The organism is Bradyrhizobium sp. C9 (genome assembly GCF_002532045.1).
Classification (GTDB): domain Bacteria; phylum Pseudomonadota; class Alphaproteobacteria; order Rhizobiales; family Xanthobacteraceae; genus Bradyrhizobium.
Window position 1 is genome coordinate 57,672 of sequence record NZ_NWTG01000022.1, and the last position, 55,553, is coordinate 113,224.

The 55,553-nt window shown below is 65.0% G+C and carries 59 protein-coding genes (1 of these 59 only partly in view); 24 read left to right on the forward strand and 35 right to left on the reverse strand.

What is annotated here, in order from left to right; genetic code table 11:
* From gmk to CO675_RS31215, 9 genes are all read right to left on the reverse strand, one after another.
* Window positions 1–201 carry the 5' portion of a guanylate kinase gene (gmk, locus tag CO675_RS31175; protein WP_097675605.1) on the reverse strand. It extends 453 nt beyond the left edge of the window, so only the first 201 of its 654 coding nucleotides appear in the window; the start codon lies at window positions 199–201; its stop codon lies beyond the left edge, outside the window.
* Window positions 202–204: 3 nt separating this feature from the next.
* The gene (locus CO675_RS31180) at window positions 205–1,092 is read right to left on the reverse strand and encodes a YicC/YloC family endoribonuclease (protein WP_097675606.1); all 888 of its coding nucleotides are present in this window, start codon (window positions 1,090–1,092) and stop codon (window positions 205–207) included.
* Window positions 1,093–1,306: 214 nt separating this feature from the next.
* Window positions 1,307–2,566, reverse strand: a complete 1,260-nt coding sequence (gene mltG / locus CO675_RS31185; RefSeq protein ID WP_097675607.1) for an endolytic transglycosylase MltG — start codon at window positions 2,564–2,566, stop codon at window positions 1,307–1,309.
* 126 nt (window positions 2,567–2,692) lie between these two features.
* Window positions 2,693–3,958: a beta-ketoacyl-ACP synthase II gene (gene fabF / locus CO675_RS31190; RefSeq protein ID WP_097675608.1), complete on the reverse strand. Its 1,266-nt coding sequence runs from the start codon at window positions 3,956–3,958 to the stop codon at window positions 2,693–2,695.
* 96 nt (window positions 3,959–4,054) lie between these two features.
* A complete protein-coding gene (locus CO675_RS31195) occupies window positions 4,055–4,294 on the reverse strand; it encodes an acyl carrier protein (protein ID WP_056294916.1) in 240 nt (79 codons plus the stop codon).
* 289 nt (window positions 4,295–4,583) lie between these two features.
* Window positions 4,584–5,321 carry a 3-oxoacyl-[acyl-carrier-protein] reductase gene (gene fabG / locus CO675_RS31200; RefSeq protein ID WP_097675609.1) on the reverse strand — a complete coding sequence of 246 codons (738 nt, stop codon included), beginning with the start codon at window positions 5,319–5,321 and terminating at the stop codon, window positions 4,584–4,586.
* 21 nt (window positions 5,322–5,342) lie between these two features.
* Complete coding sequence (gene fabD, locus CO675_RS31205) at window positions 5,343–6,296, reverse strand: ACP S-malonyltransferase (protein WP_097675610.1); 954 nt, start codon at window positions 6,294–6,296, stop codon at window positions 5,343–5,345.
* 220 nt (window positions 6,297–6,516) lie between these two features.
* The gene (locus CO675_RS31210; RefSeq protein ID WP_097675611.1) at window positions 6,517–7,542 is read right to left on the reverse strand and encodes a fatty acid desaturase family protein; all 1,026 of its coding nucleotides are present in this window, start codon (window positions 7,540–7,542) and stop codon (window positions 6,517–6,519) included.
* Window positions 7,539–8,249, reverse strand: coding sequence for a TetR/AcrR family transcriptional regulator (locus tag CO675_RS31215; protein WP_097675612.1), 711 nt, complete (start codon window positions 8,247–8,249; stop codon window positions 7,539–7,541). Before CO675_RS31215 ends, CO675_RS31210 begins: the two co-directional genes overlap by 4 nt.
* Before the next feature lie 366 nt (window positions 8,250–8,615).
* Between CO675_RS31215 and rpsF the strand changes: the two genes are divergently transcribed.
* From rpsF to rplI, 4 genes are all read left to right on the forward strand, one after another.
* A complete protein-coding gene (rpsF, locus tag CO675_RS31220) occupies window positions 8,616–9,080 on the forward strand; it encodes a 30S ribosomal protein S6 (RefSeq protein ID WP_097675613.1) in 465 nt (154 codons plus the stop codon).
* Window positions 9,081–9,086: 6 nt separating this feature from the next.
* On the forward strand, window positions 9,087–9,326 hold the full coding sequence (gene rpsR / locus CO675_RS31225; protein ID WP_016844287.1) for a 30S ribosomal protein S18: 240 nt from the start codon (window positions 9,087–9,089) through the stop codon (window positions 9,324–9,326).
* A 126-nt stretch (window positions 9,327–9,452) separates the two neighbouring features.
* On the forward strand, window positions 9,453–10,421 hold the full coding sequence (locus CO675_RS31230; protein ID WP_097675614.1) for a hypothetical protein: 969 nt from the start codon (window positions 9,453–9,455) through the stop codon (window positions 10,419–10,421).
* A gap of 52 nt (window positions 10,422–10,473) precedes the next feature.
* On the forward strand, window positions 10,474–11,076 hold the full coding sequence (gene rplI, locus CO675_RS31235) for a 50S ribosomal protein L9 (RefSeq protein WP_097675615.1): 603 nt from the start codon (window positions 10,474–10,476) through the stop codon (window positions 11,074–11,076).
* 39 nt (window positions 11,077–11,115) lie between these two features.
* On the opposite strand, the gene CO675_RS31240 is transcribed toward rplI, so the two are convergent.
* The 3 genes from CO675_RS31240 to CO675_RS31250 form a co-directional block, all read right to left on the reverse strand.
* Window positions 11,116–11,577: a PaaI family thioesterase gene (locus CO675_RS31240; RefSeq protein ID WP_097675616.1), complete on the reverse strand. Its 462-nt coding sequence runs from the start codon at window positions 11,575–11,577 to the stop codon at window positions 11,116–11,118.
* Window positions 11,578–11,591: 14 nt separating this feature from the next.
* Entirely contained in the window at window positions 11,592–12,179 is a 588-nt protein-coding gene (locus tag CO675_RS31245) for a TetR/AcrR family transcriptional regulator (RefSeq protein WP_097675617.1), read from the reverse strand.
* Between the two features lie 94 nt (window positions 12,180–12,273).
* Complete coding sequence (locus CO675_RS31250) at window positions 12,274–13,221, reverse strand: hypothetical protein (protein ID WP_245453007.1); 948 nt, start codon at window positions 13,219–13,221, stop codon at window positions 12,274–12,276.
* A gap of 258 nt (window positions 13,222–13,479) precedes the next feature.
* Here CO675_RS31250 and CO675_RS31255 point away from each other — a divergent pair, with 258 nt between their 5' ends.
* The gene (locus CO675_RS31255; protein ID WP_097675618.1) at window positions 13,480–14,733 is read left to right on the forward strand and encodes a cyclopropane fatty acid synthase; all 1,254 of its coding nucleotides are present in this window, start codon (window positions 13,480–13,482) and stop codon (window positions 14,731–14,733) included.
* Between the two features lie 20 nt (window positions 14,734–14,753).
* Here the strand turns inward: CO675_RS31255 and CO675_RS41180 are convergent, their stop codons facing one another.
* Window positions 14,754–14,924, reverse strand: a complete 171-nt coding sequence (locus tag CO675_RS41180) for a hypothetical protein (protein ID WP_198964809.1) — start codon at window positions 14,922–14,924, stop codon at window positions 14,754–14,756.
* 184 nt (window positions 14,925–15,108) lie between these two features.
* Here CO675_RS41180 and CO675_RS41830 point away from each other — a divergent pair, with 184 nt between their 5' ends.
* The 13 genes from CO675_RS41830 to CO675_RS31310 all read left to right on the forward strand — a co-directional run bounded on the left by CO675_RS41830 (window position 15,109) and on the right by CO675_RS31310 (window position 27,635).
* Window positions 15,109–15,231: a hypothetical protein gene (locus CO675_RS41830; RefSeq protein WP_256437482.1), complete on the forward strand. Its 123-nt coding sequence runs from the start codon at window positions 15,109–15,111 to the stop codon at window positions 15,229–15,231.
* 288 nt (window positions 15,232–15,519) lie between these two features.
* The gene (locus tag CO675_RS31260; RefSeq protein ID WP_097675619.1) at window positions 15,520–17,028 is read left to right on the forward strand and encodes a replicative DNA helicase; all 1,509 of its coding nucleotides are present in this window, start codon (window positions 15,520–15,522) and stop codon (window positions 17,026–17,028) included.
* Between the two features lie 48 nt (window positions 17,029–17,076).
* Window positions 17,077–18,381, forward strand: coding sequence for an alanine racemase (gene alr, locus CO675_RS31265; RefSeq protein WP_097675620.1), 1,305 nt, complete (start codon window positions 17,077–17,079; stop codon window positions 18,379–18,381).
* A gap of 30 nt (window positions 18,382–18,411) precedes the next feature.
* Window positions 18,412–19,182 carry an exodeoxyribonuclease III gene (locus CO675_RS31270; protein ID WP_097675621.1) on the forward strand — a complete coding sequence of 257 codons (771 nt, stop codon included), beginning with the start codon at window positions 18,412–18,414 and terminating at the stop codon, window positions 19,180–19,182.
* Window positions 19,183–19,542: 360 nt separating this feature from the next.
* The gene (locus CO675_RS31275) at window positions 19,543–20,319 is read left to right on the forward strand and encodes an outer membrane protein (RefSeq protein WP_097675665.1); all 777 of its coding nucleotides are present in this window, start codon (window positions 19,543–19,545) and stop codon (window positions 20,317–20,319) included.
* A gap of 126 nt (window positions 20,320–20,445) precedes the next feature.
* Window positions 20,446–21,171 (forward strand): sulfite exporter TauE/SafE family protein, encoded by a 726-nt coding sequence (locus CO675_RS31280; RefSeq protein ID WP_097675622.1) that lies wholly within the window; start codon window positions 20,446–20,448, stop codon window positions 21,169–21,171.
* Between the two features lie 377 nt (window positions 21,172–21,548).
* Window positions 21,549–21,827 carry a hypothetical protein gene (locus tag CO675_RS31285; protein ID WP_245453008.1) on the forward strand — a complete coding sequence of 93 codons (279 nt, stop codon included), beginning with the start codon at window positions 21,549–21,551 and terminating at the stop codon, window positions 21,825–21,827.
* Window positions 21,828–22,050: 223 nt separating this feature from the next.
* Entirely contained in the window at window positions 22,051–22,665 is a 615-nt protein-coding gene (locus CO675_RS31290) for a prolipoprotein diacylglyceryl transferase (RefSeq protein WP_097675624.1), read from the forward strand.
* A 96-nt stretch (window positions 22,666–22,761) separates the two neighbouring features.
* Complete coding sequence (gene radA, locus CO675_RS31295) at window positions 22,762–24,243, forward strand: DNA repair protein RadA (protein WP_097675625.1); 1,482 nt, start codon at window positions 22,762–22,764, stop codon at window positions 24,241–24,243.
* A gap of 170 nt (window positions 24,244–24,413) precedes the next feature.
* Window positions 24,414–25,049, forward strand: a complete 636-nt coding sequence (locus CO675_RS31300; protein WP_097675626.1) for a CvpA family protein — start codon at window positions 24,414–24,416, stop codon at window positions 25,047–25,049.
* A gap of 92 nt (window positions 25,050–25,141) precedes the next feature.
* The gene (purF, locus tag CO675_RS31305) at window positions 25,142–26,653 is read left to right on the forward strand and encodes an amidophosphoribosyltransferase (protein WP_502693426.1); all 1,512 of its coding nucleotides are present in this window, start codon (window positions 25,142–25,144) and stop codon (window positions 26,651–26,653) included.
* A gap of 11 nt (window positions 26,654–26,664) precedes the next feature.
* Window positions 26,665–26,808, forward strand: a complete 144-nt coding sequence (locus tag CO675_RS41185) for a hypothetical protein (RefSeq protein WP_198964811.1) — start codon at window positions 26,665–26,667, stop codon at window positions 26,806–26,808.
* A gap of 86 nt (window positions 26,809–26,894) precedes the next feature.
* Window positions 26,895–27,635: an SDR family NAD(P)-dependent oxidoreductase gene (locus CO675_RS31310; protein ID WP_097675627.1), complete on the forward strand. Its 741-nt coding sequence runs from the start codon at window positions 26,895–26,897 to the stop codon at window positions 27,633–27,635.
* Between the two features lie 25 nt (window positions 27,636–27,660).
* On the opposite strand, the gene CO675_RS31315 is transcribed toward CO675_RS31310, so the two are convergent.
* Window positions 27,661–29,349, reverse strand: a complete 1,689-nt coding sequence (locus CO675_RS31315) for a hypothetical protein (RefSeq protein WP_143279176.1) — start codon at window positions 29,347–29,349, stop codon at window positions 27,661–27,663.
* 174 nt (window positions 29,350–29,523) lie between these two features.
* Between CO675_RS31315 and CO675_RS31320 the strand changes: the two genes are divergently transcribed.
* Both CO675_RS31320 and CO675_RS31325 read left to right on the forward strand, forming a co-directional pair.
* A complete protein-coding gene (locus tag CO675_RS31320; protein ID WP_097675629.1) occupies window positions 29,524–30,660 on the forward strand; it encodes an NHL repeat-containing protein in 1,137 nt (378 codons plus the stop codon).
* Window positions 30,661–30,900: 240 nt separating this feature from the next.
* Complete coding sequence (locus tag CO675_RS31325) at window positions 30,901–32,127, forward strand: ABC transporter substrate-binding protein (protein ID WP_198964812.1); 1,227 nt, start codon at window positions 30,901–30,903, stop codon at window positions 32,125–32,127.
* Window positions 32,128–32,262: 135 nt separating this feature from the next.
* Here the strand turns inward: CO675_RS31325 and CO675_RS31330 are convergent, their stop codons facing one another.
* The 4 genes from CO675_RS31330 to CO675_RS31345 form a co-directional block, all read right to left on the reverse strand.
* A complete protein-coding gene (locus tag CO675_RS31330; protein WP_097675630.1) occupies window positions 32,263–32,832 on the reverse strand; it encodes a DUF2147 domain-containing protein in 570 nt (189 codons plus the stop codon).
* A gap of 51 nt (window positions 32,833–32,883) precedes the next feature.
* Window positions 32,884–33,546 carry a DUF3313 domain-containing protein gene (locus CO675_RS31335; RefSeq protein WP_097675631.1) on the reverse strand — a complete coding sequence of 221 codons (663 nt, stop codon included), beginning with the start codon at window positions 33,544–33,546 and terminating at the stop codon, window positions 32,884–32,886.
* A 391-nt stretch (window positions 33,547–33,937) separates the two neighbouring features.
* Window positions 33,938–34,612, reverse strand: coding sequence for a TetR/AcrR family transcriptional regulator (locus CO675_RS31340; protein ID WP_097675632.1), 675 nt, complete (start codon window positions 34,610–34,612; stop codon window positions 33,938–33,940).
* A 159-nt stretch (window positions 34,613–34,771) separates the two neighbouring features.
* Window positions 34,772–35,065: a hypothetical protein gene (locus CO675_RS31345; protein ID WP_097675633.1), complete on the reverse strand. Its 294-nt coding sequence runs from the start codon at window positions 35,063–35,065 to the stop codon at window positions 34,772–34,774.
* Window positions 35,066–35,276: 211 nt separating this feature from the next.
* Between CO675_RS31345 and CO675_RS31350 the strand changes: the two genes are divergently transcribed.
* Window positions 35,277–35,669, forward strand: coding sequence for a YybH family protein (locus tag CO675_RS31350; protein WP_097675634.1), 393 nt, complete (start codon window positions 35,277–35,279; stop codon window positions 35,667–35,669).
* Between the two features lie 24 nt (window positions 35,670–35,693).
* On the opposite strand, the gene CO675_RS31355 is transcribed toward CO675_RS31350, so the two are convergent.
* The 9 genes from CO675_RS31355 to CO675_RS31395 all read right to left on the reverse strand — a co-directional run bounded on the left by CO675_RS31355 (window position 35,694) and on the right by CO675_RS31395 (window position 45,762).
* Entirely contained in the window at window positions 35,694–36,908 is a 1,215-nt protein-coding gene (locus CO675_RS31355) for an MFS transporter (protein WP_097675668.1), read from the reverse strand.
* Window positions 36,909–36,987: 79 nt separating this feature from the next.
* The gene (der, locus tag CO675_RS31360; protein WP_097675635.1) at window positions 36,988–38,376 is read right to left on the reverse strand and encodes a ribosome biogenesis GTPase Der; all 1,389 of its coding nucleotides are present in this window, start codon (window positions 38,374–38,376) and stop codon (window positions 36,988–36,990) included.
* A 179-nt stretch (window positions 38,377–38,555) separates the two neighbouring features.
* Complete coding sequence (locus CO675_RS31365; protein WP_097675636.1) at window positions 38,556–39,113, reverse strand: hypothetical protein; 558 nt, start codon at window positions 39,111–39,113, stop codon at window positions 38,556–38,558.
* An 86-nt stretch (window positions 39,114–39,199) separates the two neighbouring features.
* Window positions 39,200–39,856 carry a tetratricopeptide repeat protein gene (locus CO675_RS31370; RefSeq protein ID WP_097675637.1) on the reverse strand — a complete coding sequence of 219 codons (657 nt, stop codon included), beginning with the start codon at window positions 39,854–39,856 and terminating at the stop codon, window positions 39,200–39,202.
* Window positions 39,857–40,214: 358 nt separating this feature from the next.
* Window positions 40,215–41,810, reverse strand: a complete 1,596-nt coding sequence (locus CO675_RS31375; RefSeq protein ID WP_097675638.1) for a class I adenylate-forming enzyme family protein — start codon at window positions 41,808–41,810, stop codon at window positions 40,215–40,217.
* Between the two features lie 10 nt (window positions 41,811–41,820).
* Window positions 41,821–42,642 carry a 3-methyl-2-oxobutanoate hydroxymethyltransferase gene (panB, locus tag CO675_RS31380; protein ID WP_097675639.1) on the reverse strand — a complete coding sequence of 274 codons (822 nt, stop codon included), beginning with the start codon at window positions 42,640–42,642 and terminating at the stop codon, window positions 41,821–41,823.
* Window positions 42,643–42,644: 2 nt separating this feature from the next.
* Window positions 42,645–43,229, reverse strand: coding sequence for an NnrU family protein (locus CO675_RS31385; protein WP_097675640.1), 585 nt, complete (start codon window positions 43,227–43,229; stop codon window positions 42,645–42,647).
* A gap of 81 nt (window positions 43,230–43,310) precedes the next feature.
* Window positions 43,311–43,922, reverse strand: coding sequence for a UCP034077 family protein (locus tag CO675_RS31390; RefSeq protein WP_198964813.1), 612 nt, complete (start codon window positions 43,920–43,922; stop codon window positions 43,311–43,313).
* A gap of 220 nt (window positions 43,923–44,142) precedes the next feature.
* Window positions 44,143–45,762 carry a peptide chain release factor 3 gene (locus CO675_RS31395; protein WP_097675641.1) on the reverse strand — a complete coding sequence of 540 codons (1,620 nt, stop codon included), beginning with the start codon at window positions 45,760–45,762 and terminating at the stop codon, window positions 44,143–44,145.
* A gap of 156 nt (window positions 45,763–45,918) precedes the next feature.
* Here CO675_RS31395 and sugE point away from each other — a divergent pair, with 156 nt between their 5' ends.
* A complete protein-coding gene (gene sugE / locus CO675_RS31400; protein ID WP_092113374.1) occupies window positions 45,919–46,233 on the forward strand; it encodes a quaternary ammonium compound efflux SMR transporter SugE in 315 nt (104 codons plus the stop codon).
* A 47-nt stretch (window positions 46,234–46,280) separates the two neighbouring features.
* On the opposite strand, the gene CO675_RS31405 is transcribed toward sugE, so the two are convergent.
* The 7 genes from CO675_RS31405 to CO675_RS31435 form a co-directional block, all read right to left on the reverse strand.
* Complete coding sequence (locus tag CO675_RS31405) at window positions 46,281–47,285, reverse strand: inorganic phosphate transporter (RefSeq protein WP_097675642.1); 1,005 nt, start codon at window positions 47,283–47,285, stop codon at window positions 46,281–46,283.
* A 14-nt stretch (window positions 47,286–47,299) separates the two neighbouring features.
* Window positions 47,300–47,944, reverse strand: a complete 645-nt coding sequence (locus CO675_RS31410; RefSeq protein WP_097675643.1) for a DUF47 domain-containing protein — start codon at window positions 47,942–47,944, stop codon at window positions 47,300–47,302.
* Between the two features lie 145 nt (window positions 47,945–48,089).
* Window positions 48,090–49,058, reverse strand: coding sequence for a branched-chain amino acid ABC transporter permease (locus CO675_RS31415; protein ID WP_097675644.1), 969 nt, complete (start codon window positions 49,056–49,058; stop codon window positions 48,090–48,092).
* A 1-nt stretch (window position 49,059) separates the two neighbouring features.
* Entirely contained in the window at window positions 49,060–49,923 is an 864-nt protein-coding gene (locus CO675_RS31420; protein ID WP_097675645.1) for a branched-chain amino acid ABC transporter permease, read from the reverse strand.
* Between the two features lie 64 nt (window positions 49,924–49,987).
* The gene (locus CO675_RS31425; protein ID WP_097675646.1) at window positions 49,988–51,208 is read right to left on the reverse strand and encodes an ABC transporter substrate-binding protein; all 1,221 of its coding nucleotides are present in this window, start codon (window positions 51,206–51,208) and stop codon (window positions 49,988–49,990) included.
* A 40-nt stretch (window positions 51,209–51,248) separates the two neighbouring features.
* Window positions 51,249–51,992, reverse strand: a complete 744-nt coding sequence (locus CO675_RS31430; RefSeq protein WP_097675647.1) for an ABC transporter ATP-binding protein — start codon at window positions 51,990–51,992, stop codon at window positions 51,249–51,251.
* On the reverse strand, window positions 51,985–52,740 hold the full coding sequence (locus CO675_RS31435; protein WP_097675648.1) for an ABC transporter ATP-binding protein: 756 nt from the start codon (window positions 52,738–52,740) through the stop codon (window positions 51,985–51,987). Before CO675_RS31435 ends, CO675_RS31430 begins: the two co-directional genes overlap by 8 nt.
* A gap of 339 nt (window positions 52,741–53,079) precedes the next feature.
* Between CO675_RS31435 and CO675_RS31440 the strand changes: the two genes are divergently transcribed.
* Window positions 53,080–53,682, forward strand: coding sequence for a PAS domain-containing protein (locus CO675_RS31440; RefSeq protein WP_097675649.1), 603 nt, complete (start codon window positions 53,080–53,082; stop codon window positions 53,680–53,682).
* Window positions 53,683–53,685: 3 nt separating this feature from the next.
* Complete coding sequence (locus CO675_RS31445; RefSeq protein WP_097675650.1) at window positions 53,686–54,303, forward strand: hypothetical protein; 618 nt, start codon at window positions 53,686–53,688, stop codon at window positions 54,301–54,303.
* A gap of 14 nt (window positions 54,304–54,317) precedes the next feature.
* Here CO675_RS31445 and CO675_RS31450 read toward each other — a convergent pair whose 3' ends face one another.
* Window positions 54,318–55,484: an HWE histidine kinase domain-containing protein gene (locus CO675_RS31450; protein ID WP_143279177.1), complete on the reverse strand. Its 1,167-nt coding sequence runs from the start codon at window positions 55,482–55,484 to the stop codon at window positions 54,318–54,320.
* Between the last annotated feature and the right edge of the window lie 69 nt (window positions 55,485–55,553).

The window sequence follows — 55,553 nt, forward strand, 5'->3', positions numbered from 1 at the left end:
GGTCTTGTCGACGAAGAAATAATCACGGCCCTCGACCTCGCCCGGCCGCTTCGGCCGCGTGGTCGCCGACACCGACATCCTCAGCCCCGGCATGCGGTCGATCAGCATGCGCGACAGCGTCGTCTTGCCGGCGCCCGAAGGCGAGGACAGGACGAACATCAGTCCGCGCCGCTCAACGCCGTCAAAACCCTGCGCCGTCATCGTTCACTCCAGATTTTGGACCTGCTCGCGGAACTGCTCGACCACGTTCTTCATTTCAAGCCCGGTGTTGGTCAGCTCGACGTCGTTCGACTTCGAGCAGCATGTGTTGACCTCGCGATTGAACTCCTGGGCGAGGAAGTCGAGCCGCCGCCCGACCGGTCCGCCCTTGCCGATCATTTCGCGCGCCTGGCCGATGTGCGAGGCGATGCGGTCGAGCTCCTCGCGGATATCGGCCTTGGTGGCGATCAGGATCGCCTCCTGGCTCAGCCGGTCGGCATCGAAGCGATCGGAAGTCTCCAGCAATGCTGCGATCTGCTCGGCAAGCCGCGCCTTGATCGCCTCGGGCTTGCGGCCGGGCGCCGTCTCGGCGCGCTTCGCAAGCCGCTCGATCTCGTCCATCCGTTGCATCAGGATCTGGCCCAGCGCATCGCCCTCACGGCGGCGCATCTCGACGAGGCTGCCGAGCGCCTGCTCGAAGGCCTTCGCTGCCGCCTCGCGCGCCGCCTTGTCCTCGTCCTCATCGCTCGCAGGCTCAACCACCTCGATGACGCCCTTGATGCCGAGCAATCCGTCGATGCTCGGCGCCACCGCGTCGATCCGTTGCGCGAGCTCACCTGCGACCTTCACGACCGCGGCCAGCACGTCCTCATTGATCCGGATGGTCTGCGCCGCATCGGTGCGCTTGACGCTGAGATTGGCGTAGACCGTGCCGCGCGACAGCAACTCGCCGGCCCGCTTCTTGGCGAGGGCTTCCAGTTCGTCCCAACCCGGCGGCAGCCGCAACCGCAGGTCAAAGCCCTTGGCGTTGACCGACTTCAGCTCCCACTCGAACGTATAGGGACCGCTCGCGCCATGGCTTCGGGCAAAGCCGGTCATGCTCGATAGCGCCATCGCGTGAAACTCTCCAACAGAAGGATATGGGACTCACCCGGAGACGACGAGACTCCTGGGCAGCCGATGCAACTTTAGAACGGATTCCGTGAAAGTGGAATTACGTCCACCCTCGGGAAATGCAGAGCTACGGCATGGTCCGGAAAAGCGTGAAGCGGACTTCCGAAAGACCATGCTCGAACAAGAAGCTAAAGCGCGATGATCGCATCGCGCTTTAGCGCTGCACGACGGGCGGCGAAACGGTCTGCTGGGCCGCGCCCTGGCGACCGCTGCGCGGCGGCTTCTTCTGATTGGTGGGCTTCGGCGGCGTAGCCGCCGTGGGATTGGTGTCGGCCGCGCCGGGCGCCGCGGCGGCAGGCGCAGGATCATCGGCCGGCTCGACGGTGTCGTTCTGGATCTGCTTTTCCGACGCGCGCAGCTTGGCAACGTTCTTGGCGTGCTGATCGTAGGTTTCGGTAAAGGCGTGGCCGCCGGTTCCGTCTGCAACGAAGAACAGGTCGCGGGTGCGCGCCGGATTGGCGGTCGCCTCCAGCGAGGCGCGGCCGGGATTGGCGATCGGTCCCGGCGGCAGGCCGTCGATCACATAGGTGTTGTAGGGCGACGGCTGGGTGATCTCGCTGCGCTTGATCGGACGCCCCAGCGTTCCCTTGCCGCCCACCAGTCCGTAGATGATGGTCGGGTCGGACTGCAGCTTCATCCTCTGCCGCAGGCGGTTGACGAACACGGCGGCGACGCGGCTGCGCTCGTCGGCGCGGCCGGTTTCCTTCTCGACGATCGAGGCCAGCGTCACCAGCTGGTCCGGCGATTTCAACGGCGAATCGGTGTTGCGGCGTTCCCAGATCTCCGCGAGCACGCGCTTCTGCGCCTGCTGCAAGCGCTGGATCACCTGGTCGCGCGTGGTGCCGCGGGGGAATTTGTAGGTCTCCGGCAACAGCGTGCCCTCGCGCGGGATCTCGCGCACCGAGCCGGTGAAGATGTCGTTGTCGGAGAGCCGCGTCACGATCTGCTCCGAGGTCAGACCTTCCGGGATCGTGATGGCGTGCTGCACCACCTTGCCGTCGACGATGGTGGCGATGACGTCGCGCAGGCTGGCATTCTTCTGGAACGAATATTCGCCGGGCTTGAGGTCGGAGCTCGCCTTCAGCGCAAACACGCTGCCGATGAAGACCCACGGATTGACGTTGATCACGCCCTCGCGCGACAGCACGTCGGCGATGTCGCGCTTGCCGGCGCGCGCAGGGATGTTGACGATCTTGTCTTCCTGCAGCGGCCCCGGGGATTCCAGCGTCTGCTTGCCGTAGTAGTAGGTCGCGCCGGCCCCGATCATCAGGATGATCAGGATGGTGAAGATGGCATTGCCGACGATCACGAAGGGATTGCGGGCGCGATCCGAACGCTTGGGCGGCGGCGGAACCTGTTCGGGCTCCAGCGCCGCACGTGGACTCCTCGGTGAAATGGGCGGCCTCTCACTCATCGATGCAAACCAATATCCTGCCGGTTGAATCGTGGCCGGACAAACCCCTGCCCTGCCAATAGCATACGCCCGCTATTAGGAGTCACCGCGGAATACGGCAAAACGGTGGACTAGTTCTAAAGACTACTAATTGGTCACGCGCTGCACGATCACGGAGGCGTTTGTGCCGCCGAAACCGAAGGAATTGGACAGCGCCACATTCACGTCACGCTTGCGCGACGTATGCGGCACAAGATCGATTGCCGTCTGCACCGACGGATTGTCGAGATTGATGGTTGGCGGCACCACGTTATCGCGAATCGCCAGCACCGCGAAAATCGCCTCGATCGCACCGGCCGCACCAAGCAGATGTCCGGTCGCCGACTTGGTCGACGACATCGAAACCTTCGAAGCCGCATTGCCGAGCAGACGCTCGACCGCGCCGAGCTCGATCTCGTCGCCGACCAGCGTCGAGGTGCCGTGCGCATTGATGTAGTCGAGATCGGATGCAACGAGGCCGGCGCGCTTCAGCGCCATGCTCATGCTGCGAAAGCCGCCATTGCCGTCCGGCGGCGGCGAGGTGATGTGGAAGGCATCGCCCGACAGGCCGTAGCCGGTGACCTCGGCGTAGATCTTCGCGCCACGCTGTTTGGCGTGCTCGTACTCCTCGAGCACCAGGACGCCGGCGCCCTCACCCATCACGAAGCCGTCGCGGTCCTTGTCGTAGGGCCGCGACGCCTTTTCCGGCGTGTCGTTGAAGCCGGTGGACAGTGCGCGCGCCGCGCAGAAGCCAGCGATGCCGATGCGGGAGATCGGCGATTCGGCACCGCCCGCGAGCATCACCTCGGCGTCGCCGAGCGCGATCAGCCGCGCTGCGTCACCGACCGCGTGCGCGCCGGTCGAGCACGCCGTGACGACCGCATGATTGGGCCCTTTCAGGCCGTGCTCGATCGAAACGTAGCCGGACGCCAGATTGATCAGGCGGCCAGGAATGAAGAAGGGAGAAATCCGGCGCGGTCCGCGTTCCTTCAGCAGCACCGCGGTCTCGGCAATGCCGGTGAGGCCGCCGATACCGGAGCCGATCATCGTGCCGGTCGCGAACTGGTCCTCATCGGACTTCGGATGCCAGTCGGCATCGTCGAGCGCCTGCCTGGCCGCGCACATCGCATAGAGGATGAAGTCATCGACCTTGCGCTGGTCCTTCGGCTCCATCCACTGATCGGGATTGAAGGTGCCGCCCGAGCCATCGCCGCGCGGAATGTAGCAGGCGACCTGGCTCGGCAGGTCGGACACCTCGAACGTGTCGATCTTCTTGCCACCGCTATCGCCGGCGAGGATACGCGCCCAAGTTGCGTCAACGCCGCAGCCGAGCGGTGTAACCATGCCCAGCCCCGTGACGACAACCCGTCTCATTTCAACGTCTCCGGCCAGTAATGCGCGGCTGATAATAAGAAGCCGGGGGACCGCTTGATAACGGTCCGTCCGGCCCCGTCAACTTCGCGATCGGCGTCAGCTCTTCGCGTTCTTCTCGAGAAACTTGGTCGCGTCGCCCACGGTCAGAATCGTCTCCGCGGCGTCGTCGGGAATCTCACAACCGAATTCTTCTTCGAAAGCCATCACGAGCTCGACCGTGTCGAGGCTGTCGGCGCCGAGGTCATCGATGAAGCTCGCGCTATCGATCACCTTCTCGGGTTCGACACCAAGGTGCTCGACCACAATCTTCTTAACCCGCTCGCCAATCTCACTCATCGTTCAACCTCGTTGTTCCATTGGACCCGACCCCAAGACGATACGAGCCATCGTGGTCGTCTCGATTACTCAGTCGCGCATAGTCTTGATTCGGCCCGGTCGTAGCCGATTAAAGCCCCGGCGAACGGCAGGCGTCGCCACGCCAATATACAGGGTTTCAAAATCCTGCAATGGCGTTCTTTGCCCATCCATGGGGGGTTCAGCTATCATACTTCCAAAGCCTTGACTACACGCCTGAACCGGCTCCCGAAAACGGCTTTTCGCCGCATTGCGAGAGCCAGCAACCAGCTCAAATCATCGCCATCCCGCCGTTGACGTGAATCGTCTGCCCGGTGACGTAAGCGGCCTCGTTGGAGGCCAGATAGACGGCTGCCGCAGCGATATCCTCGGGCGTTCCGAGCCGCGCCGCAGGAACCTTCGCCAGGATGGTTTCGCGCTGCTTGTCGTTGAGCGCATCGGTCATCGGCGTCTTGATGAAGCCCGGCGCGATGCAGTTCGCGGTCACGCCGCGCTTGGCGTATTCGGCGCCCAGCGTCTTGATCAGGCCGATGATGCCGGCCTTCGACGCGGTGTAGTTGCCCTGCCCCGGATTGCCGGTGACGCCGACGATCGAGGTGATGGCGATGATGCGGCCGAAGCGCTTGCGCATCATCAATTTGGTCGCCGCGCGCGCCAGGCGGAATGTCGCGGTCAGGTTGACCGCAATCACCTCGTCCCAATCTTCGTCGCGCAGCTGCACGAACAGGTTGTCGCGGGTGATGCCGGCATTCGCGATCAGGATGTCGACCTGCCCCATCGCGGCTTCCGCCGCCGGCACCAGCGCCTCGACGTCATCCTTGCTGGAGAGATTGCACGGCAGCACGTGAACGCGCTCGCCGAGCTTGGCAGCGAAGCTGTCCAGCACCTCGCGCCGCGTGCCCGAAATCGCGACCGTCGCGCCCTGCGCATGCAGCGCCTGCGCGATCGCGCCGCCGATGCCGCCGGTTGCACCCGTCACGAGCGCCGTCTTGCCAGTCAGATCAAACATCGAATTCTCCTTCCGGCTGCTTTAGGCCGAAGCTGCCAGCGCATCCTTGGCTGCAGCGATATCGTTCGGGCCGCCCACGGATACGCCGACCGCGCCATCGGCGATGCGCTTGACGAGGCCGCTCAGCACCTTGCCGGCGCCGATCTCGAAGAACCGCGTCACGCCCAGGCCTGCCATATAGGCAACCGACTCGCGCCAGCGAACCGTCCCCGTGACCTGTTCGACCAGGCGGCGGCGGATCTCGTCGGGATCGGTAATGGCGGACGCCAGCACGTTGCAGACCAGCGGCGCCGCGGGCGCCTTGATGGTAACGCCGGCCAGCGCCTCGGCCATCGCGTCGGCCGCCGGCTGCATCAGCTTGCAGTGGAACGGCGCCGACACCGGCAGCAGCATGGCGCGTTTTGCCCCCTTGGTCTTCGCGATTTCGACCGCACGATCGACGGCGGCCTTGTCGCCGGAGACCACCACCTGGCCGCCGCCATTGTCGTTGGCGGCCTGGCAGACCTGGCCCTGTGCCGCCTCATTGGCGACCGCGACCGCGGCCTCGTAATCGAGCCCGAGCAGCGCCGCCATCGCACCGGCGCCGACCGGCACCGCCTTCTGCATGGCAAGCCCGCGGGTCCGCAGCAGCCGCGCGGTGTCGCTGACGGTCAGGCTGCCGGCCGCGGCCAGCGCCGAATACTCGCCGAGCGAGTGCCCGGCAACGAAGGCCGCGTTGCGGCCGACCGAGAAGCCGGCCTCGCTCTCGAGCACACGCAAGGTGGCGATCGACACCGCCATCAGGGCCGGCTGGGCATTTTCCGTCAGCTGCAATGTCTCGCCCGGACCATCCCAGATGATCGCGGTCAGTTTCTCGCCCAGCGCGGAATCGACCTCGTCGAACACGGCTTTCGCAACCGGAAAGGCGTCGGCCAGGGCCTTGCCCATGCCAACCGCCTGCGAGCCCTGCCCCGGAAATGTGAATGCTGCCGTCATCGGCGCTCCCTACCTTGTTGAGCGTGATCCCCGCGCAAGCGCCGCGCCTGCCGCAGGGGAAAACGGTATCCCGTCGCGCGAAACGCGCCACAGCGGGTCCAGACCAATTCCCTGCAACCAAATCTTGCAGCCGGCCTCGGACCGGGCCGTAAGACACTGATGGGGGGCGCGATGTCAAGCCGCGCGCGCGGAACCCTGGGGACGCCAGGGCCGTCCCGGCCTAGAATCCGCCGGCATTCTGGTCGGCGTTAACCTCGGCGCCGGCCCGCGCCCGGCGCGCGCTGTTGACCAATTGGCCCGGGCGGTCTTCCCGATTGGGCTTGGCGGTCGCCAGCCGCAGCACCGCGGCGTAGCCCGGCTGGACTTCCATCCGGTCGGCGTAGCGGCTCTCGCTCAGGATGCGGTGGACCCGCGGCAGGTTGTAACAAGGCACGTAGAACAGCAGATGATGCTCGAGGTGGTAGTTCACGTAGTACGGCGCGATGAACAGCCGCTCGAGGACGTTGGCCCGCGTGGTGCGGGTGTTGCGCAAGGGGTCGGCGCTGTCGGGCACGACGGCATGTTCGGCGATGTTGCGGATCCGCGTGATCACCATCATCCAGGTCAAGAGCGGCACCAGCCACAACAGCGGATAGGCCCACCACACGTCGGCAGCGGCGAGCCCTGCGAACAGCAACGCGTTGGTGACGCATTGCGGCCCGAGCTTCTGCCAGAAATTGGCGGCGCGCCGCGATAGTGGCCAGTCTTTCGGTCCGATCGCATTGAGCAGCTGCGCCTTGCGCTGCTGGTAGCCGGTCTGCCCGGTGATATCGCGGAGGAACTTCCGGCGGTAGCTCATCTTCGTGATCGGAAACGGCGCCGACAGCACGAGGTCCGGATCGTCCTCCTGCTGCGTCCTTGCATGATGCTGCAGATGATAGCGGCGATAGCCGCGGGTTTCCGCGAAGATCGGATAGGCGCAGAACCACTGGCTCAGCGTGAGATTGGTGTTCTCGTTCGCCGACAGACAGCCATGCGCACCGTCATGCATCAGGATGGCGAGCCCGAGCTGGCGCGAGCCGATGATCGCGACCGCAAGCAGATAGGTCAGCGGATTGGGCCACCATGCGACCAGCGCGATCGCGCCCAGGATCAGCGCCCAGGCGTGCACGATCAGGGCTGCGCCCTTCCACGTCGTGCGCTCCCGCACAGCCACCAGTTCGTCCTCGGTGAGGAAATCGCGGGCACGCATGCGTAGTGCGGTCATGAGCTGATCTCCCCGTCCGTTGAGGATGAAGTGTCGCGATCGCCGACCAGGCGCAGCCGCGATCCATCATTCGTCGATGGCGATGTCGCCTGCTCGCCGAGCGCGCGCAGCAATTCGCGGCACATCTCCTCGGCGCCACGCCCCATCGCAAAGCCCTCGACGATTACGCCGATCGCAATCGCCCAGAAGCGCCGCGAGCTCTCCTCGGGCGCGCGCAGCGAGCGCCAGCCGTGCCGCTCGACCTGGCCGGCATAGGCGCGCGCGCCTTCGCTGTGCAGGCGCTCGATGGTGCGCTCGACCAAGGGCGCGAGATCCTGCCGGCGCCGCGTCAAGGTCAGGGCCTCGGCGAAGAAGGCGACCGTATCGGTCGCGGTCACGGTCTCGGCCAAGGCACGGGTGTAATCGCGTGGCGTGTGGGCCTTCAGGGCGGCCTGCTCGGTCGCGCGCGCGAGGTAAAGCATGTCACGGCTGGCGGCTTCGACGAACAGCGCTTCCTTGGTGCGGAAGTAATAGGTGATCTGGCTCGGAAAGGCGTCCGCCGCCGCGGCAATGTCGGAGATCAACGTGCCCGAGAGCCCACGCTCCTTGAACAGGCGGCTGGCGGCATCGAGCAGCAACGAGCGCATCTTGCGCCCCGCCGACCGAGTCGCGCGGACGGCGTGCTTCGGATCGGGCGCAGGCATGCCGCTGGCGGTCTCCGAACCCATCGATCACCCTCCCGTGAGATATTTGTATGATATACAAACAAAGAAATCAACACGGAACTGCGCGAAGTTGCGCCGAACGGCCGGGACGGCTACGCCCCCCTCGCAAATCCGGGGGCCAAGACCCCTCTGCGGACCCTTGCCTTTGCAGCCAAAATCCGTATAAAGCGCGCCATTCGTGGGCTCCGGCCGGGAGCTGAACGGACGGTCTCAGCAAATTCACCCTTTCATTTTGATGTGGCGATTTTGATGTGGCAGGGCCAGTCGGCCCGTCGTCCCGTGCTCCCGCCTTCTGAGCAGCTCGAGTCCTTTCCGAAGGTCTCGAAGGGCTTGTCGCCGGAATCCACGCCAACACAGGAAAGGACAACCATGCCTCTTTATGAGCATGTTTTTCTCGCGCGTCAGGATGCGAGCACCCAGCAGGTGGATGAACTGACGGCCCAGATGACGGGTATCGTCGAACAGGGCGGCGGCAAGGTCACCAAGACCGAGAGCTGGGGCGTGCGCTCCCTCACCTACCGCATGAACAAGAACCGCAAGGCGCATTTCGTGCTGATGAACATCGACGCACCGTCGGCTGTCGTCACCGAGATCGAGCGCCAGGAGCGGATCAGCGAAGACGTCATCCGTTATCTCACCGTGCGCGTCGAAGAGCACGAGGAAGGCCCGTCCGCGATGATGCGCAAGGCCGACCGTGACCGCGAGCGCGATGACCGTGGCGGTGGCTTCCGCGGCGACCGCGAAGGCGGCTTCCGTGGCGACCGCGAGGGTGGTTTCCGTGGCGACCGTGGTCCGCGCCGTCCGCGCGACGAAGAAGCTGCGACCGAGGAGTAATGAATCATGGCTGATGCTGGTGCCCGCCGTCCGTTTTTCCGTCGTCGCAAGTCCTGCCCGTTCACGGGCGCGAATGCGCCGAAGATCGACTACAAGGATTCCAAGCTGCTGATGCGTTACGTCTCCGAGCGCGGCAAGATCGTGCCGAGCCGCATCACGGCCGTGTCCGCCAAGAAGCAGCGTGAGCTCGCCCGCGCCATCAAGCGCGCGCGCTTCCTCGGCCTGCTGCCCTACGTCATTCGCTAATCGTTTCCGGCCGGCGGCACGTGCCGCCGGCCGCTCATTCTCATAAGGCTTCCGGGTCGTCCGGTCGCCGATGGTTGGGGTTCTCGAAGCAGAACCCCTAACCGCTCAAAGGGGGCGGGACAGCTGATGATCGCGATCCTCATTGTTGCACTTGCCGCCGGCGCCGCGTCGGCGCTGATGTTCGCCTCGATCAGTTCGGGCGCGCTGATCTCGTTGCTGCTGTACTTTCTTGCGCCGCTGCCGCTGATGGTGTCGGCGCTCGCTTGGGGACCGCTCGCCGCGGCCATCGGCGGCATCGCTGCCGCTTCCGTTCTCGGAGCGATCTTCGGACTTCCTTACTGCATCGCGTTTGCCATGATGGTCGCCCTGCCCGGCTGGTGGCTCGGCCACCTCGCGCTGCTCGGACGGCCGATCGCAGGCGCAGCCGGTGACGGCGCCCCTCTGCAGCCGCCCGCGCTCGAATGGTATCCCGTCGGCCGCATCCTGCTCTGGATCGCAGCCTTCGCCGTCATCACCACGACCGCCGCGCTGCTCACACTCGGTTCGGATGCCGACACAGTCACCGGTGCTTTGCGGCGCGGCCTGCTTAGGGTGCTCAGCACCGGCGACGGCCTGCCCAGCGGTGAGATCGAACGATTGGTCGACATGCTGGTGATCCTCGCGCCCCTCGCCGCAACGATCCTCGCGATGGTCACGCTGACGCTGAGCTTGTGGCTCGCCGGCAAGATCGCACAAACCTCCGGGCGGCTGAACCGGCCGTGGCCGGACTTCCACACCACGGCGCTCCCCGCCATGACGCTGGTCGCGTTGCTGGTGGCGGTCGCCGTCAGCTTCGTCGGCGGCATGCTTGCACTGCTGGCGCAGATCGTCACCGCGGCGCTCGTCATCGCCTATGCGCTGGTCGGCTTCGCCGTGCTGCACACCCTGACGCTGTCGCTCACCAGTCGCGGCTTCTGGCTCGGCGGCATCTACGCCGTCGTCGTCATGTTCGGCTGGCCGATCATCGCAATCTTCGCGCTCGGCATTGCCGATGCCGTGTTCGGACTGCGCCAGCGCTATCTGCAAACCAGACCGCCGCCTTTGCCTGCGGCCTGACATTCGATCCAACCACTTAAACCCGATACTTAGCCTCTAAAGGAGAACGAAAATGGAAGTCATTCTGCTGGAACGCGTTGCCAAGCTTGGTCAGATGGGCGAAGTCGTGCGCGTCAAGGACGGGTTCGCCCGCAACTTCTTGCTGAAGCGCGGCAAGGCGCTGCGCGCCACCGAGGCGAACCGCGCCAAGTATGACGGCATGAAGGCCGAGCTCGAGGCCAACAACATCAAGGCCAAGGGCGAAGCCGCCGTTGTCGCCGAGAAGATCGATGGCCGCGACATCATCATCATCCGTCAGGCCTCCGAGTCCGGCCAGCTGTTCGGCTCGGTCACGGTGCGCGACATCGTCGCTGCGCTGGCCGCCGACGGCATCACGGTTGCCCGTCCGCAGGTCTGGCTCGACTCGCCGATCAAGGTGATCGGCCAGCAGAAGGTGACCATTGCCGTTCACCCCGAGGTCGAGACCAGCGTCACCGTGACGGTCGCCCGCTCCGCCGAAGAGGCCGAGCGGATCAAGCGCGGCGAGGACATCTCGACCCGCCAGGAAGACCAGGACGCTGCCGCCGAGGCGCTCGCCGCCGCCGGCGAATTCTTCGATCCGGAAGCGCAGCACGACGACGAGGCTGCGCCGGCTCCGGCTGCCGAAGAGAAGTAAGCGTCTCTTCATCGCTCCATCGACTGAAGCCCGGCCCCATCAGGCCGGGCTTTGGATTCGTGCCGCCGCCTGATCGTCGAGCATGGCGATCGACGCGAGCGCCGTCGCGGTATGCTTCTCCTTGCCGTCGATGATGCAGAACACGTCGGCCGCGACGACGGCGACCTGACGCCCGGGCTTGATCACGCGCGCCCGGCAGATCAGGCGATCACCTGACGCCGGCGACAGCAGGTTCAGCTTGTACTCGGCCGTCAGCGCCGGCTGGCCCCGCGACGTCGCCGCGGCAATCGTGGTGGCGTTGTCGACCAGGAACGCCGTCACCCCACCGTGAAACAGGCCGTGCTGCTGCAACAGCTCAGGCCGGCGGTCGACCGCGAGCGTGCACGCACCGCGCGACAGCTCGGCTACTTCAGCGCCGACAAGACCCATGAAGCCCTGACGGCCGACATTGTCGCGAATCCGCGTCGCGATCGGCGCAAAGTCCGGATCGGTCTCGTTCATGACGTCCCTCCCGCTCACTCCGGCGCACCCGGCGCCACCACCGCGCGGATCGCGCAGGCGATCAGCGTCTCGACCTGTTCGCGCGGGTCGCTCTGTTGGCGGCCCGACAGATAGGCGCGGCAAAAGATCTGCGCCGGCCCGATGATCTGGCTGAAGAACAGCACAGCGCTCATCGGCAGCAACTCGCCGCGCGCGAGCAGCGGCGCGCGCCAGCGCTCGATGCCGTCAGTGAGCCGCGAGTTCTCGGTGCGTTGCGCGCCGCGCACCTCCTCGGTCCATTCGCTGCGCGAAATCTCGAACAGGAAGCGCGCCTCGCGCCTGTTGGTCACGACCCAATCGAGGTGGGCGCGGATCAGCCGCGCAACGCCCTCGCCGGCGCCGTGCGTGTCGTTGACCGCGGTGATGATCGCGGCGTGATAGGCCTGCAGGATCTCCAGGAACAGGGTTCCGGCGAGCTCCTTCTTCGAGGTGAAAAAATGGAAGAAGCTGCCGTTGGACGCGCGGGCGCGGGAGCGGATCTCGGCCACCGTCGCCCCCTCGAATCCATCGCGGTCGAACACCGCCAATCCCGCCGCCAACAGATCTTCGCGCGCCGTACCCACCACCGGCTCCCTTCGTTGCTAGATCAACACTCTAGAGTTATGCTCTAGTGGCAGTCAAATGATAACGCCGGACCTCGCGGCCCGGCGTTGGCGATTACTTCGAGCTCGGCGCTTCCGGCGGACCGGAGCCCGGCGTCGTTGGGGGCGGCGGCGGAGGCGGCGCGGCTGCGGTTACCGGCGGCGCGGCGGGCGCCGGCGCGGGAGAAGCGGCAGCGGCCGGCTCGGGCGCAGGGGAAGCGGCGGGAGCCGCGGGTGTGACCTGCGGAACCGGATCCGATCGCACGGCAGCCGGCTCGCTACCAGCATTGCTCTTCGGCGCATCGACCTTGGCCGTGTCGGGCTGGCCGGCAGGCTTCGCCGGCTTCTCGGCCTCACCCTTGTCTTCGCGTTTGACAGCGGTCTGGGATTTGGGCTGGTCGCCCGCCGCCTCGCCCTTGGGCGCCTCGTCCGACTTCGGCTCCTCGACCGGCTTGCCGCGACGGCCGTGCTTCTGGCGAGATGGCTTGCCTTCGCCGGCGGCCTGCGGGGTCTGGCCATCGTCCGGCTTGGCACCATCAGGCGCCTCGCTCGGGCGCGCCATGCGCCGGCCGTGGTGGGCGGGGCGCCCTTCTGGATTCAAACCGTCGGCATCAGGCTTCGCGCCTTCCTGTGGCGCCGCACCCTGACGCTGCCGGCGCGACGGGCGCTCGGCCGGCTGCTCCGGAGACTGGTTCGCCTCCTGCCTGGCGTCCCGGCCCTTGGCCCCCCGGGGGTTATCCTTGGCCTGGTAACGCGGGTCGTTGGCGCCGTTCGAGATCAGATAGGACGCCAGCACACCGGCCATGTCGCTCGACGTCGTGTAGTGCTGGCGCAGGAAGCCCGGCAGCGAGCCGGCCGGCACGGTCTTCAAGAGACCGCGCGGGCTCTTGTGGCAGGCCGTGCAGGTATTGGCGAAAATCTGGGAGGGGCTTTTGCCGGCCTCGAGGTTTTGCGCCTGCGCTGATACGGCCGACAGGCCAATCAGAAGCGTCACCGTCGCCAGACTGAGGGCTCGGCTCAACATTCCTTAAGTCTCCAGATTCCGGAAAAATCGCCGCCTGCGCCTCATGGATCGGCCGCGGCGGTCACCTTTTATCCGATTATCGCGCGAATGGAAGCGCGCGCGTGACGCATCCACGCAATTGTCACATTTTGGAATATCGGCTTTGAGCACAACGCAATAGCGCGATCCAATTCCCTGCCTATCTTTAGTTCGGGGACACATTGGAGTGATCAGCTCCGGTGGTGTCAGTGTGCAGCTTGCCGTTCCGTTGGTGCTTCGATGGACCGATTGTTGCGATTTTGCTTGGGGCGCTTCATCCGCCGCGGTTCGATCACGTTCACGACCGCGAGCGGCGCTCAATTCACCTGCGGTGACGGCACCGGCATGCCGGTCGCCGCACGGTTCATGACCAGGGCCGCGGAACTGCGGGTTCTGGTCGATCCCGAGCTGTACCTCGGCGAAGCCTTCATGGACGGCACGTTCGTGGTGGAGCAAGGCACCATCGCCGACGTGCTGGCCGTCCTGATGGGCCAGGCGGCGATGTTGCCGAACTTTGCCAGGCTGCAGGCCTGGCTGCGCTTCCTCGGACGACGCGCCCAGCAGCTCAATGTGCGCGGCCGTTCCAGGAGCAATGTCGCCCGCCATTACGACCTCGACGGCCGGCTTTATTCCCTCTTCCTCGACGCGGACAAGCAATACAGCTGCGCCTATTTCGAGACGCCGGACGCAACGCTGGACGACGCCCAGCTCGCCAAGAAGCGCCACCTCGCCGCAAAACTCCTGATCACGCCCGGCCACCGCGTCCTCGACATCGGTTCCGGCTGGGGCGGGCTCGGGCTCTATCTCGCCGAGATGAGCGGCGCCGACGTCACCGGCGTCACGCTGTCGACCGAGCAGCTGCAGATCTCCAACGCCCGGGCGGCGGAGAAGAACCTGGCGCATTCAGCGCGCTTCCTGCTGCAGGACTACCGTGACATCCCCGGCCCGTTCGACCGCATCGTCTCGGTCGGCATGTTCGAGCATGTCGGGGTCGCCTTTTACGAGACCTTCTTCAAGCGCTGCGCCGAGCTCCTGAGCGATGACGGCGTCATGATGCTGCACTCGATCGGCCGCTCGACCGGTCCCGATGTCACCAGCCCCTGGATCCGGAAATACATCTTCCCCGGCGGCTACATTCCGGCGCTCTCCGAGGTGATGCCGGCGATCGAGAAGGCAGGATTGCTGATCTGCGACATGGAGATCCTGCGCCTGCACTATGCGGAGACCCTGAAGGCCTGGCGCGACCGCTTCATGGCGCGGCGCGAGGAGGCCGTGCGGCTCTACGACGAGGCCTTCGCCCGGATGTGGGAGTTCTATCTGGCGGCCTCGGAGATGTCGTTCCGGGTACAGAACATGATGAACTTCCAGCTGCAGCTGACCAAGCGCCAAGGCATCGTGCCGATGACCCGCGACTATATCGGCCGCGAGGAAGCTCGCCTCCGGCTCAAGGAAGCCGGCGCCGCAAAGCCCCGGCTGCAACTCGCCGGCGAATAGGTCTGAAAGCGCGGGTACCGCTAGTTGCGCAGGCTGTAGGCCGAGCCGCAATGGGCGAAGGTCGGCGACGGGCGCGCCAAGTGAACCGCGACGGCCGAAATCAGGTCGATGTCGCAGGGCACGTTCCGGAGCTCCGGACGCGCCGCCTGCTCCATGGCGTCGACAAGCGACGCCAGCCAGCGGGGGTCCATGCCGCCTGCCCGGCCAAACCTCAGTCGCCCTGCCTGAAACTCTCGAGCCATCGTCGCCGTATCTCTCCTGAGCGGAGACAACCCGGAATCCGCCGGGTCGTTCCCGCGAACCTGCCGCAAAGAAAATGCGACAGGTGTGATCTGCTTCACAGAGGTCTGTTCCGGGCTGTCGTAGTGGTCCGGAATGACCCGAGAACCGCACCAGACGATGTTGGACCCGCAACGCGACCTCGTGACCGACTACGCCCTGATCGCTACCGGCGTGGCGGCCGCCTTGATCGCGCTGGCTTTCCTCATCCTGGTCTGAGGAACCGAGGCCAGCACGACCTCACTGCCGGTTGGTGCGCGGCAACCGGAAAAAGGTTCAGCCTCTCCCAATTTGCCAACGACATTCGCTGACCGGCCGGACGACGCCGGTTTTCGACCGAATCCTCGTCAAGCGGAATGCATCCGGCGGCCGCGGATTCACACATCGCGTTGTGTGAATCGTGCATAAGAAACATCCGTCCTTTCGCTTCGTGCCGGGCTGGCGCTTGATCGCGGCCCCACAGCCGAAAATCTCAGTAACGACGAAATCAGAAGAATAAGCTCGTCCATGGCCTTGATTGATTCGAACGTCCACAAGCTCGCGCCCGACGCTGCGTCCCCGACCTATCGGAGCGCGCCGCACAACATCGAAGCGGAACAGGGGCTGCTGGGCGCGATCCTGGTCAACAACGACGCCTTCTACCGGGTCTCCGATTTCCTGGAGCCGAAGCACTTCTTCGAAGCCATTCACCAGCAGATCTATGAAACGGCCGGCAGCCTGATCCGGATGGGCAAGGTCGCCAATCCCGTTACCTTGAAGACGTTTCTGCCAGCCGAGCTCGACCTCGGCGGCATGACGGTCAGCCAGTACCTCGCCCGCCTCGCCGCCGAAGCGACCACCATCATCAACGCGCAGGATTACGGGCGTACCGTCTATGATCTCAGCCTGCGCCGCAACCTGATCCAGATCGGCGAGGAGATCGTCAACGTCGCCTACGACGCCCCCGTGGATTTTGCCCCGCGTGCGCAGATCGAAGACGCCGAACGGCAGCTCTACAGCCTTGCCGAGACCGGCCGCTACGACGGCGGCTTCCAGCGCTTTGCCGATGCCCTCACGGTCGCCGTCGACATGGCGGCCAAGGCATTCCAGCGCGACGGCAAACTGTCGGGCATTTCGACGGGGCTGCGCGACCTCGACACCAAGATGGGCGGATTGCAACCAAGCGACCTGATCGTGCTCGCCGGCCGTCCCGGCATGGGCAAGACCTCGCTCGCCACCAACATCGCCTACAACATCGCCAAGGCCTATGTTCCCGAGGTGCAGGCCGACGGCACCACCAAGGCGATTAACGGCGGCGCAGTCGGTTTCTTCTCCTGCGAAATGAGCGGCGAACAGCTCGCCACCCGTATTCTGGCCGAACGCACCGGCATTCCCTCCAGCCATATCCGGCGCGGCGGTATTTCCGAGCTCGATTTCGAGAAGATCCGCGACTGCTCGATCGAATTGCAGTCGCTGCCGTTCTACGTCGACGAAACCGGTGGTCTCTCGATCTCGCAGCTCACCGCGCGCGCCCGCCGCCTCAAGCGGCAGAAGGGCCTCGACCTGATCGTGATCGACTACATCCAGCTGCTGCAGGGCTCGGGCAAGAAGGGCAACGACAACCGCGTGCAGGAAATCACCGAGATCACCACCAATCTGAAGGCGCTGGCGAAGGAGCTCAACGTCCCCGTGATCGCGCTGTCGCAGCTCTCGCGTCAGGTCGAAAACCGCGACGACAAGCGGCCGCAGCTTTCCGACCTGCGTGAATCCGGCTCGATCGAGCAGGACGCCGACGTCGTGATGTTCGTGTACCGCGAGGAATACTATCTCGCGAACAAGGAACCACGGCCCGGCACCCCGGAGCACGCCACCTGGCAGGCCGAAATGGAGCGCGCGCTCGGCAAGGCCGAAGTCATCATCGGCAAGCAGCGCCACGGTCCGACCGGCACCGTCGAACTGCACTTCGAAGCCAGCGTCACCCGGTTCGGCGATCTCGCAACGGACGGACAGGTCCCGGATCGTCCCCCTGCCTACTAGCGGAGAGGTACAGTTGAAGGCGGCCCGCCCCGCTTGTACAACTGAGCCATGAACATCGTGACCGACGCGAAATCGCAGCTGACGCCCGAAGCCAGTCTGCTGGCAGCCCATCCGACCGCCACCGGCATCCTCACCGTCGACCTCGACGCCATCATCGCCAACTGGCGCAAGCTCGAGAAGACTGCGGTACCTGCGGAATGCGCCGCCGTGGTCAAGGCCAATGCCTATGGCTGCGGCGCCGAGCAGGTGTCGCGGGCGCTGGCCAAGGCCGGCTGCAAGACCTTCTTCGTCGCCACCGTCGAGGAGGCCGCCGTGGTGCGCGCGGCCGTTCCGCAGGCGACCGTCTATGCGCTCGGCGGCTTCTTCCAGCAGACCGGCGACGCCTACGCCAAGATCGACTGCAAGCCCGTCATCGGCGATCTCAACGAGCTCGCCGAATGGGACGTGTTCTGCCGACGCTCCGGCTGGTCCGGCGGCGCCGCCATCCATATCGACACCGGCATGAACCGGCTCGGGCTGACGGTCAGCGAAGCGCAAGGCATCATCCCGCGGATCAATGCCGGCGATCACGGCATCACGCTGGTCATGAGCCACCTCGTCTCCGCCGAACTGCTCAACAATCCCGCCAATGCCAGGCAGCTTGCGAGCTTCCGCGAGATCGCGAGCCTGTTCACCGGCGTGCCGGCCTCGCTTGCGAACTCCTCCGGCGTATTCCTCGGCGCGCAATTCCAGTTCGAGATGGTGCGGCCGGGCTGCGCGCTCTACGGCGTCAACCCGACGCCGGAGGCCGACAACCCGATGCAGCAGGTGGTCGACCTCAAGGCGCGCATCGTGCAGATCCGCAACATCGATCGCGGCGAGACCGTCGGCTATGGCGGCACCTGGACCGCGCGGCGGCCGACCCGGCTCGCGATCATCTCGGCGGGCTATGCCGACGGCTATTTCCGCGCCGCCAGCGCCAATGACGGCACCCGCGGCGCTGAGGTCGTGGTCGCCGGCAAACGCTGCCCGATCGCCGGCCGCGTCTCGATGGACCTGATCGCGGTCGACGTCACCGATCTCGACAAGAATGCCGTGCGGCGCGGCCACATGGTGACGCTGATCGGCGAAGGCATCACGGTCGACGAGGTCGCGCATCATTTCGGCACCATCGGCTATGAGGTGCTGACCAGTCTCGGCCGCCGCTTCGTGCGCATCTACAAGGGCGGCGATGCCGTCGCCGCGCGCAGTGACACTGTCGCCGAGAAGGGCGACGCAGTCACCGAGAAGACCGAGCCCGCCGCTGCGCAAGCGGCGCCACCAACCTTGCCGACAGCAGCGCCGCCCGCGCCGCCGCCATTGCCCTCCGCCTGACGACGTGACCAGTCGCGATTGCCTGACCGCATGAAGATCGCGACCTTCAACATCAACAACGTCAATCGCCGGCTGCCGAACCTGCTGCGCTGGCTGAAATCGGCCAAGCCCGATGTCGTCAGCCTGCAGGAGCTGAAGGCGAGCGACGCCGAGTTTCCCGCTGCCGCGCTCGAGAAGGCCGGTTACGGTGCGGTGTGGCAGGGACAGAAGACCTGGAACGGCGTCGCCATCCTCGCCCGCAAGGCCGAGCCGGTCCTGATCCGCACCGCCCTGCCCGGCGACCGCGACGACCATGAGGCGCGCTACATCGAGGCCGCGGTACGCGGCATCGTCGTCACCAGCCTTTACCTTCCGAACGGCAATCCGCAGCCCGGCCCGAAATTCGATTACAAGCTGGCCTGGTTCAAGCGGCTGCGCGCCCACGCCGCCAAGCTGCTCAAGCAGCAGGTCCCCGTGGTGCTCGCCGGCGACTACAACGTCGCGCCGACGCCCTTCGACATCTATCCGACCCGCTCCTGGGATAAGGATGCGCTGATTCAGCCGAAGAGCCGCGCCGCGTTCAAGGCACTGGTCGATCAGGGCTGGTGCGATGCGCTCCGCACGCTGCATCCGGATCGTCAGATGTTCACCTTCTGGGACTACAAGCGCCAGCGCTGGCCGCGCGATGCAGGCCTTCGGCTCGATCACCTTCTGCTCAGCCCCGACGTCGCGGCGCGGCTCGCGAAAGCCGGCGTCGACCGCGACGTTCGTGGCGAGGAAGGCGCCAGCGATCATGCGCCGGCTTGGGTGGTGCTGAAGTGATCGATGGCGAACTTTGCGCCTCGTGATGGTCGCGACGCGGATCGGATGATGCCGCACACACCACCGTCGTCCTGGCGAAAGCCAGGACCCATAACCACCGAACTTGATTGTGAACGGGATCGCGGCCCCGGCGTCGCACAATAACTAAGACTTGGGGTAATGGGTCCTGGCTTTGGCCAGGACGACACCGAACGTGTTGCACGGCCTTTGAATCATACTTCGACAGCCGCCCGGTGCCAGCGAATGCGGCCGGATGTGGCGGACCGGGTACAGCCGGAGGTGGCGCAAATCGACTAGCCTGCCACCGATTTGATTCATGCATTGGGGCTGCCCGTGAAGACATATTTCGTCGCCGCATCCATGCTCATGCTCGGCATTGCAGGCGCGTCCGCCGCCGATCTCGCCGCCCGCCAGTACACCAAGGCGCCCCCGATCGTCGCCGCCACCACCGACTGGAGCGGCTTCTATGTCGGTGCCAATGGCGGCGGCGGCTGGAGCCGGAAGTGCTGGGACATCGCGCCCTTCGCCATCAGCAATCCGGCGCTTGGCGTCGTGAATTTCACCGGCCCGGAAGGTTGCCACACCGCGAGCGGAGCGACCGCCGGCGGCCAGATCGGTTATCGCTGGCAGCAGGCGGCCTGGGTGTTCGGGGTCGAAGCGCAGGGCAATTGGGCCGACCTCTCCGGCTCGAACCCGTCCACGGCGGCGTTGTTCGCAGGCTTCGCCAACCGCTCGAAGATCGATGCCATCGGCCTGTTCACCGGGCAGGTCGGCTATTCCTGGGGCGCCTTCCTGCTCTACGCGAAGGGCGGCGCGGCCGTCGTGCGCGATCGCTACGAGAGCTTCATCACGCCGGCCTTCGGACCCGGCGTGCCGGTCGGCTTCATCGCCGACCGCGGCAGCGAGACGCGCTGGGGCGGCGCGATCGGCGCCGGCGCGGAATATGCGATCGCACACAATTGGTCGCTGGCGATCGAATACGACCATCTGTTCATGGGAACCAACAACGTTCACATGACCTACGATCCGGTCTTCATCGCCCAGCTCAACCATGACGAACGCATCCACCAGGACGTCGACATGGTGACGGTGCGCGTCAACTACCGCTTCGGCGGCCCGGTCGTCGCGAAATACTGACGCGGCGCGCGACGACCCGTCTCCGGTCCAAGGCGCCTTGCGCGCTCTCGAACCGTGAGGTCACACTGAGCCTTCGTTGTCGAGGCACGCATTCGGCGTGGCTCGGGATCATATCCCGGAGTGCGCGTGGGCTTCCTGTTCGTCCTCATCGTCGGCCTCGTCGCCGGCACCATCTCGGGCATCGTCGGCACCGGCTCGTCGATCATGCTGATGCCGGTGCTGGTCTATCAATATGGGCCGAAGCAGGCGGTGCCGATCATGGCGGTCGCGGCCGTGATGGCCAATCTGTCGCGCATCCTGGCCTGGTGGCGCGAGGTCGACTGGCGCGCCTGCGCCGCCTACTCGATCACCGGCATTCCGGCCGCAGCGCTTGGCGCGCGCACCCTGCTCGCTCTGCCCTCGCACGCGGTCGATATCGCGATCGGCGTATTCCTGATCGCGATGGTGCCGGTGCGGCATTGGCTGGCGCAGCACAGACTGAAAGCCAATCTCTGGCATCTCGCAATCGGCGGCGCGCTGATCGGCTATCTCACCGGCGTCGTGGTCTCGACCGGTCCGCTCAGCGTGCCGCTGTTCTTGTTCTACGGCCTGGACAAGGGCGCGTTCCTCGCCACCGAAGCGGCAAGCTCGCTCGGGCTCTATGTCAGCAAGTCGGTGACGTTCGAGCGGTTCGGCGCGCTGCCCCCCGACATCGCGCTGAAGGGCCTGATCGCCGGTGCCTCGCTGATGGCCGGCGCCTTCATCGCAAAGCGCTTCGTGCTGCAGATGAAGCCGGAATCGTTCCGCCTGATCATGGACGGCATCATGCTGGCGGCGGGCACGGCGTTGTTGTGGTCCGCAATGACGTCGTAGGCTCACGGGCATGTCGTAATTCTACGGGGCTCTGTGCATACTTGGTGGTGTGTTGTGTACCTCCAAAGAGCCTCATTGAGCGCCCGGTTCCCGGTGTTATCCGGATTGCCTCCATCCGGCGACTGCGTTTATGACGATCTCATTACTTGATCGTTTGCTGACAAGCACTTTGCTCTAGCAGGCATCACGGGATTGATCGACGACCCGGATGCGAATCCCGAGGAGTCAGGCAGCACAAGGGGCGCAATCGAGCGCGCACCTCAGCGTCTGATGTCGGCCTGAGGGATTCGGATCTCGGGATCGCAAGTTGAAGCATTCGGACGAGCGGGTTGTCAGAACCCGCGACAGGCGGGAAAGGCAGACGCGCGATGCGCAAGATGATGATGACGACTGTGGCGGTCGTGACGTTCGCTGTCGCCGGCGCGGCTCTCTGGCCGACAGCGAAACCCGATGTCGGGCAATTCGGGGACAGCGTCTACGAGACGATCTGGGTCTGGCGAATTCCGGCCTACGCCAACAATCCGTCCTGGCGCGTGCGCTGGAGCTGGAGCGATCCGCTGCATGCGCAGGCAAGATGCTGCCGGGCGTTGCCGACCGGTTTGATGCCGCGCGAGACTCCGCGGCTGCTGCTGTCGGGGCGAGACATCCGCGTCTAGACGCGGCACGCGCGCAAAATCGAATGGCGTCTTGCGACAGCGCGCAGATCGACCGAACCTTCGAAGCAGCAGTTCCCGTGCGCCGAAGCGCATTTGATTCAAATTCGCGCTGTAGTTGAACTTACTTTTTATCCTTAACCAGAAACCTGATCTTTGATTTACATCTGCAAGATGCGGTTTACCTTGTCTCCGCGAACACAGCGGATTCAGGGACGACAACAAGATGCGCCAGTTAAGCCTCACGCTGTCATTGGCCTTGTTTCTCGCAGCACAAGTTTTGAGCGCCGCCGCCGACGATGCGAAACCGAACCAACCAGGTTCCGCTGCCGCCGTTGACCGCGTCGCCTGTTCCCTGCAACCAAAAGCTGAGGAACCGTCCGATCCGTCGTCGACCTCGGCGATCCCTCGCACTGAAAAATTCGTCGCGCGGGACCATTTCAAGGAGAACATCGCCTCCAGCGCGCCGGTGAAGATCTCCTGGCTGGGTGCGACCTTCGCGCAACGCTTCACGAACAAGGTCGAGAACGAGACCGGCGGCGCATCGTTGCAGACCTTCGTCCTCAGCGCAGCCTCGAGCGACAAGGACATCCTCGCAAGACTCGGTCCGAGCCACGAGAGCCGGTTGGCCGACGTCTGGTGCAGGTTGCAACAGCAGCCCAATGGCAACGGCGGCACGCTCGAGATCAACGCCAAGCCGAATGTGTTTTATGTTCGCGATATCGCAGGCGAGCTCGGCGCCGTCGACGTGCTCTGGGGCGGCGTCGGCTGGGAGATCGGCGCAAGCCCGGTCGGAGACAAGCCGCGATGGCCGGCCGGAACGCGGGTCTTCTCTCGCTGAGCCTGTCCTTGCATCAGGAGCTGAGGGTTCGACGGATCGTGCGTGGCACCCGAACCGTGCTATGCATCATGCGCGATAGCGCGACTCACCTGCTCCATGGCCAAATCCACCCTCTCCTTCGTCTGCCAGAACTGCGGCGCGGCGTATAATCGCTGGCAGGGCAAGTGCGACTCCTGCGGCGAGTGGAACACGCTGGCCGAGGAAGACACCACGGGCTCGGTGCCGGTCTCGATACGCAGCAAGCGCAAGGGGCGGACGTTCGCGCTGGAATCGCTATCCGGCAAGACCCAGGACGCGCCGCGGCTGTCGTCGGGCATGGCGGAGCTCGACCGCGTCACCGGCGGCGGGTTCGTCCGCGGCTCGGTGCTGCTGGTCGGCGGCGATCCCGGCATCGGAAAATCCACGCTGCTGACCCAGGCAACCTCCATGATGGCGCGCGCGGGCCACCGCGCGGTCTACATCTCGGGCGAAGAGGCGGTCGCGCAGGTGCGACTGCGCGCCGAGCGGCTCGGGCTCGCGGACGCGCCGGTGCAGCTGGCGTCCGAGACCTCGGTCGAGGATATCGTCTCGACGCTGTCGGAAGGCGCGGTGCCGCGGCTGATCGTGATCGACTCGATCCAGACCATGTGGACCGACACGGTCGAATCCGCGCCCGGCACAGTGACCCAGGTCCGCGCCTCGGCGCAGGCCCTCATTCGCTTCGCCAAGAAGACCGGGGCTACGATCATCCTGGTCGGGCATGTGACCAAGGACGGCCAGATCGCCGGCCCCCGCGTGGTCGAGCACATGGTCGATGCCGTGCTGTCGTTCGAGGGCGAAGGCTCGCAGCAGTTCCGCATCCTGCGCTCGGCGAAGAACCGCTTTGGCGCGACCGACGAGATCGGCGTATTCGAGATGACCGGGCTCGGACTGCGCGAGGTCACCAACCCCTCGGAATTGTTCCTCTCCGAACGCGAACTCGGCAGTCCCGGTACCGCGGTGTTCGCCGGCATCGAGGGCACCCGCCCGGTCCTGGTCGAGTTGCAGGCGCTGGTGGCGCCGACCTCGCTCGGCACGCCGCGCCGCGCCGTGGTCGGCTGGGATCCGAGCCGGCTGTCGATGGTGCTGGCGGTGCTGGAGGCGCATTGCGGCGTCAAATTGTCCGGACATGACGTCTATCTCAACGTCGCGGGCGGCCTACGCATCCAGGAGCCGGCTGCGGACCTCGCAGCTGCCGCCGCGCTGGTCTCCTCGCTTGTGAATGCGCCCTTGCCGACGGATGCAGTCTATTTCGGCGAGATTTCGCTGTCCGGGGCGATCCGGCCGGTGGCGCAGACCCCGGCCCGGCTGAAAGAGGCCCTCAAGCTCGGCTTCGGCCGCGCCATCCTGCCCGAATCGGCCCGCGGCGATGGTGGCGGCGATAGCGGGCTCGCGCTGAACAGCGTCGGCAATCTGACCACGCTGGTCGCCGAAATTGCCGCGCGCGGAACACCCAGAGGCGGCAGAGCCGTACCAAGGGACGACCAGGGTGGCTCCCGGGGCGCTGATGCGGCTGAGAAAAATGCCACACCGGCCCGATTCCGTCGCGAGACCAGCTAAAGCGGGCGTGACGTATCAGCCCCCCGCCGCTATACATCCGGCGCGCGGGACAGGTGGTGTTGCGGCCTTGCCGAATGCCCCCGATGCGCCTCAGTTAGGACGGCACCGACTTTGCCGATTCGCGAGCCCTTAACAGCGGACCCAAACGTACCAGCGGACCTGACCAGCCGATGCCCATAACGATACTTGATCTCGTCCTGCTCGGCGTGATGCTGATCTCGGGCCTGCTTGCCATGGTGCGCGGCTTCATGCGCGAGATCCTGTCGATCGCGGCCTGGGGCGCCGCTGCGCTGGTCACGCTCTACGCTTTCTCGAAGCTGCTGCCGACCGCCAAGACTTACTTCAATAACGACACGGTCGCGGCCGTGGTGGTGGTGGCCGGCGTCTTCATCGGCACCCTGATCGTGGTCTCGATCATCACGGTGCGGATCTCGGACATGATTCTGGATTCCCGGATCGGCGCGCTCGACCGCACCCTCGGCTTCCTGTTTGGCCTCGCCCGCGGCCTCCTGATCGTGGTCGTGGCGTTCATGTTCTTCACCTGGCTGGTTCCGGACAAGCAGCGGCCCGATTGGGTCACCGGTGCAAAGTCCCGGGTGGTGCTGCAGGGAACCGGGGATTGGCTGATGGCGCTCTTGCCTGATGACCCCGAGAACACCATCTTAAAGAAGTTCAAGAAGAATAAGCCGGACGACGATTCTGCGGCTGATACCAACGATCAGACAACGCCGGCGTCGGGCGATGGCTATAGCAAACCTGCGCGTGACAGCTTGAAAAAGCTGATCGAGAAACCCGCGGGCCGATAACTTATTTGGGCCCCTTACGAGAGGCGATGAACGAGATGCAAACCCCTTCCGATCACGCCGCCCAACTGGATCTCGACCTCGGCCCGATCGAAATGCAGGAACATCTCCGACAAGAAGATCTCCGACAAGACCACCGGGACGACGATCTCAGATACCACCCCGATCTCGATGGCGACACGCTCCGCGAGGAATGCGGCGTGTTCGGTGTCTTCGGCCACCCCGAGGCCGCCGCGATCACCGCGCTCGGCCTGCACGCCCTGCAACACCGCGGCCAGGAGGCCGCCGGCATCGTCTCCTTCGACGGCGGCCGCTTCCACAGTGAACGCCGCCTCGGCCTGGTTGGCGATGCCTTCTCCCGCCGCGAGGTGATCGATCGCCTGCCCGGCAACGCCGCGGTCGGCCATGTCCGCTACTCCACCACCGGCGGCACCATCCTGCGCAACGTGCAGCCGCTGTTCGCCGAGCTCAGCGCCGGCGGCTTTGCGGTCGGCCACAACGGCAACCTGACCAACGGCCTCACCCTGCGCCGCGAGCTGGTCAAGGGCGGCGCCATGATGCAGTCGACCACCGACACCGAGGTGATCCTGCATCTCGTCGCGCAGTCGAAGCGCACCCGCTTCATCGACCGTTTCATCGAGGCGCTGCGCACCATCGAGGGCGCCTATGCGCTGGTCGCGCTGACCAACAAGAAGCTGGTCGGCGCCCGCGATCCGCTCGGCATCCGGCCCTTGGTGCTCGGCGATCTCGACGGCCATCCGATCCTGACCTCGGAGACCTGCGCGCTCGACATGATCGGCGCGAAATATGTCCGCGACATCGAGCCCGGCGAGATCATCGTGTTCGACGAGCGCGGCGCGCACAGCCACAAGCCGTTCCCGCCGAAGCCGGCGCGGCCCTGCATCTTCGAGTACATCTATTTTGCGCGGCCGGACTCGATCGTCGGCGGCCGCTCGGTGTACGACGTGCGCAAGGCGTTCGGCGCCCAGCTCGCGCGCGAGAGCCATCCCGAGGTCGACGTCGTGGTGCCGGTGCCCGATTCCGGCGTGCCCGCCGCGGTCGGCTACAGCCAGTATTCCGGCGTGCCGTTCGAGCTCGGCATCATCCGCAACCACTATGTCGGCCGCACCTTCATCCAGCCGACCCAGACCGTGCGCGAGCTCGGCGTGCGCATGAAGCACTCGGCCAACCGCGCCGCGATCGAAGGCAAGCGCATCATCCTGATCGACGATTCGCTGGTGCGCGGCACCACCTCGAAGAAGATCGTCCGCATGATGCGCGATGCCGGCGCCCGCGAGGTGCATTTCCGCCTCGCCTCGCCGCCGATCCTCTATCCCGACTATTACGGCATCGACCTGCCCGATCGCGGCGGCCTGCTCGCCGCGACCCATTCGCTCGAGGAGATGCGCGATATCATCGGCGCCGACTCCCTGGCCTTCCTGTCGATCGACGGCATGTACCGCGCGATGGGCTATGAGGGGCGCGACCCGGCCAATCCGAGATTCGCCGACCATTGCTTCACCGGCGCCTATCCGACCCATCTCACCGACCAGAGCGAGCCCGAGGCCCCGCCGCGCCAGCTCTCGCTGCTGGCCGAGGCGAGCTGACGGAGCACGCCATGCAGCCGATCATGGGCATCCTCTGTGGGGTGCTGCTGGTCGGCTTCATCGTGTTTGCGTTACGACAGGGTATGAAGGTGACGCCCGACAATTCGGGTAACGGCATCAACAGCAGCAACATGGACCAGGGGCCCGGCCCCTAGCCGAAAGCGCAGGAATTCGTCATGGCCGGGCTTGTCCCGGCCTTTTCCGTCTGTAATACCCGCCGCAAGACCACGGACGGACAGACATGACAAAACCCCTCGCCTCCCGTATTGCCCTCGTGACCGGCGCCTCGCGCGGGATCGGCTATGCGACATCCATCGCGCTGGCCAAGGCCGGCGCGCACGTCGTCGCGGTGGCGCGCACGCAAGGCGGCCTGGAAGAGCTCGACGACGAGATCCGCAAGGACGGCGGCAGCGCCACCTTGGTGCCGCTCTCGCTGACGGATTACGAGGGGATCGCGCGGCTCGGGCTCGCGCTGCATGAGCGCCACGGCAAGCTCGACATCCTGGTCGGCAACGCCGGCACCGCCGGCCCGTCCTCGCCGCTCGGCCATATCGAGCTGAAGCCGTGGAACGACGTGTTCGCGATCAACGTCACCGCCAACTTCCAGCTGATCCGCTGCATGGATCCACTGCTGCGCCAGTCCGACGCCGGCCGAGCGGTGTTCGTCACATCAGGCGTGGCGCACAAGGCCAACGCCTATCTCGGCCCCTATGCGGCCTCGAAAGCCGCGCTCGACGCGCTGGTGCGCTCCTGGGCCCACGAGACCGCCAATACGGCGCTGCGCGTCAACCTGTTCAGCCCCGGCCCGATCCGCACCCGGATGCGCGCGCAGGTGTTTCCGGGCGAAGACCCGATGACACTCGATACGCCCGACATGGCCGCCGAATTCATCGTGCCGATGTGTTCACCGGAATGGACCGAGACCGGCAGGCTCTACGACTACAAGGCGCGCACGCTGCGGAGCTTCCAGCCGCCAGCGTGAGCGGTCACGCGCACAGTCGCGGCGACTATTTCGATTTCTGCGCCATTGTGATCGCGATGTTGGCCAACTCTTCAATCTGACGCGCCACGTCGGTCTGCCGGGCAGCGAGTTGCACGGCAACCGTTGATGACAGTGGCCGGATGACATCGACCAAGCGGCCGATGGCGCCCGGGTCGGTCACGCCGAGTTTGTCGACGATGTCGACCATGGTCTCTGCTTTGCTCATTCCGTCGAGGTGCCACACGAGTTCGGCGACACGGCCGGATCGACCGCCGCTTCGTTGACCCTGGCCCCCCTCGCCCATTTTCATGACCTGCGCCAGGTCTTCCCGCGCCTTGCTCTCATTGCCGACGGCGTACCAGGCCTCGGCGGCTTCCAGCAGCAAATCCGGATCATGGGCCGTCACGGCAAGCTGCTGAAGCCGCTCGATCGCAGGTGCCATGACCGCACCATGACCGCTGATTGCGCGCTGGACCAGCCAATGTGTCACGTCACGAACCTTGGCGCCGTTGCTCAATTGATCGACAATGGCGAGCGCACCCTGGATGTCGCCATGATCGGCGCGCGCAAGCGCGAGATTGTGCAGCACGCTGTCACGGCTCGAGCGCAACTTCTGCTGTTCGCCCGGAACCGCCAGCGCCAAGGTTAGCGCATCCGCATCAAGCTTCCGCCCGACCTCGGGACGCCCGATCTTGAAATACTCCGCAGAGGCCGTGGTCAGCACCCGGGCGCGCTCACGAATATCGTTGACGGCCTCAGCCGCCTGGCGAACCTCATCGTCGCGCCCAAGCCGCAACAAGACCGGCATCAGCATGTTGACGGCGTTGAACTGGGCCGCGGCGTCCTTGCCGTCGACCCATTGGCGCCATGGCTTGACCAGCCTGGCAGCCGGATCCGGCGCGCCGGCAGTCAGCAATGCGCGCGCGAGCGCAATCACCGCCGACGCATTTTCATGGTCCGTCATGCGATCAACGACCTTGCCGGCGCGCTGAGCCGCGCGAGCAATGTCGGCCGGATCGCCACGATCGATCGCGTCTTGCAGCAACTGCCGAAGCGGAAACGGCTCGCCGATGCGTTCGGCCTCACGCCACGCTTGCTCGCGCAACCCGGCCGCGGCCGGATACTTGTTGGCGATCATCAGTAGTTGATCGACCGTTCCCGCGCCACGGCCACCGACAACGCGCAGCGTCCGATCGGTCTGTCCCAGACCGGCCCATAGCTCTCCAACCATGACAGGGATGATTCCAGCGTACTCATCGCTGTCACCGGCAAGTGACGGCAATTCGCGCTCGACGCCCGCGACGATCTCCCGCGCTTGCGCCACATCGTGCGCCTCGAGCAGGTGAGAGGCCACCGAAAGCAGGCCGCCGAGGCGCTCAACCGTCGATTTTCGCTGCCTCGCGAGCGCAAGCGCGTCGCCGAAGCGACCTGCTTGCGCAATCCACTCGATACTTTCCCAAGGCGACGGATCGGGATTGTCCGAAATTATGTACTCAAGCGCGGTCTTGAGATCGCTAGGCGCCAATTCGCGTTCGGCGAACGCGACGTGTGGGCGGTACAAGGTGTCGTTCGCGGGAAGTTTCTTTCCCAACGAGAACACAGTGACCGCCAGGCACTTGATGCCGGGCGACGGCCCGCAATTGATCTGGGCGGCTGAGGCGGGCGCCCCCAGATACAGCAGACAGACCGCTATCCCGCTCAACCATCGACGCATGCGGCCGCCCTTGCTACCGGAGATGGCAGCTCATTACTGCAACTACCCTGATCCTGCAACGCGCGCGCCCCTCCGATCCCAGCGATATCGAGAGGACAATTGACTCGTTTCGCTGCGCACGATTGACTGCCCTCCCAGCGGGACACCCCGCCAAGAAAAATCTCGGGAGGCATCATGACGCCGACGGTCAATCGCGCGCGCTCCATTCTGTCCGGATTGCTTCTCTCCGCCGGCATCGCATCAGCAGCCCTTTTCGCTCAACCAACGCCTGCGAAGGCCGGTGACGTCCCGACCTTCGCGGTCGATCCGTCGTGGCCCAAGCAGCTGCCCAACAACTGGATCATCGGCCAGGTCGGCGGCATCACCGTAGACTGGCAGGGACATATCTGGGTGGTGCACCGGCCGCGCTCGCTGACCGATGGCGAGAAGGCTTTGAGCCTCACCCCGCCGCGCGCGAAATGCTGCGTGGCGGCACCGCCGGTGCTCGAATTCGATGTCGACGGCAATCTGCTGCGCGCCTGGGGCGGCCCCGGCGACGGCTATCAATGGGTCGGCCGCGAGCACGGCATCGAGGTCGACGAACGTGGCTTCGTCTGGATCGGCGGCAATGCCGATGACGACAGCGAGATCCTGAAGTTCTCGCTCGACGGCAAATATCTCGGCCAGATCGGCAAGATCGCAGCCCGCACCAACAGCAACGACACCACCCAGCTCGGCCGTCCTGCCGAGATGGCGATCGACAAGGATGCCAACGAGCTCTACATCGCCGATGGCTATGGCAACCGCCGCGTCATCGTGTACGACGCCACCACGCTGGCCTACAAGCGGCACTGGGGCGGCTACGGCAAGCTGCCCACCGACGACAAGCAGCCGCCTTATGATCCAAGCGCCGCGGTGCAGGAGCAGTTCGGCAATCCCGTGCATTGCATCAAGATCGCCAATGACGGGCTGGTCTATGTCTGCGACCGCAGCCAGGACCGCATCCAGGTGTTCCAGAAGAACGGCACCTTCGTGAAGGAATGGTTCTACGAGAAGAACACCCGCGGCGACGGCGCGGTGTTCGATCTCGCACTGTGGCCGGATCCGAAGCAGACCTATCTGCTCAATGCCGACGGCGCCAACAACGAGATCCGCGTGCTGAAGCGCGACGACGGCAGCGTGGTCGGCACCTTCGGCCATAGCGGCCGCAATGCCGGACAGTTCGCCCTGCTCCACGTCATGGCGGTGGACCAGAAGGGCAACGTCTATACCGGCGAGGTCGAGGGCAAGCGGATCCAGAAATTCAAGCTGACCTCGGATGCGCTCAAATAAGCGGCAACTGGAGCTTCCCGAATTTGACGCGGTTTCTTCACGCGAACCGGCGTCCATCCCGGATCAGGTCCGGGACAGGCCTCGCTCGAAAACGCTCTGGATGACGCTTCGACGCAGGTCATCCGGCTTTATGCGGATTGCCGCTCGCCAAAGGACAGGGTAAGCGGGAACCCGAACGACCGGCACAAGGCTCCACAAGAGGGCCGTTGCGGGAAAAATTGACAGTGGAGGGAATGTCTCATGATGACGACGCTCGCACGGCGCCACGCCGTGCTTCTCGCTTGCGCTGCACTTGGCCTTGCTACCCCTGCCTTTGCTCAGGACAAGAACGTCAAGATCGGCGTCCTGAACGACATGTCCGGCCTCTATGCCGACATCGGCGGCCCCAATTCGGTGGCCGCGGCCAACATGGCGGTGGAGGATTCCGGCCTGCGCGCCAAGGGCTGGAAGATCGAGGTGGTCAGCGGCGACCACCAGAACAAGCCCGACGTCGGCGTCAACATCGCGCGCAACTGGATCGACAACGAGAAGGTCGACATCATCACCGATACGCCGAACTCCGGCGTCGCGCTGGCGGTGAGCAACCTTGCCAAGGAGAAGAACTCGATCGTGCTCAATTCGGGCGCGGCGACCGCCGATCTGACCGGCAAGGCCTGCAACGCCAACACGATCTCCTACACGTTCGACACCTACATGCTCGCCAACGGCACCGGCAAGGCGCTGACCAAGGCCGGCGGCGACACCTGGTTCTTCCTCACCGCCGACTACGCCTTCGGCCACGCGCTGGAGCGCGACACCTCGGCGGTCGTCACCGCGAACGGCGGCAAGGTGCTCGGCGGCGTCAAGCACCCGCTCAACACCGCGGACTTCTCCTCGTTCCTGCTGCAGGCGCAGGCCTCCAAGGCCAAGATCATCGGCCTCGCCAATGCCGGCGGCGACACCACCAACGCGATCAAGCAGGCGTCCGAATTCGGCATCACCGCGGGCGGACAGAAGCTCGCGGCACTGCTGCTGTTCGTCAACGACGTGCACGCGCTGGGCTTGAAGATCGCGCAGGGCCTCACCTTCACCGAGTCGTTCTATTGGGACATGAACGACCAGACCCGCGCCTGGTCGAAGCGCTTCCAGAAGGTCTCGCCCAAGGGCTCGATGCCGTCGATGACGGTGGCCGGCGTCTATGCCGGCGTGCTGCATTACCTGAAGGCGCTCGACGCGATGGGCGGCAATCCGCATGACGGCGCCAAGGTCGTCGCCAAGATGAAGGAGATCCCGACCGACGATCCGCTGTTCGGCAAGGGTCCGTTGCGGATCGATGGCCGCCGCATCATCCCGGCCTATCTGTTCGAGGTGAAGAAGCCGGAGGAGTCCAAATATCCGTGGGACTATTACAAGCTGATCGCCACCATCTCGCCGGAAGACGCCGCCAAGCCGCTCGAGGCCAGCGATTGTCCGCTGGTGAAGAAGTGACTGCGTAGCTGCTTAGGTGGGTTAGCGAAGCGTAACCCACCATTTTCCTTCACGGCCGAAGTCGGTGGGTTACGCCTTCCGCCTTCGCTCGCCGAGCTACGGCGGACGTCGTCGGCTAACCCGCCCTACTCGTCTTCACTTCGCCGCCGACTTCCCCTTCGCAGCCGTCGGCAGCGATGCCCATTCCCTGTCGGCACGCGGGCCGCCGGGATCGCCGGTCAGGCCGACGAGCTGTCCGGGCTGGGCGTCGAACGTCGGCGTCCAGGTCTGGGTCTGGCACAGCAGCTTGAGCAGGCACCCCTTGAGCTTCAGCCGGTCGGACGAATCGCGCCACAGCGAGACCGAATAGGACTTGCCGTCCTCGGCATTGTAGATGTCGCCGTCGAACCGGCCCTCCGGCGACAGCTTCAATCCCAGGATCAGCTGATGGCCGAGCAGCGCGCGCGTGCGCTTGTCGGGATCGGGGTTGAAGCTGTCGCGGAACGGCTGGCCGCGCGGATCGAGCGGATCCTTCATCCACACAATGAAGCCGCAGATGCGATCGCGCGCGGTGCCACAGCGCTCGAGGCGGATGCGCGCACGTCCGTCCTCGGTCAGCCATGTGCCGCTCGGATCGCTCGATGCAATCACTTCGGCATGGCCGGTTGAGCTCATCAGAATGGCGGCGACCAGGCTGCGCAGAAACAGGCGAACCATGTAATTCATTCGACAGCACCTTTCATTGTCGGGATCGTTGCGGCAGGCGCGACGCGCGCGTCACTTCAGTTGCGCCATGAAGGCATCGGCACCCTTGTCGATGCCGGCGGTGGCGGCGGCGAGATCGCCGACGCTGGCCTTGATGTCGTAGGCGCCGGGATATTGCTTGCTGACGTAAGCGCCGAGCAGGCGCGCGGTCGGGCCGTCGAACATCTCGACGGCATAGATCACCGAGCCGGTCATCGTGCCCTCGCCGTCACGCGCCGCCTGCACGCCGTTGTAGATCGCGCCGGCCATGTCGAAGCGCGACAGCGTGCCGAGCACCGGCGTGTTGGCGACCGCGCCGGTCAGCGTCAGCCGCACGCGAAACGTGTTCGGCCCGCGCGTATTCACCAGCGTGAAGCGGCCCCGCAATTTGTCGGCGAAGCGGGTCTGCATGTAGGCGGCGAGCGTCTGCTTGTCCTTCTCGGACGTGTCGCCGAACTGATGATCCGCGCCGCGATAGATCACGACCGGATCGAGCATCACCTTGTTGTAGCTCCGCCAGTCGACCGGCGGCGCATAGCGATACGGCACGCGGCCCGACGCGTCGGACGTATCCGGCGTCATGTAGGCCGTTGATGCCACGTCCGAATAAGCCACCGGCGTGACGGCGGCACATCCTCCGGCGAGGACGCAAAGCGCCATCGCTCCCAGACCGCGCGCGGCGATCGAGCTCTCCATTCCAATCTCCTCATCCGAGCCAAGGCGGAAGAGCAGCTCTGGCCGCAGCCGCGTCCGGGGCTGAAGTGCGGCTGCGGCCGTCAATGCCGATCTGGCTCGCCCTCACGGCGCCGCCAGATCTTGCCTCAGTGCGATAGTTATAAAACCGACCAGTTGGTTTGTAACGTTGCAATCGCGGGAAACGCGACAGAATAATTCGGCGATCGAATTGCCGTGGGAGTTGGTGCGGCGGCTTCGCGAATGGCGGTCGCGCGTTGTCACAAACCCGCGGTATCTCTTGTGCTACCGCACCGATTGCCGGGGGATTTCAGGGGTCCGGTGCCGACCCAACGCCGCCAAGCGATTCATATTCCGCTTGGGCGGCGTTGTGCTTTTGCCCAACGTCCGAGATTCAGTTGCGTTTGCGCGCTGATGCCGGCTTTGCGGCCCGTGCGCCGGCAGGCCGCGGCGATGCCGCGCGTGTCGCCGTCGCGTTCGATGACTTTGCGGCCGCCGTCGCGCCCTGCTCGATCGCAGTCCACTTGCTGTCGTCGAGCAATCGCTCGAACAGGCGATCGCGCTCGGCATCGGTCAGCGACGACAGGCCGAACAACGAGCTCAGCAGCAGCCCCCTCGCCGCCGCCCAGCGCAGCAGCGCCAGATCCGGATCGCGCGCCTCGGCCTTCATCAGCGCGACCTTCTTGATGTCGACATCGCGCGGCATCGCCATCAAGTCCGGATTCTCGTTCATCGCCGCCAGCAGCGCAAACGCCCCGGCCCGCGGCGTCGAAATCGCCTCCCGCAGCGTTGCGATCTGCGCCGCCAGTTCCGGCTGATCCGTGGTCTTGCGCACCTTTTCGAGATAGCGGGTCGAGAACTCCTCGAAATGCGCCATCTGCTGCTCGAGCAAGGCGCGCAGCACCGCTTCCTTGGTGCGGAACTGATGCATCACGCCGCCCTTGCTCAGGCCGCTCTCGCGCGCAATCGCGTCCAGCGTCAGGCGCCCCGGACCATCGCGCGTCACGATGGTGATCGCGGCGTCGAGTGCAGCGTTGCGGGAACGTTCCGAGCGGGAAGGATTATCCATGGAATTACTCAGGAAGGAGTCGCGTGAGATCACAGTATCCCAGCGGCCTCAGTCAATCTCAAGCGCTGGATCGGAGCTCGCCCGGCAGCGCGAACGGCCTACCCGAAACCCAATACCGGGCTTGGGGTCACACATCACTTCGACGAATCAATCATCGCGCTACCCGGTCGCTCGCGCACACCAGCTCCCGTTGCCGCGCACCTTTTGCATCAGGCGGCGGCGGAGGCCGTGAAGGAAGCCGTGAGCCATTCGGCCGATGACCTTCTCTCCCCGGCCACGCCGGCGGGCAACCGATTCCGCGTCGGCATAACTGGCGGCGACGATCGTGCCGTGCCTGTCGCCATCGAGCTTCAGGTCGGTGAGATAGACCAGGCCGCGCGACGTCAGCAGCGCCGCCTGCGCGTCACTGAAGCGGGTCAACTCATCGCAGATATCAACGGCCCCGTCGTCCACCCACCATGCTCCTCCTGCCGAGGCGGCCTTTAGGGAACGAGGCGCGCATCATCATCCAGTATCGGCTCTTATACAAACCAACCGGATGGTTTGTAAACAGGCAAAATGACGCAGTCCGCAACATCCGGCCCGGACGTATCGGCGTGTCGGATCGGCGCCCTCGCATTCGTCCTCGAAGCATCGATCAGCCAGCCCTCGGAGCATTCGAGCGATGACACAGCAGCGCCACACGGCAGAAACCGAAGTCAGAACAATCATCGAAGCCTGGGCGGACGCCGTCCGCCGGCACGACTATGCGGGCGTCCTCGCCCATCACGATCAGGACATCGTGATGTTCGACGTGCCGCCGCCGTTCCAGTCACGCGGACTTGATGAATACAGGAAGACCTGGGATTTGTTCTTCGGCTGCCAGCGTTCCTCCTACGCCTTCGATATCGCGGACATCGCGATCACGGCCGGCGATGACGTGGCCTTTGCCGTTGTGGTGATGCGGTGCGGCCCGCTCGACGACACGTTCCAGTTCCGCCTGACGATCGGACTGCGCAAGATCGACGGCAGCTGGCGGATCACGCACGAGCACCATTCGGTGCCGGCGACGGACTAGAATTCTTGGGGTGGCTAATTCACCCTACGCCCTCTTCGCCGCTGTTGCACGCCACGCGATCGCAAGTGCGAGCAGCAGCAGCGCGCCGGCCAGATAAAACGGCGCACCTGGCAGCTTCACGGGCACGTTGTCGCCGATGAAATACGCAAACGTCAGCGTGAACAGGAACGGGCCGATCAATTCCGACATGCTCTGCACGCTCGATGTCGCGCCCTGCAACTGGCCTTGTTGATCGGCGGCGACGAGCTGCGTCGTCAGGGCCTGCGTCGCCGCGCCCGAGATGCCCCAGAGCGCCATCACGGGAATGCCGATCCAGAACAGGTGGCCTGTCGGCGCCGCGCCGAAGATCACGAAGCCCAGGGCGCCGCAGACGAGGCCGAGGAACAGCGCGTTGCGCTCGCCGAGCAGCTTGACGATCGGGCCGATCGCCGCGCCCTGTACGATCATGCCGCAGAGGCCGACCAGCGCCAGCGTCGCTCCGACGGTGCCCGTGTCCCAGCCGTAACGATAGGTGGCGTAGAGCACGAACACCGAGGGCAGCACGACATGCGCGAGCTGGCCGAAGAAGGTCGCCAGCGACAGGCCCGCCAGCGTCCGGTTCGCGCGCAGGAAATGCAGCGCGCCGATCGGATTGGCGCTCTTCCATTTGAACGGCGCACGCCGCTCGACCGGCAGCGATTCCGGCAGGATGAACAGGCCATAGAGGCCGTTGACGAAGCTCAAACCCGCCGCCGCCCAGAACGGCAGCCGCGGATCGATCTCGCCGAGCAAGCCACCCAGCGCCGGTCCCAGGATAAAGCCCGCGCCGAACGCGACGCCGATCTTGCCGAACATCGCAGCGCGCTGCTCCGGTGCAGTGACGTCGGCGATGTAAGCGAACACCGTCGAGATGCTGGACGAAGTGATGCCCGAGATCGCCCGCCCGACGAACAGCCAGATCAGGTTCGGCGCCAGCGCCATCAGCACGTAGTCCGCGGCAAGGCCGAAGTTCGAGAGCAGGACCACCGGCCGGCGGCCGAAGCGATCGGACAGCGCGCCCAGGATCGGCGAGCAGACGAACTGCATCAGGGCCCAGATCGAGCCGAACACGCCGAAGATACGCGCCGCGTTGGCGGTGTCATTGCTGACGAAGCCCTCAATCAGCTTGGGCAGGATCGGGATGATGATCCCGAGCGCGAGCATGTCGAGCAGCAGGGTGATGAAGATGAAGATCACCGCGCCGCTGCGAGCCTGCGGCATCGCCGCAGGATCATTCTCGTTTTGACGCGTTTTCTTCACGCGAACCGGTACCCACTTCGCTCGAAAACGCTATGCCTGCTCACGACGGCCGCTTGCGCTTGTGAGCGAACGGATTGGCCTTCTCGCGCAGCGTGATCCGGATCGGCGTGCCAGGCAGATCGAAGGTCTCGCGCAGCGAGTTGGTGAGGTAGCGCAGATAGGATCTCGGGATCGCATCGGCGCGCGAGCAGAACAGCACGAAGCTCGGCGGCCGCGCCTTGACTTGCGTGATGTAGTTCAGCTTCAGCCGGCGGCCCGAGACGGCCGGCGGTGGGCTCGCCTGGATCGCCTGCTCGAACCAGCGATTGAGCGCTGCAGTCGGCAAGCGCCGGTTCCAGACCGCATAGGCCTCCTGGATCGCAATCATCAGACGGTCGATGCCCTCGCCCATCAGGCCGGAGACGGCGACGATCGGCGCGCCCTTGACCTGGGGCAGCCAGTGGTCGGCATCGGTGCGCAGCTGCGAGATCTGGTTGGGCTTGCGCTCGACGAGGTCCCATTTGTTGACCGCGAGCACGATGGCACGGCCTTCGCGCTCGATCAGGTCGGCGATACGCAGATCCTGCTCCTCGAACTTGTTCTGCGCGTCCATCATCATCACGACGACTTCGGCGAAGCGCACCGCACGCAACGCGTCGGCGACCGAGAGCTTTTCCAGCTTCTCCTCGATCCGCGAGCGGCGGCGCAGGCCGGCGGTGTCGAACACGCGGAACTGGCGGCCCTGCCAGGTGATCTCGACCGCGATGGAATCCCGCGTGGTGCCGGCCTCGGGGCTGGTCAGCAGCCGCTCCTCGCCGAGCAGATGGTTGATCAGCGTCGACTTGCCGGCATTGGGCCGGCCGACGATGGCGACGCGGATCGGGCGCTGCGCGATCTCCTCATCCGACCAATCCTCGACGCCCTCGATCTCCTCCTCTTCTTCCTCGTCGACGGGTTCAGGCATCAGCGCGCTCAGCGCCTCGTGGAGGTCGCCCATGCCCTCGCCGTGCTCGGCCGAGATCTGCACGGGATCGCCGAGCCCGAGCGCGTAGGATTCCATCGCCCCTAACTCGCCGTGCTTGCCCTCGGCCTTGTTGGCGACCAGCAGCACCGGCTTGTTGGCCTTGCGGGCGAAGTCGGCAAAGGCGCGATCGGTCGGCGTCAGGCCGACACGGGCGTCGATCACGAACATCAGGGCGTCAGCGAGCTCGATCGCGGTTTCGGTCTGCTCCTGCATCCGCGCCGTCAGCGAGCCCTTGGCGCCCTCATCGAGCCCCGCGGTGTCGATGATGGTGAAGTCGAGATCGTAGAGCCGCGCCTGGCCCTCGCGGCGGTCGCGGGTCACGCCGGGCTCGTCGTCCACCAGCGCGAGCTTCTGGCCGACCAGCCGGTTGAACAGCGTCGACTTTCCGACATTGGGCCGGCCGATAATGGCGATGGTAAAAGACATGGAACATCCAGGCGCCGCGGCGCGGCGCGCGTCTAATGAATTGAAGCAGGAGCCTAAAGCGCGATGCGATTGGGTTGAATAGTCATCGCGCTTTGGGTTCTGGTTTTAGCATGATCTCCGCGCAAACGCGTTCCGCGTTTGTCGCGAGGGAAAACCGCTTCGCACTTTTCCGGATCATGCTAGCGGCTAAATCCGCCGCTCGGTAGCGGTGCGGGGAACGCGCCGCCGGATTGTTGCGAGGTCTGGGTCTGCTGCGCCGGCGCCGCAGGCTGTGCCTGCTGGTCGTCGGCCGGCGGCGCGGTGGTGCGGCGGCGGACGATCTTCTTCGGCTTCGGCTCGGGCGGCAGCGCGGCAGGCGCGCCCTCGTCCGGCGCCGCCGCGTCGGGAGCAGCCGCCTGATCCGCGGCCGGTGCGGCGCGCTTGGAGTGCTTCTTGGCGCCCTTCGGCGGCTCGGGTGGCGGAGCCGGCTGGGCGGCGGCCGCTGCCGCGGCGTTCTGCTGGTCGAGCTGCTCCTGCTGCGAGCCCTTGTACAATTCCTTCGGCACGCCCTGCTCGAGGCCGGGCACGCCTTCCGGGAACACCGGCTTGCGGTCGCCGGCCAGCTTCTTCTTGGTGTCGAGGAAGTCGAGCAAGTCGCTCGGATCGAAATTGGCCATGCCGCCACCGCCGCAGCCGGCCAGCGCGCTGCAAAGCGCTGTCAGAACTGCGGCTGCGATCAGGCGTTGCGAGCGGCGCATGGTCGATCTCTCACTCAAACTCGGGTTCTGTCTGGGCATGATCCGATCGGAAAACCGGTTCCCACTTTTCCGGATCATGCCTCGGTTCAGCTTTTGGCGACCGGCGGCAACAAGGCCTGCAGCGCTTCGGCGCGCGAACGCAGGCTCGGCGGCGTCTCACCGTCATTGGCAATCTGGTCGAGCCACTGCCGCGCGGCGGTGGCATCGTTGGCGCGCCAGGCCGACAGCGCCAGCAGCTCGCGCGCGGAGTGGCGGAACGTCGAGTCCTTCGACGTCGCCATCGCCTCGAGCCGTTGCACCATGTTCGGATACGTCGTGGTGTCCATCACCATCTGCGCGGCGCGGATCCGCGCCAGATCCTGATCGGGACCGCCGACGCTGCGGTCGGCAGCGATCTCGTCATAGAGCTTCGCAGCGGCCGGCTGATCGCGGGTCGCGACCTCGGCAGCCATGCGCAGCCGCGCCAGGTTGCGGTAGCCGGACGGCGCCTTGGTGATCAGGTCGGCAAAAGCGGCCTCGGCCTCGGCGTGCTTGTTCTGGTCTGAAAGTTCGACGGCGCGGTCGAACGCCGCACCGGCGACGGCGGCCTTCTTGCCCTCGAGATATTGGTAGCCACGCCAGCCACCGACGCCCGCGACCACCAAGATCGCCAGCGCGATGATGAAAAGCGAGTACTTGTCCCACAGCTTCTTGAGCTGATCGCGACGGACTTCCTCGTCGACTTCGTCAAATAATTCAGACACTTAAGGCTATCCCATCCCCTCGGGACCGCGAATCTCGGTAGGACGCAGCCCCTACCCGATCCCCACATCGCGGCGGCGTTACCCTAACGGTGTGGCAGAGGCAAGGCAAAGCGAGGCGGATCAAAGCGTTAACCGGGGAAGTTTGCCATCGGCCGCAACGGGACTGCGTGGGCTCCCTCTCCCGCTTGCGGGGGAGGGTTGGGGTGGGGGTGCCTCCACGAGGCAGATGTGGAGAAGGCCCCATTGTTGCGAGAACCCCCACCCGCCGCGCTCCGGACGACGCTTTGCGTCGCTCGTCGCGCGTCGACCTCCCCCGCAAGCGGGAGAGGTGAACCGAGTTTGCGGCTTCTCGGGTGCCTTACCCGTTTCCAGCCAGCGTCTCCCTGAGCTGGCGCTTGATCACCTTGCCGTTGGCGTTGCGCGGCAGCGGCGCTGATGTCAGCGCCATGGTCTCCGGCACCTTGTAGTCGGAGAGCCGCTCGGCACACCAGGCGCGCAGGCTCTCCGCATTGACCTCGCTGCGGGTCACGATCACGGCGTGGACGCGCTCGCCGAGCACCGGGCACGGTTTTGCGATGATCGCGCTCTCGACCACGGCCGGATGGCCGGCCAGGACGGACTCGACCTCGGCGGAATAGATCTTCAGGCCGCCTCGGTTGATCATGTCCTTCTGACGGTCGAACACGCGGACGAAGTTGTCGGCATCGATCGAGCCGAGATCGCCGGAATGCCAGAACCCGGCGGTAAAACTCTCGGCGGTCGCCTTCGGATTGTTCCAGTAGCCCTTGATGACGGAGGCGCTGCGGATCCAGAGCTCGCCGATCTCCCCGCGCGGCACCTCGTGGCCATCGGCGCCCATCACGATGATCTCGGCGCCGGGACACGGCAGGCCGACGCTGTCGATATGCGCCGCGGTCAATTCGCCCGGCATCAAGGTCGAGGGCGACGTGGTCTCGGTCGCGCCATAGCAATTCGCGAGCTTGAGCCCGGGAATCTTGGCGTCGAGCTTCTCGATGGTCGCAACCGGCATCGGCGCGCCGCCGAAGCCGCCGATGCGCCAGCTCGACAGATCGGTGCTGTCGAAATCCGGCTGCATCAGGCAGAGATTGTACATCGCCGGCACCATCACGGTGTAAGTGACCCGCTCGCGCGCCGCGACCTTCAGATATTCCGACGCCTTGAACTCCGGCATGATGATCAGCGCGCCGGCAGAGCGCGCCATGGTGGTGACGTTGGCGACCGCGCCGGTGACATGCGCGAGCGGCACCGCGGCGATCGAGCGATCGGCCTTGGTCAGCTTCAGGCAGGACGCGAACACCATCGACGAGTGGATGATGTTGCAATGGGCGAGCATCGCGCCCTTCGGCCGGCCCGTGGTGCCCGAGGTGTAGAGGATCATCGCGGTGTCCTCTTCCCTCACCTCCGCGGGCGCTTGCGCTGGCGCATTGTCGCGCAAGGCAGCGAATTGCGATGTGCCGTCGTCGCTGACCGCGATGCGATGCGCGAGGCCGGGAATATCGGCAGCGTCGGGGATCCGATCGGCAAGCGTGGCCTCATGGACCAGACACTTCGCGCCGCAATCGTTCAGCACATAGGCGATCTCGGGCTTCTGCTGGCGCGTCGAGAGCAGCACCGTGACGAGGCCGGCATGGGCGGCGGCGAACATCGTCAGCACGAACTCGATACGGTTGCCGAGCAGGACGGCGACGCGATCGCCCGGCGCGAGACCGAGCTTTGCAAAGCCCGCCGCGACCATCGCCGATTGCTCGGCGACCTCGCGCCAGCTCAGGCGCCTCTCGCCGCAAACCAGCGCCTCGCCGTCGCCGTTCTGCGCGACGGCGTCCGCGATCATCGCCCACAGGCTGGCCGGCCGCTCGGCAAAGACAGGCACGACGCGGTCGCCGAAGCGCGGCTCGAGCCGCATCGGCGGCAATGCGTGTTGGGACCAGTCCATGCGTGCCTCGTCAGCTCTTCTTTATGCCGTAGACATGCTCCGGCCCCGGGAAGGCGCGGCTCTTGACGTCGCGCGCATAGCCCGCGATCGCTTCCTCGATCATCGGCCCGAGATTGCCGTAGCGGCGGACGAATTTCGGCGCGCGTGGCGACAGGCCGAGCATGTCCTCCAACACCAGCACCTGGCCGTCGCAGGCCGCGCTGGCGCCGATGCCGATGGTGGGAACGGTGATCGATTGCGTGATCTTGCGCGCCAGCGGCTCGGCGACCGCCTCGACCACGATCGAGAAGGCGCCCGCTTCCGCGATCGCCTTGGCGTCGTTCTCAATCGGCGCCCAATTCTCCTCCTCGCGGCCCTGCGCGCGGAACGAGCCGAGCGTGTTGATCGATTGCGGCGTCAGGCCGATATGACCCATCACGGGAATGCCGCGCTCCGACAGGAACGCCACCGTCTCCGCCATCCGCGCGCCACCCTCGAGCTTGACCGCGCCACACAGCGTTTCCTTCATGATCCGCACCGCCGACCGGAACGCCTGCTCTTTCGATTCCTCGTAGGAACCGAACGGCATGTCGACCACGACGAGTGCAGCCTGCGAACCGCGCATCACCGCGCGGCCCTGCAGGATCATCATGTCGAGGGTAACAGGCACCGTGGTCTCGAAGCCGTGCATCACATTGCCGAGGGAATCGCCGACCAGGATGGCGTCGCAGTGCCGGTCGACCAGCGCCGCGGTGTGCGCGTGGTACGACGTCAGCATCACGATCGGTTCGCCATTCTTGCGGGCGCGCAGATCGGGTGCGGTCTTGCGCTTGATGGCGGATTGAACAGACATAGTCAGGCTCCCATGACAGGCACGCCGATCACGACCGGGTGGAACGCAAACGCCAGCGCCAGATAGACGATGACACCGACCGCGATCGCGATCAGGTCGTTGGTGGGCCCGCCCACCGGGATCGGCGGCCCGCCGGCATCGGCACGACGCTTCAACGAGATGCGGTCATAGACCGCCCAGCCGAGAAACGAGCCGAACAGGATGATCGAGCCGAGATCGCCATTGGCGAGCAGATGCGCGAACGCCCACAGCTTGACGCCCGCCAGCATCGGATGCTTCAGCGTGCTGTAGATGCGGCCACGGATATAGGCAGCCACCACCAAAATGACGGCCGGCAGCATCAGCGCCACCGTGATGTGCTTGAACGCGGTCGGCGGCGTCCAGACGTCGATCCAGCCGGTCGCGCGGTAATGGCCGAAGCCCCAGATGATCAGCGCGAGCCCGGCGAACGACACCAGCGAATAGACGCCCTTGTAGGCTCCCTCGCCCAACGCATTGACGATGCCGGCGCGCAGTTCGCGCAGGCTGCTCAGCACATGGATGCCGAGGAACAGCACGAGACCCAGGATCATGACGAGCAGTCCCACGATGTTCCTCCCCTGATTGATTAATGCCCTCGCGTAACATCTTCGCCGGGCGGGTGGCAATGCGCCACGCCGGGTGGCGGGTCACGGATTGCCGGCCGGCTTGGCCAGCTCGCGATTGTCGACATAGCGGATCATGATCGGACGGCCGGCCAGCGCGCCGCCGAGCCCGCCGGTAAATTTCAGCGGCAGACAGGCACTGAGCGAGGCGTTGATCGCGTTGAGGTAGGTCGTGCGGGTATCCGCCGGGATGCCCCGCGTCGAAAATGTCAGGCGCGGCGTGCCGATCATCTCGCCGGTCCGCTTGAAGCTGAAGCGCACCGACATCTGCATGCCCTCGCGCGCATCGTCCGCCGGCGGCGGCGCCCAGCAGGAACGCAGCGCGGCGAACAGATCGCCGATGGTATCGAGATCATGATCCGGCTTGCGGTACTTCTCGGCCTGCCCCTCGGGCGGCACGGTCAGGATCGTGAGCTGGAGATTTTCGCCGTACGGATAATCGATTTCGGGCAGGCACGGCCCATGGTTGAACACGCTGCAATAGGACGGGATGCAAGGCCCGTTGTCGAGCACGCTGCAGGGTGTGTGTGCGAACGGCACCGGGTTGGTCTGTTGCCGTTGTCGCGCGCCGGCCGTGCCCGCGAAGGCAAAGGCCAGCACGGCAAAAGCGAGACAGATGACGACGCGTCGGAGCATGCGGTTGGACCCGGAATGCGCTCCGGGGAAAATGGTACCGCAGCGGGACCGGAGCAAGCGGGGCCGCGTTCACTTCCTTGCGCTTGCCACAACCTCGCTGTCTTCGCCGGCTCGACCGGGCGATCCAGTATTCCGGAGGCGGTTGTGGATCGCGGAGGAGCCGCAGCGTACTGGGTCCCCCGGTCAAGCCGGGGGACGACACTACGGATGCGGCGCGGCGCTACGCCTTCTTCTTGACGTCCTTGACGTTGGAGAAGGTGATGCCCTCGGCGCGCTCGCGGGTGTAGCCGAGATAGAACTCGTTCTTGGCCATGAACACGGGATCGCCATCGACGTCGTCGGCAATGCCGGAATTGTTGGCGGCGACGAAGGCATCCAGCTTCTTGCGGTCGTCGGACGAGATCCAGCGCGCCAGCGAGAACTCGGAGATCTCGAACTCGACAGGCAGCGAATATTCGGCATCGAGCCGCGCCTTCAGCACGTCGAGCTGCAGCGGACCGACCACGCCGACCAGCGCCGGCGCGCCGTCGCGCGGACGAAACACCTGCACGACGCCCTCCTCCGACATCTGCTGCAAGGCCTCCTTCAGCTTCTTCGCCTTCATCGCATCGGTCAGCCGAACGCGGCGGACGATTTCCGGCGCGAAGCTCGGCACGCCGACGAAGGTCAGATCCTCGCCCTCGGTCAGGGTGTCGCCGATCCGCAAGGTGCCGTGGTTAGGAATGCCGACCACGTCGCCGGCAAACGCCTCGTCCGCCACCGAGCGGTCCTGGGCGAAGAAGAATTGCGGGCTCGACAGGCTCATGTTCTTGCCGGTGCGCACCAGCTTGGCCTTCATGCCGCGGCTGAGTTTTCCGGAGCACAGCCGCGCGAACGCGATACGGTCGCGGTGGTTCGGATCCATGTTGGCCTGGATCTTGAACACGAAGGCGCTCATGCGCGGTTCGGCCGCCTCGACCTTGCGCAGATCGGAATCCTGCGCGCGCGGCGCCGGCGCGAACTTGCCGAGACCCTCGAGCAAGTCGCCGACGCCGAAATTGCGCAGCGCGCTGCCGAAATAGACCGGCGTCAGATGGCCCTCGCGGAACGCCGCGAGCTCGAACGGCTTGCAGGCCTCCGACGCCAGCGCGAGCTCGTCCCTGACCTCGGCGACGTCGAGATTGGGATTGCGCTTGCCGAGATCGGCGATGTCGATCTGCTCCGTGGCGCCGGTCTTGGCGCCGCCGCCCTCGAGCAGCCGCACGCCGCCATTGACGACATCATAGGTGCCAAGGAAATCGCGGCCGCGGCCGACCGGCCAAGTCATCGGCGTGGTATCGAGCGCCAGCGTCTTCTCGATCTCGTCGAGCAGCTCAAAGGTGTCGCGGCTCTCGCGGTCCATCTTGTTGATGAAGGTGATGATCGGGATGTCGCGCAGGCGGCACACCTCGAACAGCTTGCGCGTGCGCGCCTCGATGCCCTTGGCGGCGTCGATCACCATGACCGCGGAATCGACCGCGGTCAGCGTGCGATAGGTATCTTCCGAAAAGTCCTCGTGGCCCGGCGTGTCCAAGAGGTTGAATACGAGGTCGTTGAACTCGAAGGTCATCACCGAGGTCACGACCGAGATGCCGCGCTCGCGCTCGATCTTCATCCAGTCCGAGCGCGTGTTGCGGCGCTCGCCCTTGGCCTTGACCTGGCCCGCGAGGTTGATGGCGCCGCCGAACAGCAGCAGCTTTTCCGTCAGCGTGGTCTTGCCGGCGTCCGGGTGCGAGATGATCGCAAAGGTGCGCCGTCGCGCCACTTCCTCTGAAAGCGGCGAGCGGGACGGCGATTCGGTTGAAACAGCGGTATCAGACATGGCGGGGCAGCGTTTGGCAGGGAAAACGGGCGCAATCAAGGGCGTTTTGTCGCAATGCGGAATGGCCGCACCACCCACATATAGGCACGGGAAGGACGACCTTCTCCTCACCATACCATCCGCGGGGACGACCCTGCCTTATCCGGAGGGTTCGTTATGGCTTGGGCCATTCTGTTCACCGCAGGCCTGCTCGAGATCGGCTGGGCGATCGGGCTGAAATATACCGAGGGGTTCTCCCGGCTGGTGCCGTCGGTGCTGACGCTCGCGGCGATGGCCGGCAGCGTGATCCTGCTCGGCATTGCGCTGAAGACGCTGCCGATTGGAACCGCCTATGCGGTCTGGACCGGGATCGGCGCCGTCGGCACCGCGGCGCTCGGCATCATCCTGCTCGGCGAGCCCGCGACGGCGATGCGGCTGGCCAGCATCGGGCTGATCGTGTCCGGGATCGTCGGGCTGAAGCTGGTCGGCTGATCACTTGTTTTGGACGCGTTTACCAGCTTCCACGTCGCTCGAAAACGCTACTTCAGGACCTGCACCGCCCAATAGGTCGCAGCTGCGACCGCGGCCGAGGCCGGGATCGTGATCACCCAGGCATAGACGATCGAGCTCGCCACGTTCCAGCGCACGGCGGACAGCCGGCGCGCGGCGCCGACGCCGACGATGGCGCCGGTGATGGTGTGGGTGGTCGATACCGGCACCCCGAGATAGGTCGCGATGAACAGCGTGGCAGCGCCGCCGGTCTCGGCGCAAAAGCCCTGCATCGGCGTCAGCTTGGTGATCCGCAGCCCCATGGTGCGTACGATCCGCCAACCGCCCATCAGGGTGCCGAGCGCCATCGCGCTCTGACAGGCCAGCACCACCCAGAACGGAATCTCGAACTTGTCGCCGAGATGGCCCTGCGAGTAGAGCAGCACGGCGATGATGCCCATGGTCTTCTGCGCGTCGTTGCCGCCATGGCCGAGCGAATACAGCGACGCCGAGGCGAATTGCAGGATGCGGAAGGCGCGATCGACCGCGAACGGCGTCGAGCGCACCGAGAGCCAGGACACGATCGCAACCAGCACCAGCGCCAGCAGGAAGCCGACCAGCGGCGACAGCACGATCGCGAGCAGGGTCTTGGTGAGCCCGCTCCACACCGCCGCTGAGATCCCCGCCTTCGCCATGCCGGCGCCGACCAGGCCGCCGATCAGCGCGTGCGAGCTCGACGAAGGAATCCCGAGCCCCCAGGTGATCACGTTCCAGACGATCGCGCCGACCAGCGCGGCGAAGATCACGGTCGCGTCCACCACCGACGGGTCGATGATCCCGGTGCCGATCGTGTTGGCGACGTGCAGGCCGAACACCGCGAAGGCGACGAAGTTGAAGAACGCCGCCCAGAACACCGCATATTGCGGCCGCAGCACGCGGGTCGAAACGATGGTCGCGATCGAGTTCGCGGCATCGTGCAGGCCGTTCAGGAAGTCGAACAGCAGCGCGACCGCAATCAGGATGGTCAGGACTGGAAGACCCAGCGTGGCGTCCACGTGATGTCCCTGCCCTAAACCTGTTCGATCACGATCGAGTTGATCTCGTTGGCGACGTCGTCGAAGCGGTCGGCCACCTTCTCGAGGTGATCGTAGATCTCCGCGCCGACGATGAAGTCCATCGCGTTGGCGTTGCGGTGCTTCAGGAACAATTCCTTGAGCCCGATATCGTGGAGATCGTCGACCCGGCCCTCGAGCTTGGTCAGCTCCTCGGTGATCTGGGTCAGCATCGAGACGTTCTGGCCGATCGCCTGCAACAGCGGCAGCGCGCGCACGACGAGATTGGCGCATTCGACGATCAGGGTGCCGATCTCGCGCATCGGCGGCTCGAACTCGCGCACCTCGAACAGCATGACGGCCTTGGCGGTCGCCTGCATCTGGTCGACCGCATCGTCCATCGCGGTGATCAGGTTCTTGATGTCGCCGCGGTCGAACGGGGTGATGAAGGTGCGGCGAACCGCGGTCAGCACCTCGCGGGTGACGCTGTCGGCGTCGTTCTCGAACTGATTGACGCGCTGGCAGAAGACCGGGGTCTCCTCGCCGCCCTTCAGCATGTCCTGCAGCGCCAGCGAGCACTGCACGGAGGTCTGGGCGTGGCGGGCGAACAGCTCAAAAAATCGCTCTTCCTTGGGCAGAAAGGCGCGAAACCAGCGCAGCATGTCTCAATTCCATCGTTCCGGGACAGCCCTTTTAGCGACTGTCACGGAACTGTCATAGAGCATCTGCCTGGGAAAATACCCGGATCGACCGCCCCAATGGGCGGTCGTCCACCGCTAAAGTCGGCCGAACATCGCGTGCCCTGCCCTACAGCGACCGCCGCAGCAGGTGGGCCAGCTCGCCAACCAGGCCGCGCCGGAACAGCAGCACGCAGGCCACGAAGATCACGCCCTGAATCACCGTCACCCATTGGCCGAAACCGGCAAGATATTGCTGCATGGCGATGATCACGAAGGCGCCGACCACCGGGCCGAAGATGGTGCCGAGACCGCCGACCAGCGTCATCAGCACGATTTCGCCGGACATCGACCAGTGCACGTCGGTGAGCGAGGCATTCTGCGCCACGAACACCTTCAGCGAGCCGGCAAAGCCCGCCAGCGTGCCCGACAGGATGTAGGCCAGCATCTTGTACTGGTCGGTCTTGTAGCCGAGCGAGATCGCGCGCGGCTCGTTCTCGCGGATCGACTTCAGCACCTCGCCGAACGGCGAGTTGATGGTGCGGTAGATCAGCAGGAAGCCGGCGAGGAAGCCGACCAGCACGACGTAGTAGAGCACCGTCGGCTTCGACAGATCAAAGATCCCGAACAAATGGCCCTGCGGAATGCCCTGGATGCCGTCTTCACCATGGGTGAACGGCGCCTGCAGATAGAGGAAGTAAAGCAGCTGCGACAGCGCCAGCGTGATCATCGAGAAATAGATGCCCTGCCGCTTGATCGAGATGAAGCCGGTGACGAGGCCGAGCAAGGCCGCCGCGGCGGTGCCGGCCACGATGCCGAGCTCCGGCGGCAGCCCCCATACCTTCAGCGCATGCGCCGAGACGTAGCCGGCGGTGCCGAGGAACATGGCGTGGCCGAACGACAGCAGGCCGCCATAGCCGATCAGCAAGTTGAATGCGCAGGCCAGCAGCGCAAAGCACAGCGCCTGCATCACGAAGAAGGGATAGATCCCCGTGAACGGCACCGCGGCAAGCAGCACCGCCATCACGGCGAACACCATCATCTCGTCGCGCATCGCGCGCGGCGTCATCGGAATTGTATCGTCGGTCAATGCTGACATATCAGGCCGCCCGTCCCGTCAGTCCCGTCGGCTTCACCAGCAACACCACCACCATCAGGACAAACACCACGGTGTTGGAGGCCTCGGGATAAAAATACTTGGTCAGTCCCTCGATCACGCCGAGCGCGAAGCCGGTGATGATCGAGCCCATGATCGAGCCCATGCCGCCGATCACGACCACCGCGAACACCACGATGATGAGATCGGCGCCCATCAGCGGGCGGACCTGGTTGATCGGCGCCGACAGCACGCCGGCGAGCGCGGCAAGGCCGACACCGAGCCCGTAGGTCAGCGTGATCATGCGCGGCACGTTGATGCCGAAGGCCCGCACCAGCGTCGGGTTCTCGGTGGCCGCGCGCAAATAGGCGCCGAGCTGCGTCTTCTCGATCAGGAACCAGGTCGCAAGGCACACCACCAGCGAGAAGACCACGACCCAGCCGCGATAGATCGGCAGGAACATGAAGCCGAGATTGACGCCGCCCTTGAGCTGATCCGGGATCGAGTAAGGCAGGCCCGAGGAACCGAAATAGTTCTGGAACACGCCCTGCACGATCAGCGCGATGCCGAACGTCAACAGCAGTCCATAGAGATGGTCGAGGCCGGCGAGCCATTGCAGCATGGTCCGCTCGAGGATCATGCCGAAGATGCCGACGATGACCGGTGCGATCAGCAGCGCCCACCAGTAGTTGATGCCGCCCAGATTGAGCAGGAAATACGCCACGAAGGCGCCCATCATGTAGAGCGCGCCGTGCGCGAAATTGATGATGTTGAGCATGCCGAAGATGACGGCGAGCCCCAGACTGAGCAGCGCGTAGAACGAGCCGTTGATCAGTCCCACCAGAAGCTGTGCGTAGAGAGCCTGCATCGAATGAGCTTTCGCTGGATAGATGAAGCCCGCCGGCCACGCCCATGGCCGGCGGGCATGATCGTTACTTCTTCAGGAGCGCACAGGTGCTCTTGTCGAGCGGCGTGAAGGCCTGGTTGCCCGGCACGGTGCCGACCAGCTTGTAGAAGTCCCACGGTCCCTTGGACTCCGAGGGCTTCTTCACTTCGAACAGATAGGCGTCGTGGGTGACGCGGCCGTTGGCCTCGACCTCGCCCTTGCCGAACAGCGGATCGTCGGTCGGGATGGTCTTCATCTTCGCGACCACCTTGGCGCCGTCATGCGGATTGCCGCCGAGCGCTTCCAGCGCCTTGAAGTAGTGCAGCAGGCCCGCATAGACGCCGGCCTGCACCATGGTCGGGGGAGCGCCGCTCTTCATCTTCTCCGAGAAGCGCTTGGAGAAGGCGCGGGTCTTGTCGTTGAGGTCCCAGTAGAACGTCTCGGTGAAGTTGAGGCCCTGCGCGGTCTCGAGCCCGATCGCCTTGACGTCGGTGAGGAACAGCAGCAGCGCCGCGAGCTTCTGGCCGCCCTTGACGATGCCGAATTCGGCAGCCTGCTTGATCGAGTTGGTGGTGTCGCCGCCGGCATTGGCAAGACCGATGATCTTGGCCTTGGAGGCCTGCGCCTGCAGCAGGAACGAGGAGAAGTCAGCGGTGTTGAGCGGGTGCTTGACGCCGCCGACCACCTTGCCGCCATTGGCGGTGATGACCGCGGTGGTGTCGCGCTCCAGCGCCGCACCGAACGCGTAGTCCGCAGTCAGGAAGAACCAGGTGTCACCGCCCGCCTTCACCAGCGCCTGGCCGGTGGCGTGCGCCAGCATGTAGGTGTCGTAGGTCCAGTGCACCGTGTTCGGCGTGCACTGCGCATTGGTGAGATCGGAAGTCGCGGCGCCCGAATTGATGTAGACGCCGTTCTTCTCCTTCACGACGTTGTTGACCGCGAGCGCGACGCCGGAGTTCGGCACGTCGACGATGGTGTCGACCTTGTCGACGTCGAACCACTGGCGGGCGATGGTGGTGCCGATGTCGGGCTTGTTCTGGTGATCGCCGGAGATCAGGTCGATGGTCCAGCCCTTGGCCTTGAGGCCGGAATCCTCGATCGCCATCTGCGCCGCCAGCGTCGAGCCGGGGCCGGCAAGGTCGGCATAGAGGCCGGACTGATCCGACAACACGCCGATCTTGACGACCTTGTCGTCGGCGGAGGCCATGCCCGCGACGCTGAGCGCCATCGCGGTGCCGAGCAGAAACGCAGAAATCGTGTTCTTCATCGGGTATTCCCTCGTCCTAAATTTTCTGGCTCGGGCGACTTCAGACGCCGAGATAGGTATGCAGCTTGTCCATGTTGGCCGACAGCTCCGAATTGGCGAAGCCGTCGATCACCTTGCCGTGCTCGACGATGTAGTAGCGGTCGGCGACGGTCGAGGCGAAGCGGAAATTCTGCTCGACCAGCAGGATGGTGAAGCCCTGCGACTTCAGGCGCGCAATGGTGTGCCCGATCTGTTGAATGATGACCGGCGCCAACCCTTCGGTCGGCTCGTCCAGCATCAGGAAGCGCGCGCCGGTGCGCAGGATGCGCGCAATCGCCAGCATCTGCTGCTCGCCGCCCGAGAGCTTGGTGCCCTGGCTGGTGAGACGCTCCTTCAGGTTCGGAAACAGCGTGAAGATCTGGTCGAGCGGCAGGCCGCCCGGACGCACCACCGGCGGCAGCAACAGATTCTCGCGCACGTCGAGGCTCGAGAAGATGCCGCGCTCCTCGGGGCAGAATGCGATGCCGAGCCGCGCGATCTTGTCCGAGGTGGCGCGGATGATCTCCTTGTTGTCGAAACGGATCGAGCCGGAGCGCTTGCCGATGACGCCCATGATCGACTTCAAGGTCGTGGTCTTGCCGGCGCCGTTACGGCCGAGCAGCGTCACCACCTCGCCGGCCCGCACGTTGAAATTGACGCCGTGAAGAATGTGCGATTCGCCGTACCAGGCCTGCAGATCGCCGACCGTCAGCACCTCGGCGCCGGCCGCAGCCACGGGCCTCTCCGCCAGTTTTGCCTCAGCCATGACCCGCTCCCAGATAGGCTTCCTTCACGCGCTCGTCCTTGGAGAGGTCGGCGTAGTTGCCCTCCGCCAGCACCTGCCCGCGCGTCAGCACGGTGATGATGTCGGAGAGATTGGCCACCACCGAGAGGTTATGTTCGACCATCAGGATGGTGTATTTGGCGGAGATCCGCTTGATCAGCGCCGCGATCTTGTCGATGTCCTCGTGGCCCATGCCGGCCATCGGTTCGTCGAGCAGCATCATCTCGGGGTCGAGTGCGAGCGTCGTTGCAATTTCAAGTGCGCGCTTGCGGCCGTACGGCATCTCGACCGCCGGCGTGTTGGCGAATTCGCTCAAGCCGACGTCGTTCAAGAGCTCATGGGCGCGCGGGTTGAAGCGGTCGAGCACGGTCTTCGAGCGCCAGAAATCGAATGACGCACCGTGCTGGCGCTGCAGCGCCACGCGCACGTTTTCGAGCGCGGTCAGATGCGGAAATACCGCCGAAATCTGGAACGAGCGGACCAGCCCGAGCCGCGCCACGTCGGCCGGCGGCATCGCGGTGATGTCCTGGCCCTTGTAGCGAATCTGCCCGCCCGTCGGCTTCAGGAATTTGGTCAGCAGATTGAAACAGGTGGTCTTGCCGGCGCCGTTCGGCCCGATCAACGCATGGATACTGCCGCGACGCACCTTCAGCGCAACGTCGCGAACGGCAAAGAAACCCGCGAATTCCTTGGTCAATCCGCTGGTTTCGAGAATGAACTCATCGGCCAAATAGATTCCCCCATACGCCATCGCCGCGAAGCCCGTCGCCCGCGTGGCCAGCTTTTTTCGTGTCCGACAGGTTGTCCGTACGTCTTGGAAACCGTCCGGGGGCCTGTCGCCTCCGGGCCGGAATATGCCGTCATCTGCGGCGGTTACGCAAGGTGGAAAGCTGTGCAGTGCAGTATTGGCGCGACCAGTTCCGGTTGATCCTTAGTCGAATGGCCTTCGAACGCACTTTGCGCCTCGGAAAGCCACTATTAAGGGTGTTTTGCTCCCGACTTTCCTTTTCATAGAATATTTCCGCCTCTCGCCGAAGCTGCTGCCATTGGAATATGAACGGCCAGAGCCTTGCATTTCGAGAGCACCAATTCCTCGGTCATCAAGTCGATCCGGCAACGTGATTTTCTCAACACGTGGCTGCGACTTTATGCCCGTGGCCAAACCATCCCGCGGATTGACGAATTCCAGCCGGAGCGGATCGAGGAAGATCTGCCGGACACCGTGTTCTTCACCGTCGACGCGGCAGTCGAGCCGCCGCAACTGACGATCGAGAGCGACGGCACGCGGATGGCCACCGCTTACGGACACAGCGGCAAGGGCCGCCTGCTCGACGACTATCTCGGACCGCGGCTCGCGGCGGTCGTGATGCCGGTCTACCATGGATGCATCGCCCGGCGGCTGCCCGCCTACACCATCACCGATATCGACGACATCTACGGTCATGTCGTGGCCTATGAACGGCTGCTGCTGCCGTTCTCGGACGGCGGCGCCGTCACGCATCTTGTCGCCTCGCTGAAGACGATCAGCGAGAGCGGCGGTTTCGAGATCCGCAATCTGATGCGCGGCAACGACACGCTGCCGAACTTCAGACTGTGCGCGATCATCGACCGCGACCTGTTCCACCGTGCCCCCGGCCGCATCCCGCCCGGGGATGTGCTTGAGTTCGGCTAGCCCATGCCATTCAGGAGCGCCGATCCATCGGTGGTCAAATCGATCACGCAGCGGGTGCTGCTGAACGCCTGGCTGCGCGCGCTGCGCATGCCGGACGCCCTCCCCTTGCTGTGCGATTTCCACACCGACGGCACCGCCGACGAGCGGGCCGACATGATGGGCTTTGACGTCGTCGGCAGCGGTGAGACCGCCCGCTTCCTGATCACGCAGGAAGGCGCGCGGCTGACGACGGCCTATGGCAATGATCACGTCGAGCCGCGGCTGCGCACCAACCGCTACCTCGATGACGCGATCGGCCCGGAGCGCTATGCCGGCGTGATCCTGTCCTATCGCGCCTGCCTGGCGCGCAAGCGTCCGACCTACACGGTTGCGGAGCTCACCGACGCCGACGGCAAGGACGTCTCCTATGAACGGCTGCTGCTGCCGTTCGGACACGGCGACACCGTCGAACACATCATCGGCTCGTACAAGGCGATCAGCATCGAGGGCGGGTTTCGGCTGCACAATCTGATGGGCGTGAAGGCGAAGGCCGTGCCCGTCGTCACGGTCCGCGCCGTGATCGACCGCAGGTTCGTGCCGGCGGAGCGTCCGGCGAGCGAGGATTCAGTCGAGCTGATCTAGGCGCGTGCAGAGCCTCAGACTGCAAGACGATCCAAAGGAACCGTAACCCTCAACCTGAGCCCGCTCGGTAGCCAATTGTGCTCAACCTTGCCGCCGAGCTGATCAGAAATGCTGCGCTCCGCAAGCACGCTCCCAAAACCCTTGGCTGATGGCGGAGCGACAATTGCGGGGCCGCCTGTTTCCTTCCAATCAAGTTGTAAGTTGCCGCCCTCAGTCACCCATGTGACACTGATCGAACCGGTCGGCTCCGATAGCGCGCCATACTTGGCCGCATTGGTCGTGGTTTCATGCAGCGCGAGAGCGAGACCGGTCACGGCCATCACACCCACGGGCACAGTGGGTCCCCCTAGGATGATGCGTTCGCGAGACGTGTCATCTTCGTACGGTCGCAAGACCGTTCGGACGACGTCTCCCACGGTCGTTCGCTCGCTGTGGGTCTCCGTACCCATAATCCCGGGACGGATGAGATCCTTGGCTTGCATGAGAGCGTTCAGGCGGCCTCGCAAGGATTGAGCCATTTCCTGCGGCGTTCGAGCCGACCGAGCGCTCAAACTTATGATGCCTTGGAAAACGGCAAACATGTTCTTTACGCGATGGTTTGCCTCCCGAGCGAGCAGCCGTTGGCGCTCTTGCGCAGCTACACGTTCGGTCGTCTCACTGACGATGCAGAGTACGCCGCCAATTTCGCCCGCCAGGTCTTGAACAGGAGAATAGGAGATGTCGAAGTAAACTGTTTCTGGGTAGCCGTGGCGCTCGATGTAGAAGGGACGATCCTTGGCGAAGACAGTTTCGCCGGTATTGAGGACGCCTCTAAGTAGCGGTTCCAGATCATCCCACAACTCGGCCCAATTCTCGCGTGCAGGCCGTCCAAGAGCCGTTGGGTGCTTCTGACCTATCGACGGTGCATAGGCGTCATTGTATAGCGCCACAAACTCCGGCCCCCAGAACAGCACGATCTGTGCTTTTGCCGGCAGCATAAGGCTGACTGCACTCTTGAGGTGTGCTGGCCAGTCCGCGATTGGCCCCAAGCTGGTGGCAGACCAGTCGAGAGACCTAATGAGTGCGGCAGCTTCGCCCCCACCTTGGGGAAAATCGCCTTCGACGTTGCGAACGGTGCCCATGGCGTTCAACAAGCAGGTTTTACCATCGGGAACAAGGCTCGCGACACCAGCTTGTGTCAAGTCCGTTGCGGGTCATTTTCGAGGGTCTCGGCGAGGACTATTGCCAGGTTGATGTTCGCTTCTGCCCGT

What these genes read in the sequence shown, in the direction of transcription:
- CO675_RS31180 (WP_097675606.1), bottom strand. Translation starts at nt 1,092, where the DNA reads ATGGCGCTATCGAGCATGACCGGCTTTGCCCGAAGCCATGGCGCGAGC.
- mltG (WP_097675607.1), bottom strand. Translation starts at nt 2,566, where the DNA reads ATGAGTGAGAGGCCGCCCATTTCACCGAGGAGTCCACGTGCGGCGCTG.
- fabF (WP_097675608.1), bottom strand. Translation starts at nt 3,958, where the DNA reads ATGAGACGGGTTGTCGTCACGGGGCTGGGCATGGTTACACCGCTCGGC.
- CO675_RS31195 (WP_056294916.1), bottom strand. Translation starts at nt 4,294, where the DNA reads ATGAGTGAGATTGGCGAGCGGGTTAAGAAGATTGTGGTCGAGCACCTT.
- fabG (WP_097675609.1), bottom strand. Translation starts at nt 5,321, where the DNA reads ATGTTTGATCTGACTGGCAAGACGGCGCTCGTGACGGGTGCAACCGGC.
- fabD (WP_097675610.1), bottom strand. Translation starts at nt 6,296, where the DNA reads ATGACGGCAGCATTCACATTTCCGGGGCAGGGCTCGCAGGCGGTTGGC.
- CO675_RS31210 (WP_097675611.1), bottom strand. Translation starts at nt 7,542, where the DNA reads ATGACCGCACTACGCATGCGTGCCCGCGATTTCCTCACCGAGGACGAA.
- CO675_RS31215 (WP_097675612.1), bottom strand. Translation starts at nt 8,249, where the DNA reads ATGGGTTCGGAGACCGCCAGCGGCATGCCTGCGCCCGATCCGAAGCAC.
- rpsF (WP_097675613.1), top strand. Translation starts at nt 8,616, where the DNA reads ATGCCTCTTTATGAGCATGTTTTTCTCGCGCGTCAGGATGCGAGCACC.
- rpsR (WP_016844287.1), top strand. Translation starts at nt 9,087, where the DNA reads ATGGCTGATGCTGGTGCCCGCCGTCCGTTTTTCCGTCGTCGCAAGTCC.
- CO675_RS31230 (WP_097675614.1), top strand. Translation starts at nt 9,453, where the DNA reads ATGATCGCGATCCTCATTGTTGCACTTGCCGCCGGCGCCGCGTCGGCG.
- rplI (WP_097675615.1), top strand. Translation starts at nt 10,474, where the DNA reads ATGGAAGTCATTCTGCTGGAACGCGTTGCCAAGCTTGGTCAGATGGGC.
- CO675_RS31240 (WP_097675616.1), bottom strand. Translation starts at nt 11,577, where the DNA reads ATGAACGAGACCGATCCGGACTTTGCGCCGATCGCGACGCGGATTCGC.
- CO675_RS31250 (WP_245453007.1), bottom strand. Translation starts at nt 13,221, where the DNA reads ATGTTGAGCCGAGCCCTCAGTCTGGCGACGGTGACGCTTCTGATTGGC.
- CO675_RS31255 (WP_097675618.1), top strand. Translation starts at nt 13,480, where the DNA reads ATGGACCGATTGTTGCGATTTTGCTTGGGGCGCTTCATCCGCCGCGGT.
- CO675_RS41180 (WP_198964809.1), bottom strand. Translation starts at nt 14,924, where the DNA reads ATGGACCCCCGCTGGCTGGCGTCGCTTGTCGACGCCATGGAGCAGGCG.
- CO675_RS41830 (WP_256437482.1), top strand. Translation starts at nt 15,109, where the DNA reads ATGACCCGAGAACCGCACCAGACGATGTTGGACCCGCAACGCGACCTC.
- CO675_RS31260 (WP_097675619.1), top strand. Translation starts at nt 15,520, where the DNA reads ATGGCCTTGATTGATTCGAACGTCCACAAGCTCGCGCCCGACGCTGCG.
- alr (WP_097675620.1), top strand. Translation starts at nt 17,077, where the DNA reads ATGAACATCGTGACCGACGCGAAATCGCAGCTGACGCCCGAAGCCAGT.
- CO675_RS31270 (WP_097675621.1), top strand. Translation starts at nt 18,412, where the DNA reads ATGAAGATCGCGACCTTCAACATCAACAACGTCAATCGCCGGCTGCCG.
- CO675_RS31275 (WP_097675665.1), top strand. Translation starts at nt 19,543, where the DNA reads ATGCTCATGCTCGGCATTGCAGGCGCGTCCGCCGCCGATCTCGCCGCC.
- CO675_RS31285 (WP_245453008.1), top strand. Translation starts at nt 21,549, where the DNA reads ATGATGATGACGACTGTGGCGGTCGTGACGTTCGCTGTCGCCGGCGCG.
- CO675_RS31290 (WP_097675624.1), top strand. Translation starts at nt 22,051, where the DNA reads ATGCGCCAGTTAAGCCTCACGCTGTCATTGGCCTTGTTTCTCGCAGCA.
- radA (WP_097675625.1), top strand. Translation starts at nt 22,762, where the DNA reads ATGGCCAAATCCACCCTCTCCTTCGTCTGCCAGAACTGCGGCGCGGCG.
- CO675_RS31300 (WP_097675626.1), top strand. Translation starts at nt 24,414, where the DNA reads ATGCCCATAACGATACTTGATCTCGTCCTGCTCGGCGTGATGCTGATC.
- purF (WP_502693426.1), top strand. Translation starts at nt 25,142, where the DNA reads ATGCAGGAACATCTCCGACAAGAAGATCTCCGACAAGACCACCGGGAC.
- CO675_RS41185 (WP_198964811.1), top strand. Translation starts at nt 26,665, where the DNA reads ATGCAGCCGATCATGGGCATCCTCTGTGGGGTGCTGCTGGTCGGCTTC.
- CO675_RS31310 (WP_097675627.1), top strand. Translation starts at nt 26,895, where the DNA reads ATGACAAAACCCCTCGCCTCCCGTATTGCCCTCGTGACCGGCGCCTCG.
- CO675_RS31315 (WP_143279176.1), bottom strand. Translation starts at nt 29,349, where the DNA reads ATGCGTCGATGGTTGAGCGGGATAGCGGTCTGTCTGCTGTATCTGGGG.
- CO675_RS31320 (WP_097675629.1), top strand. Translation starts at nt 29,524, where the DNA reads ATGACGCCGACGGTCAATCGCGCGCGCTCCATTCTGTCCGGATTGCTT.
- CO675_RS31325 (WP_198964812.1), top strand. Translation starts at nt 30,901, where the DNA reads ATGATGACGACGCTCGCACGGCGCCACGCCGTGCTTCTCGCTTGCGCT.
- CO675_RS31330 (WP_097675630.1), bottom strand. Translation starts at nt 32,832, where the DNA reads ATGAATTACATGGTTCGCCTGTTTCTGCGCAGCCTGGTCGCCGCCATT.
- CO675_RS31335 (WP_097675631.1), bottom strand. Translation starts at nt 33,546, where the DNA reads ATGGAGAGCTCGATCGCCGCGCGCGGTCTGGGAGCGATGGCGCTTTGC.
- CO675_RS31340 (WP_097675632.1), bottom strand. Translation starts at nt 34,612, where the DNA reads ATGGATAATCCTTCCCGCTCGGAACGTTCCCGCAACGCTGCACTCGAC.
- CO675_RS31350 (WP_097675634.1), top strand. Translation starts at nt 35,277, where the DNA reads ATGACACAGCAGCGCCACACGGCAGAAACCGAAGTCAGAACAATCATC.
- CO675_RS31355 (WP_097675668.1), bottom strand. Translation starts at nt 36,908, where the DNA reads ATGCCGCAGGCTCGCAGCGGCGCGGTGATCTTCATCTTCATCACCCTG.
- der (WP_097675635.1), bottom strand. Translation starts at nt 38,376, where the DNA reads ATGTCTTTTACCATCGCCATTATCGGCCGGCCCAATGTCGGAAAGTCG.
- CO675_RS31365 (WP_097675636.1), bottom strand. Translation starts at nt 39,113, where the DNA reads ATGCGCCGCTCGCAACGCCTGATCGCAGCCGCAGTTCTGACAGCGCTT.
- CO675_RS31375 (WP_097675638.1), bottom strand. Translation starts at nt 41,810, where the DNA reads ATGGACTGGTCCCAACACGCATTGCCGCCGATGCGGCTCGAGCCGCGC.
- panB (WP_097675639.1), bottom strand. Translation starts at nt 42,642, where the DNA reads ATGTCTGTTCAATCCGCCATCAAGCGCAAGACCGCACCCGATCTGCGC.
- CO675_RS31390 (WP_198964813.1), bottom strand. Translation starts at nt 43,922, where the DNA reads ATGCTCCGACGCGTCGTCATCTGTCTCGCTTTTGCCGTGCTGGCCTTT.
- CO675_RS31395 (WP_097675641.1), bottom strand. Translation starts at nt 45,762, where the DNA reads ATGTCTGATACCGCTGTTTCAACCGAATCGCCGTCCCGCTCGCCGCTT.
- sugE (WP_092113374.1), top strand. Translation starts at nt 45,919, where the DNA reads ATGGCTTGGGCCATTCTGTTCACCGCAGGCCTGCTCGAGATCGGCTGG.
- CO675_RS31410 (WP_097675643.1), bottom strand. Translation starts at nt 47,944, where the DNA reads ATGCTGCGCTGGTTTCGCGCCTTTCTGCCCAAGGAAGAGCGATTTTTT.
- CO675_RS31415 (WP_097675644.1), bottom strand. Translation starts at nt 49,058, where the DNA reads ATGTCAGCATTGACCGACGATACAATTCCGATGACGCCGCGCGCGATG.
- CO675_RS31420 (WP_097675645.1), bottom strand. Translation starts at nt 49,923, where the DNA reads ATGCAGGCTCTCTACGCACAGCTTCTGGTGGGACTGATCAACGGCTCG.
- CO675_RS31425 (WP_097675646.1), bottom strand. Translation starts at nt 51,208, where the DNA reads ATGAAGAACACGATTTCTGCGTTTCTGCTCGGCACCGCGATGGCGCTC.
- CO675_RS31430 (WP_097675647.1), bottom strand. Translation starts at nt 51,992, where the DNA reads ATGGCTGAGGCAAAACTGGCGGAGAGGCCCGTGGCTGCGGCCGGCGCC.
- CO675_RS31445 (WP_097675650.1), top strand. Translation starts at nt 53,686, where the DNA reads ATGCCATTCAGGAGCGCCGATCCATCGGTGGTCAAATCGATCACGCAG.